Genomic DNA, 57,671 nt, shown 5'->3' on the forward strand with positions numbered 1-57,671 from the left:
TGTAATGACGGACATCTTTAGACTAATTAAGCTGATGATAAAACATATGCGTGCTACCGTTATTCCAAAGGAACGGGATGAGTTTTTGAATAAAATGCGAATCAATAGTTTTACACACCCGGTTGGTGTATAAAACTAAATTCATACCTGAAAAAACATTATCCACAATCCACAGGATATCTCTGTCCAATTTTAAGCGCAATTTACGTGATAATATTGTTTAGCATAAATAGACATGATTTTTGTCAAAATAGCCATGGTATTTTTGGTAATTATTTCTTTATTTTTCATGATAGAGACGGGCTTTTCGAACAGGCTCTTATATTATAATTAAGCATATAATTAATTAGACTTCGTTAAAGAGAGATAAGATAGCATGTTGCAACCACACCAAAAGCCGGTAGTTAAAAGATTTCCCGATATTTTACCCGTACTCCTGCTGACCCTGTTTTTCAACATCCTGGCCTGGGGAGTGGTTACCGGTGCAATTGCCCCCATAGACAGGGTAATAACCGATGCCGTAAGGTACTTAACCAGCCCGCAGTTAACCGCATCCATGAAGTTTATCACCTTCTGGGGGAACACAGGCACACTATGGATAATAGTCCCCTTGACCATTATAGCGGTTTTTTTGCTGGGGCGAAGACTGGCGGGAACACTTTTGCCGGCTTTTTCCGTAACGGGAGGCTGGGTTTTAACCGAAGCTTTAAAATGGCTTTTTCACCGGCCCCGCCCGAATGAAAATCCGCTGGTCCCGGCTGACGGATTCAGTTTTCCCAGCGGGCATGCCCTGATGGCCGTGGTTTTTTACGGTGCCATAGCTTACCTGCTTTTTATCAACCTCTCTCCCTCAGCACTGCGCCGCCTGGTAACCGCAGGTTTGGCCCTGCTGATCTTATTGATCGGCATCAGCCGGGTTTATTTGGGCGTGCACTACCCCAGCGACGTGCTGGCCGGTTTCGTTGCCGGCGGGGCATGGTTGATTACTTGCGTAATAGTGATACAAAAAAAGTAATATAACCTGGCATAACATGACCTCCTTATTCCAAACCGGAATTGGGGGTTTACAGCATCATCCACTACGATTCAATATCCCCGCTGGCGCTGACCTGATAGGTCTCACGCAGCACTCTCTTAAGCACCTTGCCGGAAGCATTACGGGGCAAAAATTTGATAAACTTGTATATCCGCGGGATCTTGTAATCCGCCAAGCGGTTGGCACAAAAGGCTTTAAGTTCCTCACCGGTAACAGTCGCCCCCGGTTTGTGGCACACAACCGCAGTGACTGTTTCTCCCCATACCGGATGCCGCACCCCGATTACTGCCGCCTCCAGTACTCCCGGGTGTTGATGCAGCACCTGCTCCACTTCGGTGGAATAAACGTTTTCCCCGCCGGTAATAATCATGTCCTTTTTGCGATCCACCAAAGAAATATAGCCTTCTTCGTCGATAGTGGCCAGGTCCCCGGTATGAAGCCATCCCTCCCGCAAAGTTTCAGCTGTGGCATCGGGATTTTTATAATAACATTTCATGACAGTCTCCCCCCGGAGGATAAACTCTCCTACATGGCCGGGAAGCACATCTTGACCGGCTTCGTCAACCACCCGGGCCTCGGAACCGATTATTGCCTTGCCTCCAGCCCCCGGCTTTCGCAGTTGGTCCTCGGGTTCAAGCAAAACCCCGCTTGGCCCTCCTTCGGTCAGACCGCATAAGTTGTAGAAACGGTTGGTGGGAAACTTGGCCAGCGCCCGTCGAACCAGTTCCGTAGGCATCGGAGCAGCTCCGTATCCAAAGCGGGTAACGGAGCTGATATCATAGCTGTCAAAATCCGGGACCTGCAACATAAAGTTATACATGGTGGGTACTCCGAAAAAAAGCGTTATGCGTTCTCGCTGCAAAGTTTCCAATACCGCCCGGGGATCGAAAGCCCGCATCACCACGTGGGTAGCCCCTGCGTACATGCCCGAAACCATGAACAGGTTTAACTGCGCAGAGTGGAACAACGGAGCGACATGAAGAAGCCGGTCCCCGGGATTGACCCCCAGGTGCACCACCATGGTTAACGCTACATGCAATATGCGGTGGTGATCAAAAAGTGCTCCCTTTGGGCGCCCGGTGGTACCGGAGGTGTACAGTATTTCGCAATCGTCAGCCTCATCCACCACCCCCCCCGGTTCGGTGGGTGAAGCCACAGCCACCAATCGGTCCCAGCCAAGAACATCGCCCGGCTGCTCCCCGGCCCCGGCTAAAATCAGATAACGCACCCGGGGCAGTTTTTCCTTTACAGACGCAACCAGTTCCCCGTATTCCGGGTCATAAATAAACACCACGCTATCCGAATGATTGACTATATATTCCACTTCCGGTGCTGCCAGACGGAAGTTAACAGGCACCGCCACCGCCCCCAGCTTCATAACCGCCATAAAAGTTATTACGTATCGGTCGGAGTTTTGCATCATAAATGCCACTTTTTCGCCCTTTTGTACCCCCAAACCCACCAGGGCGTTGGCCAGACAATTAACTGACTCGTTCAGTTGCCGGTAATTGTAACGCCGGTCTCCATAAACCAGGGCTTCTTTTTCCGGGTGCCGCCGGGCGTTTCTGGCCAGCATACCGCCAATATCCATTTATCAAACCTCCCATAATCAAAAATTGCTGCTTATTTTTAAGATTCTGAAAGTTTCAGGGTTTATCATTATATATAAAACGGTTATATTTTGGTACTATTTATCAAGTAGTTTTTATACTTCTCTCTTAAAACTTTTTTATTGAATTTGCCCACACTTGTTTTAGGTATTTCATCTAAAAACAGCACATCATCAGGCAGTTGCCATTTGGCAAATTGGATTGCCAAATAATCAATTATTTCTCCTTTAGTAACACGGTCTTTAAATTCATCTTTAAGAACTACAAAGGCCAGGGGGCGCTCCTCCCATTTGGGATGATGAACGCCGGTTACAGTAGCCTCAAGTACCTTTGGGTGGCTCATTATGGCGTTCTCCAAATCAACGGAAGATATCCATTCCCCTCCGCTTTTTATCAGGTCCTTAACCCGGTCGGTAATTTTTACATAACCCTCTGGATCTATTACTCCCGCGTCACCACTTCTCCAATAGCCATCCAAAAAGGAGTCCCGGGTCCTGGGGTCATTGTAATAACTGCCGGTAATCCACGGCCCGCGAATTAATATTTCGCCGGAGGATTTGCCGTCACGAGGCAGTTCATTTCCCTCGGAATCCACTATTTTAATGTCCATCCCAGTGACAGGTAGACCTTGTTTTCTTTTAAGGTTCCATTTCTCTTCTTCCGATAACTTTTTTACCAAATCCGGTTTAATAAAGTTGTAGGTGGACAGCGGAGCGGTTTCAGTAGAGCCGTAGGCATGAATAATATCGGCTCCGGTCAACTCCTTCCATTCCTTCATCATAATCAAAGGCGGTTCAGTAGCCCCGGATATGAACCGGGCTCCGCTGAAAGAAGGTTTTTCTTTTAATGTTTTGATATAATTGAGCATGGGCATGAATACAGCCGGCGCACCGCATCCGATAGACACTTGCTCCTCAATCATCAAGTCAACCAGTGATTTTAAATCTTCCACCATATAACGTCCCGGCAAAACAATCCTAGACCCCATAAAAGTAGCTGAGAAGAAAAATCCCCATCCCTGTGCATGAAACATTGGTACTATCTGCATAAAACTATCCTTCCATGAAATACCTGCGTAACATATAGCTTCCATGGCATGAAGGTATATACAACGGTGGGAATAGTAAACCCCTTTTGGTTTTCCGGTAGTCCCGGTGGTATAACAGGCACTATAGGCAGAGGTTTCGTCAATCATGGGCCAATCATAATAAGGCTCTTCTTGATCTAGCAAATTTTCATAACTATAAACCGGATTAAGTTCTGTTTTTATATCAGCCAAATTTTTATTTGTCATGATTATATAACCTTTTACCGTTTTCAGGCCGGGAGCAATGGCTTCGGCAAGCGGAATAAGAGATTCGTCCACAAAAACTAATTTTGCTTCGCTATGGTTAACCACATAAATTAATTCATCCGGCGTAATACGCAGGTTCATCTGTAGTAATACCGCTCCTATACCGGGAATTGCATAATATAATTCATAAAAACGATGGGTATTCCATTCCAGCACCCCTATTCTATCCCCGGTTTTCATCCCAAGTTTTTCCAAAGCATTGGCCATTTTTTGTATTCTTGCATAAGCCTCTGCATAATTGTAACGAAAAACACCTTCGGAGGTACGGTAAACAATTTCCCGCTCAGGGAAATTTCTAGCTGCATGCCTGATAATGGTTGTGGTATTTAGCTGGTAGTCGTTCATGGATGTTGAGGGAAAGCCCTTAATAATATTCATCAGATACCTCCTAAACTTTTTTTAACCAATCCGTAACACATTTTTCAGCACCTTACCCGAGGCATTCCGTGGCAGCGCATTCACTAAACGGACAAAAACTTAACTCGCAAGATTCATGCCCGGAAATAAGATGTCATAATTACCAATCTGAAAATTCTAAATAATTGTTTAATGTGCCGTTTTCCATACACCTGTCCTGATTTCCATACGGACAGTGGACAATTTGACTTACTTCAGCATAGTTTAATTATGCAGTTTCTTGGACATAAGGTTTGGCACATAATTTGCGGTTATGGTTTTTCCAAAGCTCAAAGCATTTTAGATAAACAAGGAGGTTTTTGCAAAATGGTGGGTATTACTGCCTTTGGCGCCTATATTCCGTTTAACCGACTGGAACGAAGACGCCTGGCCGAAGCCTTTGGCGAACCGGCTCTGCCGGGAGAAAAGGCTGTGGCCAATTACGACGAGGACAGTGTAACCATGGCGGTGGAAGCAGCTCGGGATTGCCTGAACGGGATCAAGCCCGCTGACCTGGAGGGTATCTATTTTGCCACCACCACGCCGCCTTATCTGGAAAAACAATCTTCCACCACGATAACAGCAGCCCTGGACGCACCGGAAACAGCGCGCACCGCTGATTTCACCTCCACCCTGCGGGCCGGATCAACTGCCCTGCTGTCTGCTGTTGACAGTGTTAAGGCTGGAGCTGAAAACGTACTGGTAACTGCGGCTGACTGCCGTCCGGGCGCAGCCAGGGGGCAGTTTGAACAGCTTTTCGGGGACGGAGCTGCCGCCTTCGTCATAGGAAGAGAAAATGTTCTTGCCGAGATAGAAGACTCAACAACCGTTGCCGGGGATGTGCTGACCCAGTGGCGTGACACCGGCGACCGCTACGTGCGTACATGGGAGGAACGTTTCGTAATTACCAGGGGTTATGGTCCCCTGGTTACCAAAGCCCTCTCCGCTCTTGCCGCCAGGCTCAAAATAACCCCGGCAGAAGTCAATAAGCTGGTGCTTTACGCGCCGTCCCCCCGCTACCAAGCAGGAACCGCCCGGTCCCTGGGCTTTAGGCAGCATCAAATACAGGACGGACTGTTCGATACAGTGGGTTTGACCGGGGCCGCCCATGCACCCCTGATGCTGGCCGCGGCCCTGGAAAAAGCAGAACCGGGAGATCGCCTGTTGATGGTTACTTTCGGCGAAGGAGCGGATGCTATTCTCATGCGTGTAACGGAAAACATAAAAAAATTCTCTCCGCGCCGGGGAGTGTCCGGTTACCTGACATCCAAAAAGACTACTTTGAGTTACCAAACCTACCTGCGCTGGAAAAACATGCTGAACCACGAACCGCCCCGGCGACCGGACCCGGAACGCCCTTCAGCTCCGGCCATGTGGCGCAATGCCAAAAAGAACCTGGCCTTTTACGGCTGTCGCTGCACCCGCTGCGGCACTCCCCAAATACCGGCCCAAAGAATATGCGTACACTGCCAGGCTAAAGATGAAACGGAACTTTACCGTTTTGCCGACATTAATGCCCGCATCGCCACCTATACAATTGATTATTTGACTTTCTCGCAGGATCCGCCTACGGTATTTTCCGTTATCGACTTTGCCGGCGGGGGAAGACTGCTGTGCGAAATGACCGACTGCGAACCCGACAAGGTGGCCATTGATACGGAAGTGGAAATGACCTTCCGGTGCCTCTACAAGGCCGGAGGCATTCATAATTATTACTGGAAAGCCAGGCCCAAAAGGTAAAGGAGGGATCACATGAGCATAAGGGATAAAGTAGCCATAGTGGGCATGGGATGCACCAACTTTGGCGAACACTGGGACAAAAGCGCCGGCGACATGCTGGTGGAAGCCGCCTACGAAGCTCTGGGGGACGCCGGTCTGAGTCCGGAAGATATACAGGCTTACTGGCTGGGCACCTGCGCTTCAGGCTGGGCGGGCATCAGCCTGTCCGAGCCGTTGAAAACACAATACAAACCGGTTACCCGGGTGGAAAACTTTTGCGCCACCGGCACCGACGCTTTCAGGAACGCGTGTTATGCCGTGGCCTCCGGGGCATATGATATCGCCATGGCTATCGGAGTGGAAAAATTAAAAGACTCCGGCTACAGCGGCCTGGTCATCACCCCGCCTCCGGGAGACGGCACCGCTCCCAACTACTCCGCCCCGGCAGCCTTTTCACTTCTGGCTCCGGCCTATTTTAAAAAATACGGGTTAGACCCGAAAACCGGCAAAAAGGTACTGGCCCGTATCGCCTACAAAAACCACAAAAACGGGGCACTGAACCCCAAGGCGCAATTTCGCAAAGAAATACCCATGGAGAAAATAATCAATTCACCCATTGTAGCGGCACCGTTGGGAGTTATGGATTGCTCGGGAGTTGCCGACGGTTCAGCCGCAGCAATAATAGTGCGGGCGGAAGACGCCAAAAAATATAATAAGGACCCGATATACGTCAAGGCCCTTTCGGTAGTTTGCGGCCCGGGACACGGAGCGATGCATCAGGACTTTGACTTTACCTCCATAAGGGAAACTTATCACGCCGGAATGGATGCATATCGCCAGGCGGGCATCACAAACCCGCGCCGGGAAATCAGCATGGCCGAGGTGCACGATTGTTTCACCCCCACCGAACTGGTCATATACGAAGACCTGGGTTTCAGCGAGCGGGGGCAGGCCTGGCGCGACGTACTGGACGGCGTTTTCGACCTGGACGGTGAATTGCCGGTGAACCCGGACGGGGGTCTTAAATCCTTCGGACATCCCATCGGTGCCAGCGGCTTGCGCATGCTTTATGAAATGTACCTGCAGTTAAGAGGAATGGCCGGTCCCAGGCAGATTGACAACCCCAAACTGGGTCTTACCCATAACCTGGGGGGCTTTCCTTGGGAGGCCGTATGCTCTGTATGCATAGTAGGTAAAGAAAACAGTTGATTAACCAACCGGAAGTGAAAATTATATGTATACCATCATGATCAATAATCATTATTGCCCGGTAACCGACAGAGAAATTCAGGTGGAAGAACTTTACAATTTGGAGGGTACCAACACCTGCCAAATAGCTACCCGGCTGCTTTCCTGGCGCTGCCTGAACAAAAACTGCCCGGACTCAGCGCCATGCCCGCTATACAGTTTATACACCGGCACCGGGGAAAAATCACTGCCGGACATATAAGAAAAGGAGGGTTGAAATGAGCGATCTCAGTAAAATGATCGGTACAGAGCTAACCAGTTTCTCATACGCGGTGGAGCGGGGCAAAATACGAGAAACAGCCCTCGCCATAGGAGATGAAAACCCTTTGTATACCGATCCGGAATATGCCCGTGCCCGGGGTTACCGGGACGTTATCGCCCCGCCCACTTTCGGCATCTGCATCGACTTCTGGGGCGGCCAGGATTTTATGGCCCTGTGCCGCAAACTTCAGTTAAACCCTGTTAAGGTGCTGCACGGGGAACAAGAATATCAATACTTTGGCGAAATATACCCGGGTGATACCCTTAATGCCTGTTGTTTGCTAAAAAATTACATTGAAAAACCCCAAATGAGTATTTTTATACTGGAAACCACTTATAGCAATCAAAATGGAGAAAAAGTCCTGGTTTCCAGGAGTACGGTAATTGAAAAAAAATAAAAAACAGTTTTACACCCGGGAGGTAACCATATGGACAACCAAGTATATTATGAAGAATTTAACATGGAAAATCCCCTGCCTCCACTTACCAAACCACCGGTAGACAAAATACAGCTGGTCAAATATGCAGGGGCGTCCGGCGACTTCAACCCCTTGCATTACATGGATGAAGTGGGGCAAATGGCCGGAACCGGCGGCGTGATTGCCCACGGCATGCTTATAATGGGTTTTGTGGGCCAGGCGGTTACCCGGTGGATACCCAACCGTAATTTAAAACGCCTGGCAGTACGATTTGTGGACATCACCAAACCGGGAGACAAGATAACCGTAACCGGTAAGATAGTTGATAAACAAATTAAAGAAGGACTCGGAATAATAACCGGTGAGGTTATTGCCGCCGACCAAAACGGCGGTGTGAAAATCAAGGGTATGTTTGAAGCATCCCTGCCTCTTAAGGAGCATGGGGGAAAAATCAAGGAGGTTTTTTAAATGGATTTGATGTTGAAAGATAAAACATGCATAATAACCGGAGCCGGACGGGGCATCGGAAGGGCTGCGGCGCTGTTATTCGCCCGGGAAGGCGGTCGGGTGGTAATCAGCGACTTGGACGAAGCTCCGGCCATGGAAGTTGTGGAGGAAATCAAAGCCGGCGGAGGTAAAGCCGTAGCCTGCGTGGGAGACGTCACCGCCGATGACTTTGCCGAAAAACTCATCAATACCGCCGTGAAATCCTTCGGCCCCGGCATTGACGTAATCGTTAACAACGCCGGTTACACCTGGGACGGGGTAATTCATAAAATGACCGATCAGCAGTGGGAGGCCATGCTCAAAGTGCATATCACAGCTCCCTTCCGTATCATCAGAGCTGCAGCTCCGTATATCAGGGACGCCGCCAAAAAAGAAAAGGAAGCAGGCATACGGGTGACCCGTAAAATTATTAACATTTCCTCAGTGGCCGGGCTTGACGGCAATGCCGGCCAGGCCAACTACTCCAGCGCCAAAGCCGCTGTGGTGGGCCTGACCAAGACATTGGCCAAAGAATGGGGACCCTTTAATGTCTGCGTGAACACTGTGGCCTTCGGCTTTATCGAAACCCGTCTCACCCAGGCCAAAGAAAAAGGCGAAGCCATAAAACTGGATAACCAAGAAGTAGCCATCGGCATTCCGGACAGTATGAGAAAAATGTTTACAGCCCTGATACCATTGAGAAGGCCGGGCACCCCGGAGGAGGCTGCCAACGCTATTTTGCTCATGGCTTCCCCCCTTGCGGATTATATCAGCGGTGAAGTGCTGCGCGTGACCGGGGGAATGTGAATATGACTCTCAATCTCAATACCGGTGATTACAAAATTTTTAGAGACGCATTTAAAAAATTCCTCCGGACCGAGGTTATTCCCTACTACGAGCAGTGGGAAAAAGAGGGTGCAGTACCGCGGGAAATATGGAAGAAGGCCGGCGAACACGGCTTTTTGTGTCCCTGGGTAGATGAAGAGTACGGCGGAGCGGGTGCCGGTTTTGAATACTCGGCAATCATTACCGAGGAACTGGCTAAGGCGGGCACCCATGTAATGTTTCCCCTGCACAGCGATATCGTGGTGCCTTACATCTCAACCTACGGCACCGAAGAACAAAAACAAAAGTGGCTGCCAGGATGCGCGTCCGGGGACATCATCGCCGCAGTGGCCATGACCGAACCCGATACCGGTTCGGATCTGGCCGCCATCCGTACCATTGCTGTTCGGGAAGGGAATTATTACGTAATTAACGGCACCAAAACTTTTATCTCCAACGGTATGCTGGCGGATCTGGTTGTCATAGCTTGCAAAACAGATCCCGGCGCCACCCCCCCTCACCGGGGCATCAGCCTTATGGTGGTTGAAAAAAACAGCCCGGGATTTTCACGCGGACGCAAATTGGAAAAAATGGGACTTCACAGCCAGGATACCGCTGAGCTAATCTTTGAAGACTGCCGGGTACCGGCGGATAACCTGCTGGGGCAGGAAAATAAGGGCTTTTTGTACCTGATGGAGAAACTGCAGCAAGAACGGCTGGTCTGCTCCATAATGGCCCAGGGCCTTGCTGAAAGAATGTTAAACTACACAGTGGAATATTGCCAAAACCGTTACGTTTTTGGCAAACCGGTAAGCAAACACCAGCATAATACCTTCAAACTGGCTGAAATGGCCACGGAAATAGAATTGGGACGCGCCTTCTTATTGCAATTATTGGAAAAACATATACTTAAAGAACGGATAGTCAAAGAGGTGTCCATGGCCAAGTGGTGGATAACCGAGATGGCCAACCGGGTATCTTACCATTGCTTACAGCTTCACGGGGGTTACGGTTATTGTGAGGAATACCCGATTTGCCGTGACAGCCGGGACGTGCGAATTTTCAATATTTTCGCCGGTACCACCGAAGTCATGAAAAGCATTGTAGCTAAAGAGCTGGGGCTGTAGCCTGCGCTACAGCCCCAGCTTTTTTAGTTTTTCGTACAAACGGGAGCGGCTGATACCAAGAATGCGCGCGGCTTTGGTCTTGTTGCCCCCGGCCGCTTTAATGGCGGAAAAAATAATCTCCCGTTCAGCCTCCCCCAGGCGGTCCCGGTAATTTGCCACTACAGCCCTTTTTCCCGCCGGTTCATCGACCCGGCTCAAATACGCCGGTAAATCCTTAACCCTGATGATTCCGCCGGTGGCAAAATTAATCGCCCGCTCGATAACATTTTCCAGTTCCCGCACATTGCCCGGCCAGTGATAGGCCCTTAAAACCTCAATTGTTTCCGGGGCGAGGTCTGACACGTTCATTCCGCACAGAGAGTTATATTTTTGCAAAAAACAATGTACCAGTGGTAAAATGTCTTCCTGCCGCTCCCGTAACGGGGGAACGGCAAGGGCAATGACATTCAGCCGGTAAAACAAATCTTCCCGAAAATCACCTTTGGCTACCATATCCTCCAAGTCCCGGTTGGTGGCTGCTATAACGCGTACATCCACCTGTATGGGGCGCGTGCCGCCCACCCGCTCGAATTCCCGGTCTTGCAGCACTCGGAGCAGCTTGGCCTGCAGGCCCGGACTCATATCTCCTATCTCATCCAGAAATATAGTCCCACCGTGGGCCAACTCAAAACGCCCCGGTTTGCCGCCCCGCTGAGCCCCGGTAAAGGCACCCGGAGCGTAACCGAAGAACTCGGATTCCAAAAGATGCTCAGGAATGGCTGCGCAATTAACCTTGATAAAAGGGCCGCCCCGCCTGGGACTGGCGGCATGGATGGCCTGGGCGAAAAGGTCCTTGCCGGTACCGCTTTCCCCCCGGAGAAGAACAGTGGATACACCCCGTGCCGCCTGCAATGCCTCCCTTTTTAAATTTATCATTGACGGACTGACCATAATAATATTGTCAAAAGTATAATGATTGCCACCTGCTTTACGCAGTTCCTCGCGGTAGTAATTCAGCTCGTTTTCCAGCGCATCCATACGCCGGGCCAGCTCCCTGATCTCTTCCAGGTTGCGAAACATCATTTTGCCCACCGCACCGACAACCTGACCGTTTTCCACAATGGGCAGACGGGAAACCACGTAATAGCTCCCCCCAACCTGCTGCAGTCGGGCATTTTCGGGCACCCCGGTGCGCGCCACAATATGCAGGCGGCTGTTCTCCAACACTCCGGTAACATGTCTCCCTACCGCATCCCCGGGATCGAATCCAAAAAAATCAGCCAGTGACTGATTAATAAAGGTTATCATGCCTTCCTTGTTCACTACGACAATACCGTCATATGCTATATCCAACACAGTCTGCAAAGTGTTTTTCAGGGTTCGCACGCTTTCCAGTTCCGCCGCCACCTGTTCAAGTTCGGTGAGATCCTGAAAAATAGCCATGGCTCCCATGATAATCCCGTTATCCGCTATAGGTGTGCTGTTGACTAACAGCGCCCGCCCGGCCACCAGGCATTTTTTACCCACTTCCCCCCGGTCGGTTTCTATAACGCCGGTCAAATCCAAACCCGGCAGCGCACTGGCAACATGCTTATCAAGAACATCTTTCTCACGCACACCCAGAAGCAATTCCGCCGCAGGATTCAACATTGTTATACACCCTGCTTCATCTACCGACACAATACCATTGTGCATGGCCTGGTACACGGCCCGCAACCGGGCGCTTAACAGATCCGACTCCCGAAAAAGGGCCGTGATCATATCCACTTTGGTAAAAACCCCTCGTACGCGATTATTATTGTCAACCACAACCCCCATGCCCACAGGGCTTGTCTTCACCGACTCCACCACTTCCTGATAGGGGGTATCCAGGTATACTGTGACTACCTTGCGGGTTAAAAAATCATCTACAGTTTTATGTAAATCAAAACCCTCCAACAACGCATCAAATAAGTTAACTCTGGTTAACAGACCTACCAGAAAGCCTTTTTCATTCACAACCGGGATGCCGTCAAGACGGGTTTGTCGAAAAAGCTCAACCGCTCGCCTGAGATTATCACCCGGTTGCAAAGCTGGCACATCCGGGGTCATAAAATCTTTCATGCGCATGGCATCCCCTCCTGCGTCAAAGGTTATTAATTTCCTCTTCTCCATTGCACCATAATTTCCTCTTCATCACTCCCGGCAAAAAACACATAATAAAATCCGGTAACGCTGTTTAGTTTACTGGCATCTTTAAATTCCAGCTGCAAAAAAACCGGTTTTTTAACCCGGGTTAAAAATCATAATTATTGGATAAGCATGATTGTTTTAATATTTTGTGTTAATTTCGTATCAATTTCGCAATTAAGGTTATGTAAGATTGTATATAGAAAAAGTTACATATCCAGGGAAAATATATTATGTCGTTGGGCGTAATTTATTTTGTCAATTAAACTTCAGTAAAGGGGGGATGTTGAGAAAAAAATTGTTAATTTATTTAGCATGAATAACGGACAAAGGAGGTGAAATGATGAAATTATACAGAACTCGTAAAATCCACGCGATACTTGCAATATTTCTGGCAATGACTCTGATTATACCGCAAATGGCCCTTGCCGATACGTCGTCTACGGTAACCGACCAGCTTGGTACCGTATCTCAAACAGTTTATGGCGATCAGTCAAGTACCGTATCCGGAACGGTTTATGGTGATCTACCAGGTGACACATCCGAAGCGGCCAATGATGAACAAACAGGTTCCGTATCCCAGGCGGCCGATGAGGGGCAATCTGTAGTGGATAAAGTATACAATGCTGTTGGCAACACGCCTCTTACGGTTTCGATAACCAAAGCTGTTTTACCTGATGGTAACGTTATATCAGATGGTCAAAGCGTTACGGCCGGGAGCAAAATTACTGTTTATGCTTCTGTTTACGGTGAGAACATCATCCAAATATCCTTTGAATGTAAATTTGGCAATTCGGTGCAAGAGGTTGTTTATTCCGTTGAAAACGGGTATTACAAAACGTTGCATCAACCCACGTTACCGGGAGCCCACGAGATGATGGTTTCCGCCAGGGATTCAGAAGGGAACGAGGTTACTGACAGTCTCAGCATGATGGTGAAGACCCCGCAGGTTATTTTCACGGCCGGTGACTCTGAAGCCAATGCCGACACGGACAAGGTATATTATAACCGGAAATCGGGCAACAACGACGTGCTGTCTTTCGAACTTTCAGGTCTGGCGCCGGGTGTTCCTTACGCGGTGGAATTCGGCTACATTGAAGATGAAACGTTCACCGTCTCGGGAGCCGTATATGATGGCATACTAAGCGGTGTTGAGACAGGCTCCGGAACTTATGCCTTTTCCACGCCGATAATGAATAGGCACAATAACGGTATGCACCCGTTGGCCGCCCGGTTATATGACGGCATGCATGAACAACCCAGCGTCCCGTTCCCCATCAGTGAGGTTGACCAGGATGGCAGCACTACCGACTCTTATGTCAACATCAACCTGCCTCTTCCCGAAGGCTACGCATCAATTGATTTGTCAGCTGAAGATGAGGATGATCTGAGAAATGTAAATGAAAGTACGCTTACATTGACGCCGGTAGCTTCCGGTGAGGCAACCTTAACAGTAATCGCAAATGACGGCAACGGCAGGAATGCATCTACAACCTTCAATGTTACCGTGGACGAGGACAGCAATGACAGCGACACACCTCCAACCGCGGACGAGGGCAGCAACGACAGCAACAGCTCTCAAACCGGTAGCAGCAATGAATCTTCCGATAACAATCAGGGTGCCGGTGAGATTAACCTCACCGACAACACCGCAGCCGAGGTTCAAGTGGATGACGCAGGCCGGACTGTGGCCACGGTTAGGCTGGACGAACAGTCCGTGCTTCAAGCCATTGAATCTGGTGCAGACCTTAGCATAGCCGTTATTGAAGTTGGCGGCTCGGTTGATGAAGCCAAGGCGGAAATACCGGCCGGCGTAATCTCCAGGCTGGCGGATAACGGTACGCTGATCGAACAAAGAACTGAACTGGGTAATTATAGGATACCGGCAAAGGCGTTGCAACAACAAGTGGATATGATAGCCGCTCAGCTGGGTGTCGACCCTGCCCGGGTTCAGGTGACTGTCACGATTAAAAAAGCAGGAGATAACCAGGTTAAAGAAATAAATAATACTGTTGCCGCTATGGTGGGCGGAAGGCTTCTGGCCCGACCCGTGGATTTCTCCGTGCAAGTTACAGCCGGAAACCAAACCGTGGAAGTGCCTTCATTTGGTAGAATTTACATAGAAAGAAGCATTGCCGTTTCAGAAATAGGGGACGCCAACCGGGTTACGGGTGCGGTGTTGCGTAACGGCGAGCTCAATCAATGGCCGGCGGGGATTTTTCCCAAAGAGTAAAGGCTGTTTCCCGTGATGAAGTGAGCCAACTGGCAAAAAGTTTTAATTTTATGGCTGATCAACTGCGAAAAGTGGAACAAACTAGGCGTGAGTTCCTCGCCAACGTTTCTCATGGCTTGTTTTCTATAAATTGTTTTGCTGGCTTGATAAATAATGACTCATTGTCACCAGGGGCCAAACATGGCGATAACTGTGATAGTGGATGTAAAATCCCCCGGGAAGACCTGCTCCCGTCGGGTAGTTGGTCGCCGGGTCGTCCTTATCCATTAATGCAAGCAATGTTCCCATACCGCGGGCCACGGCGGGGCTTTCCCGCATTCCGGCGGCAATCAGGGCGTCAAGGGCCCAGGCCGTCTGGGACGGTGTACTGAAAGCCAATGGGACGTACCGTGACGCGCTGTCACTCAAGCATGATTCACCCCAGCCGCCGTCGGGATTCTGCACGGAAAGCAGCCAATTGACCGCTTTTCGAATCGCCTGGTGCTGCGGGTTGACACCCACCGCCCTCAAACCGGTTACCGCCGCCCACGTACCGTAAATATAAGCAATCCCCCACCTCCCGTACCAGGAACCGTCGGGGCGCTGGTTTTGCAGCAACCACCGGACACCCTTGCGAAGCTGGCTACTGCTTAATGACATACCTGCATAGCAGCCCAAAAACTCGAGGGTCCGCCCGGTCAGGTCAGCAGAGGACGGATCGGTTAAAACAGGCTTGGCATCGGGCATGGGCAGCAGGTCCGGCCATTTCTTGTCGGTATTTTTTTCAAAGGCCGGCCATCCCCCGTCGCTGTTTTGCATGGATAAAAGCCAGTCAAGCCCGGCCTTCCAAGCCGGACCGTAAGTTTCAGGCCGGTATGACGCTCGCCGGTAAAGGGCGCGCAAAGCGTATGTCGTGTCATCCACATCCGGGTTAATGGCATTGGAGTGGGAAAACCCCCATCCCCCGGGCCGTCCCTCATGGTTATGCACCTGCCAGTCGCCGTATTTTGTATGCTGCCTGGATAACAGGTAAGCAGCGGCCCCGGCAATTACCGGGTGGTTATGCAAAAATCCGGCTTTTTGTAAAGCATAGGCGATTAATGCCGTATCCCATACAGTGGATGTCGTTTCCTGCTGGTGATAATTACTACCCGTATAACAGACCATTGCCCTAAGGCCCTCAACCGCCTTTACAATCACCGGGTGCCTGCTGTCATAACCCAGGGCCAACAAGGCAAATATCATTAAGAAAGTACTGGTAAAATAACTATAAAGGGTTCCGTCCATTTCCGTTCTGGCCAGCATAAATCTTTCCAACTTTTTCATTGCCATATTTCTTATTTCAGACAGCGGAAACGGCAGCAGTTGAATTAATTTTGCTATCTCAATTGTAAAATTTGCGGCGACTCGGAAGGTGGTACCTGCCGGGATCCGGAGGGGTAAAGGTCAATCAAATCATAACCGGGCAGCTTATGCGAGTATTTATTAGCGGCGCATATTAAAATCGGCGCTGAATGGACCCTGGCGTACCCGACAAAATCGTAAAAGTTGACAGGGAACCACGTGGGCAGCAGCACGATTTCCACCGGAATATCCGGCAGGTTGTTCCAATCGTAATGGCCGGTAAGAGCAAGCATCACCCTCGTCAACGAACCGGCCTCGTGAGGTCCGCCCATGGACCGGATAAAATCCCCGGCCTTTTTCAGTATCGGACCTTCCTTGTTGTAACCGGCCAGGAGAAGGGCATAATAGCATTCAATGGTCGCCGACAGGTTACCCCGGGGTTCGTCATAAAAGAGCTTCCACGCTCCGGACCGCTGTTGTTTGGAAATTATTCTAGCAACCAATTGGTTGATATATGTTTCATCATGGATATTTAAATGGCGCAGTAAAATAATCATATACGCATCAGTTACCGTGCCGCTTTCAAAACAGTAACGCCAGGCACCGTCAGTCCCCTGGACGCCGGCCAGTTTTTCAGCAACCTGCTTTATTTTTGTGTGAACCTTCTCTTGCAGGTAACTTCCAGCCAAAACAAATAACCCCTTTGCTTTTTCCTTAATTTATGCAGCATAAAAGAAAAAGGAAACAATAACTATCATTAATTGCCCTTACTCAATTGACTGCCGGCCCGCTTGACAACTTGAATGCGGGTCAGAGCGGAGGGGTGACTGTGGCTGAACCATTCGATAAAAGCCGGCGGCGACACGTCTGACATGTTTTTGACGGCCAGATTCACTTCCAGGCGAACCGCTGCCCGGACGTCATCCGTCAGTTGCACCGCAACCCGGTCCGCCTCCTTTTCCATACCCCTTGAAATATAGTTTTGCAGTGGGCTGGAAGCAAAGGAAATCAAAGAAAAGAACAACAGCATCACCGCCCAGGTGTAAGGCGGGAAGTAAGCGGTTTTGGGGATGGTGGTGCGCAAAACCACAAACAACATGGCCCAGATAAAAAAGTTACCAAGCACGCCCAGGCCCAACCCCTTGATAATATGCCCCTGCCGCCAGTGGGCCATTTCGTGCGCCACCACCGCTTTCACCTCATCCAGCGGGTAATCATTCAGCAGATTATCGTACAGTACAATGCGCTTTGTCCCGCCCAGTCCGGTGAAGTAGGCGTTGGCCCTGGTGGTGCGCCTGCTGGCGTCCATCACCAGCACCTGGTCCACCGGCAGCCGGGCTTTCCGGGATAATTCCCGGACCATGGACACAACCGCCGGGTCTTTGGCCGGCTCAAAGCGATTGAACAGGGGCGAAACCACCACCGGCCAAAGAAAACTCTGCACCACCAGCCACAGGGACAAAAACCCCGCGCCGAGCAACCACCAGGTGCCCGGCCAGCGGTGCATGACCCAGAACAGCAAGGCCACCCCGACAGCGGATAAAACCAGTTCCAATCCCGCCCCCTTCAAATAATCCACCCACCAGGAACCCAGGGTCTGGGTGGAAAACCCCCACCGGTGCTGCCAGTAAAAGCTGCCAAATAGTCTGAAAGGCAAATTAATCAGCCGTAGCATTAACCAGAGAATGAAAAAAAACAACAGGTAGCCCCACAGGCTGCCGCCGGTAACGTTTTGGGCCCAGCGGGAAATAGCCGCAGCCTTGCCGCCAAACACCAGCCAAATTAAAAAGACCGTCTCAATAATAAAACCAATGATAAACACTATGCGTAGAACCTGGTTGTACGCCCGGCCCTGGCTCACCTGCCGGGCATTGAAATACTGCCAAATTTCGGGATTGACTCGTCCGGGAAATAACGTAAACCACAGGTAAAGCAGGCTGAATACTCCCACCAGAACAATGAGCGACAACCAGATAATGTTCATTTTGGGTTGCAGTTTTCATCCCCCCGTTCTTTGTCCATTAATTCTTCTCATTCCCACTGTTATCAGTAATTCCATCCGGTATTTCGGCATAGCAGCTGTTGTGGATGAGACAATAATAATAGGAGGTGAGTGTTATGAAAGGCACCAAAACAAGCTGGATCATTTTGGGCACCGGCGCCGCCGTGGCGGGACTGGGCAGACTGGTGGGCGGCAGCCTGGGAGCCGGCATCACCGGTTTTGGCCTGGCACACGTCGCGCTGGGTATACTTGATCAATTCCGGCCCAGTGTCAGGTATTAAAAATAAATAAAATAATTAAAGCCTCCCGGTTTATTTTATCTTGACCGGGGGGCTTTAATTATAACTTTTTTGTGCCAAATTTAATTTAGCGTTATTATTTAATTGTCGGTTGAAACACCCAACGCATCAAACAGTCTGAAAGCCAGGCTCAACAGTATGGCCACCACCGTGGCCAGCCCCATACCTTTCAGGCTTACCGCCCCCAGTTCCACGTGGGCGCCGCTCACCCCGACAATCAGCACCACGGAAGTCAAAATCAGGTTGCGGGCCTTGTTATAATCCACCTTCGCTTCCACCAGCATCCGCACCCCGGAAGCGGCGATGACACCGAACAGCAGCAGGGACACCCCGCCCATCACCGGCGTGGGGATACTCCTGATAATATCCGCCAGTATGCCTACAAATGACAGCAATATGGCAATTACAGCCGCGCCGCCGATAACCCAAACGCTGTATACTTTGCTTATGGCCATGACGCCGATATTTTCGCCATAGGTGGTGTTGGGAGTGGAACCAAAAAACCCGGAAAGCAAAGTGGAAAGCCCGTTCCCCAGCAAGGAGCGGTGCAACCCGGGTTCTTTGGCCAGGTCCCGGCCCACAATGTTACTGGTTACAAACAGGTGTCCGATGTGTTCGGCGATCACCACCAGAGCCGCGGGTAAAACAACGGCGATGGCCGCCGGGTTAAATTCTGGTTTGTAAAAAGTAGGCTTGACAAATAGTGAACTGAACAACTCTTGAAGAGAACCGTGATTGGTGTACGCCGCCATAAAAGAGGTATCAACCATGCCCATGAACAAGGCCAGGACATAACCGGACACAATGCCGACCAGAATGGGAATGATGGCCAGAAAGCCTCGGAACAGCACGGAACTCAATATGGTTACCGCCAGGGTGAACAATGACACCGTAATTACCGCGGGGTCCGGTTTTTCCGCGGTCAGCCCGGCCATATCCGCCGCCACCGGGGCCAGTTCCAGGCCGATGACCGCCACGATGGCGCCCATGGCCGCCGGCGGGAACACCACGTCAATCCACCCGGTGCCGGTGGCGCCGATAATCAGGGCCACGGCGCTGAACACCAGGCCCACAGCGATGAAACCGCCCAGCGCCGCCTCGTAGCCGTATTTTGGCAGCACCACCAGTACAGGTGATATAAACGCAAAACTGGAACCAAGGTAAGCCGGAATCCGGCCCTTGCAGATGACCAGGTATAACAGGGTGCCGATACCGTTAAAAAGTAGCACCGTGGCCGGGTCCACTTCAAATATCATGGGCACCAGCACGGTCGCTCCGAACATGGCGAAGAGGTGCTGCAGGCTCAGGGGCAAAGATTGCAGCAGCGGCAGGCGTTCTTCCACCTGAATAACTCTCTTGGACAAAGCTGTTTCCCTCCAAATCAACCGTCTAATGGATACTTGCTGCCGGCAACCGGCCTTATTGCTGCTTCCATCTTAAATTAAATTCAGGCGATCCCCGGCATCACCCAGGCCGGGTACTATATATGCTTTCTCATTCAATTCCGGGTCAATGACCGCGGTGACGATTTTTACAGCGGGGAACTTGCCGTGCACCTGCTCAATACCCCGGTTTACCGCCAGGGCGCAGACCAAGGTAATTTGCTCCGGCCTGTAACCCTTGCCGGTAATTACTTCCAGGGTCTTGACGCTACTGTTGCCCGTGGCCAGCATGGGGTCCACCACAAAAACCCGGTCGAAGGCAGCCGGATTATCGGGCACGGTATCCAGGTAAGTGATGGCCTCCAGGGTGTCGTGATCCCGGGACACCCCCACGTGGGCCACCTTGGCGGCCGGGAAAATATCCAGGAAGCTGTCCACAAAACCTAGCCCCGCCCGTAAAATGGGCACCAAAAGTATCCTGTCGTCCTTTATCCTGGGACAATTTACCTGCACGTCCAGCGGAGTTACCACGGCATCCATGGCGTACTCGATATCCCTGGTAGCCTCTATGGCCAAAAGCCAGCCCAATCTTTTCATTTCCTTGCGGAAACCCTCGGTTTCCGTCCGCCGGTCACGCAGGATTCTCAGGCAGTTTCCGGCTACGGGGTGATCCACTACACAAACCGAACTCAATTTTTTCCCTCCATCTCCTAAAGCATTTTCAGGCAAATCCCACATTATTTTCGACAATAAACATCATTTTCCTTTATGCCAAATCAATTATTTTACATGCAGTATTAATGTGCCCCGAAAATAATGCCGACACACCCTTTTCTTCCGTGGCCCCCCGGTCGGGGGCGTTTTTTAAATAATCATTAAAAACCGTTTGCGCAATGGGCTCAGGTTTGTTATTATTTAGTTAATATATTTATTATTAACTAATAAACTTTTTATTACAGGGATTATATCAAGGGGGTAATTATGAATCGGCGCGAACTGGAAAAAAAGCTGGAAAACTTACAGGAAGATCTTGAGGATCTCAAGCAAGAAAGGCACTTTATGCTGGAAAAAACTACTATTCACGTCCCCGGGCACGCCAGACACAGGTATGAAGCCGAGATAAAGGAACTGGAAGAGAAAATTAAAGAAATAGAAAAACTGCTGGCGGAAAATAAATAATATACATTTTACCATGAGGAGGCATTATATTATGAACAAAGGCGAGACATTGCTTAACCAACTGGCTGAAGGAAAAGTTTTATTACAAAAGGAATTGCCCGAAGCAATGACCAAGTTTCAGGAACTGCACGACACAATTCTAAAAGACGGCAAGCTTTCGGTCAGGCAAAAAAGGCTGATCGGACTAGGCATGGCCCTGGTTCTCAAGTGCGATTACTGTATCGCCATCCACCTCAAGGCCATAAAAGATATGGGCATCGGTTTCGACGAAGTCCTTGAGGTTTGCAGCATGGCCATGCTGATGCACGGAGGCCCGGGTTTTGCCTACAGCACTCTGGTGGCCCGGTTGTGGAACGAAATCTAAAGGCATCGCCACTTGGAGCGGGGCCGGTAGTTTTTCCGCTTGCTTGCGTATCTGTGGACGGCAGCGCTCGATACATCGCTTGCGAAAAACTACTGGCCCTGTGTACCTTTCATGCCCTGCTGACTCATGCGTTCATACAAAACAGTAAGCCTACAGATTTCTTATTATTTCCACCCCCGCGCTGGCCCCGATACGCGTGGCGCCGGCTTCGATCATCGCCAGGGCCTGCTGAACGTTTTTTATGCCGCCGGAGGCCTTAACCCCCATACTCGGCCCCACAGTTTCCCGCATCAGCATTACATCCTCCACTGTCGCGCCGCCCGGCCCGAAACCGGTGCTGGTTTTAACATAATGCGCGCCCGCCTGCCCGGCCAACCGGCAGGCCATTATTTTTTCTTCCCGGGTCAAATAGCCGGTCTCAATAATCACTTTGGTGACAGCATCCGCTTCCTGCGAGCGAACCGCCTCCACAACCGCCCTGATATCCTCTAAAACAACACCCTCGCGGCCTTCTTTCAGCGCGCCGATATTGATAACCATGTCCACCTCCCGGGCGCCGTTTTTGACGGCCTCAGCGGCTTCAAAGGCTTTGCTGGCCATGGATGCGCTGCCCAGGGGAAAACCGATGACAGTGCATACCAGCACGCCGGAATCCTTTAAATTTTTCGCCGCCAGCTGTACGTAAAACGGGTTAATACAGACGGCGGCGAAACTGTATTCCCGGGCTTCGCTGCACAGTTTAATAATATCCTCGCGGGTTGCCGTCGGTTTCAGCAGAGTATGGTCAATCATTTTAGCCATTTTTTTTTGAGGTATTTGCATAATCATGATAACTCCTCTTTGCATTTACGTAATTGCAATAATTTATGCTATTACGTATTTACCGATATACTGAAAAAGTTTTTTAATACATTTTTTACTGCCGCGCGGCTTTTCGGAAATGACTGTCAATATCCTTTTTTACACCCGGCAATAGAGCGAACTGCTCGTCCGAACCCGTAATAAACCCCCTGTCCCGCAGATTGCGCAAAGACAACCTGTACATTACGGACCACTGGGTGCATTGCGCCACGGCCTGTTTCAAAACCCGGCCCGGAACGGGTTTGCCGGTGCAGGATATCAAGAGGTATAACACCGCCAGCAGCGTAGCCTCCTGTTTAATTAATCTCCTGCCGTAAAGAGATTTAACGCATTCCACTACCGCAGGCAAGTGCGTCCTGGCGTGATCAACGGCCCTGGCATACTCTTGCAATTCCATTTCCAGCGCCCGGGCTTCCAACCGGATATCGGCCCGGCTTTTAGCTTTTACCGTCATATTTTCTTTATCCGACCGGATGGGGATATGCATCCGGGATGTTTCTTTGCCCAAAATCCCGGCCAGTAGTTTTATAGCGCCCTCCTTGCTCAGCCGTTCATTGGCCTGCAGGCACTGGGGAATAATGATGCATGACGGACACCCCCCGGTACACCCGCAGCCCTTCACCAGTTCATAGCAACGCTCCAAAATCCGTTTGATATCGGCAAAGGCCGATTCAGCCAACCCCACGCCGCCGGCATAGTTGTCATATATAAATATCCGGGCATTATCGCCTTCAACCAGCATGCTGGCCCCCAGATCATGACGCTCGCACATCACCTCCAGTGGAATCACAATGTGCAGCAAGTGCTTCAGCGCATGTACGGCCTCATATTTCAGAGCGGGGATCAGGTTACTCAAATCTATGTCCAGCCAGATGCCGGCGGTGGGAAAATCAATGGGTTTAACAGGCTGCTTCGGTTCATAAATGTTTTTGGTTTCATTTTTCACATCCACCAGGGTGTAACCTGTAAAACTTTTATGGATGTTGAGAACGCCGGCGTGAACAGTAAAGTTATCCTCTTGCCGGGTGCGGTCCACCTTTTCCACGGTAATCCGGGAATTTATAACAGCCCTGGTATAGCAGCCAATCATTTGTTGGGGCAAATCCTTTAACTTAATGATTTTCCGGTCGAAATCAATTTCATCCACCAGATACATCCGGTCATAAACGGGCAATATGGCCCCCGGGTAGGCATCTTTCAACACATCGTCATAATTATATTGTTCAACAATACGACCGTCCGGATCGAGGGTTTGGTAATTATCGCTTTCCCCGCGCAGGCTGAAGAATTCCGGGTCCTCCGCCGAGCCGTAGGTTTTCGGCCGGTCGGTGATGAGCCTCAGCCGCCCGTGCTTCAACAGCAGCTTCACTGCTTCGTAGTAAATGCCTTGCTCCCAGTAGGCAGTATCCTCTTTGCGTAGGGGCAGTTCGGCAGCGGCCAGGGGCAAGTGGTCCACCAGGAACTGCATTTTTTCGCTTACCACCGCCTTTTCAAAGGGCTGGCCGAAGAAATAATGCGGGTGGCGCACGATATAAAAGTCCAGCGGGTCTTCGTTGGCCATCAACACAATCAGTGATTTTTGCCCCTTGCGCCCGACCCGCCCCGCCTGCTGCCAGGTGGATGAAATGCTCCCGGCAAACCCGGCCAGAATGCAGGTATCCAGGTCGCCGACGTTGATACCCAGTTCCAGGGCGTTGGTGGTGATAACCCCTTTCAGTTTGCCGGTAAACAGCCTGTTTTCAATTTCCCGACGAAATTGCGGCGAGTAAGTCCCTTTATAGGTGGTAACCTGGCCGGATGTGCCGGAGAAGTTTTCCTGCAATTTGCGGTAAGCAGATTCCACAACCCGCCGGGAACGGCAGAACATTATCGTCCGCCGCCCGGCTTCCACGTACCGCCCCACGGCCCTGGCCGCTTCAAAGTGGGTCAACCGGCGTTTGGTTTGTCCATCCTCGGTTTCATAGGTGGGGGGCTCATAAAAAGCCACCGTTTTTTCACCGGCCGCGGACGTTTCACCGGTCACCGCCCGGAACGGCAGGCCGGTCAAGTTCCCGGCAAACTCCCCGGGGTTGGCGATGGTCGCCGTGCACAGAATGAACACCGGGCGGGCGCCGTAATAATCACAAATGCGCCTGAGCCGGCGAAAAACCTGCAGGCAATGGCAGCCCATCACGCCTTTTAATACGTGGGCCTCGTCAATTATTACATACTGCAGGCCCGTAAAAAAGCCGGGCCAACTCCGGTGTCTGGGCAGCAGGCAGGCGTGGATGAAATCCGGGGTAGTGATGATCACACCGGATTCGTTGATAATTCCCCGCCGCTCGTTTTGCGACGTATCACCGTCACAGGTGGTTATGACCGGCCTGCCCCGGGGCCAGTCAATTTGCGCCGCCAGTTCGTTCATGGCACCCGCCTGGTTCTGCCCCAGGGCCTTGGCCGGGGATATGTACAGGGCCCGGGTTCGCGGGTTATTGAACAGGGCGCTGAAAACCGGAATGGTATAGACCATAGATTTGCCGCTGGACGTGCCGGTGGTTATAATCACATTCCGGCCGGCCATGATGTGCCCTGCAGCCTCCGACTGGTGAGCATATAGTTTTTTGATGCCCTGCCGGGCCAGCACCCTGATAAGATCATCCGGAACGCCGGGCGGGAAAGGCCCGTATTGTGCCTTCCTGGGTTTTATGGTATGTACGGAATTTATGCCTCGCTGGTCCAACAACCTGTGCATGATTTCCTCCCGGGGGTCAGACCCGTCGTAACTGTAATTAGTATAAAGCAAGCACACTTTTTAATAAGTTAATTGCCGCTTATCGACTTGTCAACTATTTTCAAATTCCGCAGATAGATAACTGCCAGGGCCAAAAAGATTGCAGACATACCGAGATACAACCATATTTCCCCGGCGTCCCCGGCCTGGTTATAGAGCGGGTTTCAGAATTCCGCCCAGGGCCACCGAAAAAAGCAAGGTCCCCAGATAAAGATAGTGGAAATCAATAATAAACCGAAGCCTTCTTTTTTTGGTGGCCATGATGGCGATGATGATAAATACAGGGAATAAAAAACACATATCCAGATAAACTATCCTCTCCGGCTTCATGGATGTTACAGTATCAAGCAGTACCCTGTCACAGCCCTTCCTTGGAGGGTCCAGTACTACCACATCAGCCCATATTTCTTTTGCATGCATCTCCGGCACTACTTTCTCGGCCTGGCCGGAGATAAATTCAACATTTAAGATCCGGTTTAGTCTGGCATTTTCTCTAGCATCTTCTACCGCTTGCTTATCCCTTAACCCTTCCCAACCGGAAACACTTTACTTTCATCTTCCCCTTATATCCAAATATTTATCTACTATCCCCATAGTAACGCCTCTTTCATATTTTTAATGAAAGCTCGGCTCCATCTCTTATGGCTTCGACGGCCGTTGCCATTACATTGCAATCGCCTATAAAGATGTACTTATCATTGCCTTTTAATTCTTTGAAGGTCTCATCCGGTTTGTTCCCTATTGCTATAACAATATCGTCAAATTTTATTTCTTTTTCAATTCCACCCACATTATATGACAATTTTTTATCTGATATATGGTTTATTGCGGCCTTCGTAATTATGCCCACATTCAGTTTTTGGAGTCTGATTAAAAGCAGCTTCCTTACCATCGGAAATACTCCATCCCCTACTTCATCTTTTGCCTCCAGCACAGTTACATTTTTGCCTTTTTCCGCAAGGAATTCAGCGGTTTCAAGGCCTGTAAGGCCCCCGCCAATTACGATAATACCTGTGCCCTCCGGCAAATCGCCGGACAAAACATCGACGGCTTGATAGGAGACTATGTCCATATCCCCATTGATTTTCCTGGGAACAGAACCGGCTGCAATCACAACTTTATCAAAAGGCATATTTTTTATTTCTTCAACTGTTACGTTCCTGTTCAAGTGTACGGCGATATTATTTTTTCTTAGTTCTCTCTCTAAATACTCTACAACCCTGCCTATTTCTCCTTTATGTGGCGGTATTTTTGCTGTATTCAACTGGCCACCAAGTTTATCGCTTTTTTCAAATAACTCGACTCTATGACCTTTTTTCGCAAGATACACGGCCGCGGCCATACCCGCCGGGCCACCGCCTATCACCGCGATGTCTAAAGGATTATCTGTTTTAACTTCAAATTCTTTCTCTCTTCCCACCTCCGGGTTTATCATACAGGAGACGGGAAGCCCCTTTAAGATATATGCTATACATGCCTGATTGCAGTGTATGCAATATCTTATGTCATTGCCGTTTCCCTTTTTAAGCTTTGCAACGCAATCAGGATCGCCAATAAGGCCCCTGGCTATTCCTATAAAGTCGGCCGCATTATCCTTTAATATTTGTTCCCAGTTTTCTGCAAACCCAAGCTTGTTGGCCGCTATCACAGGTATGCCGACATTGTTTTTTATCCTCTTTACAAGTTTCAATAAAGGCATGTCCTCTATACTCATCGGCGATATATGGTATTCCGATGTGGAACCCACACCCGCGGAAATATTAAGCCCGTTGGCGCCGTTTTCTTCAAGCATTTTTGCAAACTCAACACTTTCTTCTATATTAAATCCTCCACATGTAATATCGTCGGCATTGATCCTGCATATAACCGCTATATCAGGGACATAAGTCTTAACTTTGCGCAGTATCTCCAGGGCAAACTTAGTCCTTCCTTCAAAACTTCCGCCGTATTCATCTGTCCTTTTGTTTACATCTGGTGATAAAAACTGATTCACAAACCATCCATGGGCAAAATGAAGCTCTACCATGTCAAAACCGGCCTTTTTTGCCCTCACTGCCGCCTTTGCAAAATCTTCTATAAACCCCTGTACCTCTTCTTTTGAAAAGTCTGCAGGCTTAAACTTTGGATTATGCATGGCAAGCTGTATTCCCGCTTTTGCCCCATTTTGATGGATTATATTTGATAACTTTTTAAGTCCGTCAATCTTTTCATCGCTGTCTATTCCAAGTTGATTGTTAAAAAATCTGCCAAAAATATTTACGTAACTTGCTTCTACTATGACCAGTGATACATCCGTTGATCTCCTGTTATAGTATTCTATTTCTCTATCGGTAACAAATCCATCTTGTGCAAGATTTGTTACCGTAGGCAACATAACCAATCGGTTTTTCAGATTGATATTTCCTATTTTTCCTTCGTTAAAGAGCATTTATATCACCTCATATCTTATGCTTTAACACCTATTTCTGTATTAGTAAAGTAACTATTCAAGTACCACCAGGAAATCGTCAAAGTCATTTTTATAATTGGGCTTGATGTAACTTTTTCGAAATATAGTCGAAATAATCTCATTACGTGTTCGGTAGTTGTCTTGATAGCCGGGTACATTACAATTCTTACATTGCCACTTAGACTATGTTGCCCATCAAACCGAGTAAATATTACTCTGCTACATGTAAGGAGTAACATCGTGGTGGGTTCGGGTGGAGGCGGAACCAGGATGCAACAGTTATGTTATCCAAATCGTAATTTATCGGAAATATAGGTGATTCTGTAAACTTGCCCACAAAAAAACGGAGCTCTGGAGGTGAATTCCGCTCATCTACATAGATTTTCCAGGGCTTGCTCATGCCGTGAACGAGCATTAGGCCCTCTGGGGTAAGAATGCTACGGCAATCCCGGAACAGCTTAGGCAGATCCAATATATGTTCAATCGCCCCAATCGTAACAATTTTGTCGAAGAATCCCTTTGCGAAAGGCATTTCCAGCAAGGATATGGACCTTGCGGAATGAACTTTTTAACCTTTTCGGTTATATGGTGCGTGGGGAACAGAACCTCACGCTCATAGATGATCTTCTCAGCCAGATGCCGCAGAAATATTTCCCGTTCCTTGGGTATCCAGGTTTGTCTGGCGTGATGAATCATGCCGAGAATCAGTCGGTTTAAATCGGCTAAATAGAGATACGTCTCTACTCTACCCGTCTCAGGCTGCGGATGGTAAGCTTCTTGTAGTGCGAACCGGGACAAACGAGGGTCACTGAACATTTACTTTTTTCTATATTACTACTATAAACCTAAGAATTTGCACTTACAATCGAAATGTCTTATCCCAATAATTAGGTTCTTTAATAAGAGGCTCTATTCTAGATTAATGGTTCTTGATTTATCCTACACATTCTTTTCCGTGCAGCTTTCCCTTTCTCCCGCCAGCAACCTCACAAGAATCTCCACAAGGTGCGGGTCAAACTGGCTCCCCGCACATCTCTTCAGCTCCTCTAGGCTTGCGTTGTACAGCGACCAGGCAAGCCTAACACGCCCTTTCTTTAGGTTCTATTATAACAACCTTTCTGCGTGTCCAGTAAACCGAGTACAGTCCAATATTATCTGTACTGACCTTACTAGACAACAGATTAAAGCTCCTTTTTAGCGATTCAAGTTTTGTTTTTTGAGTACTTAGAATCTTAATCAAGTCAACAGGATTTGTACTTTGAAGTTCCTTTATTTTATTATCTATACATTCTATTTGTATATCAGCATCTTCTGGGACTGAATAATTAACTCCTAAAAAACCTTCAATTTTTTCAACACTGGATACATTGCTTGTAATAACTGCTATATCCCCGGTAATTATTGAAAAAGAGCTATCAGCAAATATTTTATTCTACTTTAATTAATAGTTATTAAGTAAGCGTCAAATAGTACCCACATAGCAACATCTTCTCGTTTATGCGATAATCCTTCTCAAGACACTAAGATAGGAGGATTTATATGACAAGAGCAGAGCTAAGAAAAGAATGGGAGGCGCGGGTAGCCGCTTTTAGGGCCAGCGACCAGAGCGCATCAACATGGTGTACAGCCCATGACTTAAAACCCATCAGTTACGATATTGGCTCAAGAAGCTTGAACCCAAAGAAGCTGCCGTGATACCATCACCCAAGTGGGTATCGGTAGAAGTAGACGAAGAACCTTTTGAGTCAAGAAGTAGTCTACTCATAAGAGTGAGTCAAGCCACCATAGAGGTAAAGCTGGGCTTTGATCCAGCGCTGCTTTCACCAAATGGATAGTGATCGCCTTTAGTTGGTTGCTGGTTCTTTGGATTAAGTTCAAGAAAATATAGTTCAGAATATTCTATCTTTCTCTATGCTTATGTTTTAAAACAAGGCGAGCCTTATTAACTAATTTATAATATGTGTGGTTCATATGTTTTGGTTTATAAAGATCCTTACGTTTAAGAAAAGTCCCTTTTACACGCTCTAAAAATCCTAATTTTTCTAAATGTTTTAGACGCTGCATTGTTTCTCCTAAGTTTATCTTCAATTTACGACTTATAAATTTGGCGCAATCTGCTTCAATATTGTACAGATATTCTAAAAGTTTAAAATCTAATTCTTCTAAAATATCCCAGTTTAATACCGTTTTATTGTTATTCCCTTTCATAAATATTCCCTTTCCTAAAAAGATTTGTTTGTAAATATTATAAAACTATTTTAGACTCTTCGTCATCTAGTATTAGTATTTAAAAATAAGACTAGGTTAAATAGATAATTTTCCTTACAGCCTTTTCTAGACTGACGTAGTATTCCAGCAATATATGCTGATATTTACTTTTTAAAATGGTGCCAATGGTCGATGTAGCCAAATCATTAAAAAGACATGAAGAACTAAGCCATTATTTCTTTATATTTGGCCATCATTTTATAATTGTAGGTCATTATTTTCATGTGTATCCAGATTTTTGAGCGCACGGATCCTCTGACAGGGATACGATTCATATCATATCCACGTCGAAGAGAGGAAACGCTACCTTCAACCCCGGCCTTTTACCATATAATTCTTTTGGATATGGTATAATGTTTATAATTTTTTCCTTTTAATAGATTTAGCTATTGTTTCGGTGTATTCCCCCATAGTATATATGCGAATTTTATGACTACGGGGAAATTCTTTCTTAAGAATTACTTTAAATAGTTTTTTTAGTTTTGCCAAATTTACACGAAATTCTTCTCTGAAAAAACCGTCTTCTATAACTAAGAACAAATCATCTTCTTCTTTAATCAGCAATACAGTACGATTTCTTTTATAACTTCTGATATCTAAATAATGTCCAATGGGAAGTTTCTTAGCTTTTTCTATCAAGGTCTTTATAAAAATATTTTTATCTATCATTTAATTCTCACCACTAGCATCGTAGTAATAAAAATATAATTTGTCAATTCTTCTAACAGGTTTGAGGATATTTCTTTTAACGTTTTTCACATTATTTAGTTTCTTTATAAACTTATGAATTTATTATTGCAAGTGGTTTTTAAACTCGTACGTTTTTTATTCCAATTTCAGTTGATACTTTACACTAATTAGTGTATATTATAGTATAGGACGGTGATTGAAAATGCATCTAACTATGGGTGAAAAAATCCGTATTTTGATAAAACGAAAAAAGGTAACTATATCTGAACTTGCAAAAATAATCGGTACATCAAACCAGAACCTATCAAATAAATTCTCCCGCGATAATTTTTCAGAGCAGGAATTACATCAAATTGCTGAAGCTCTTGGATGTAAGTTTGAGGGTTATTTTGTTTTTGAAGATGGGGAAAGAATCTAAATTCTTAACCTTTTGAGCAATAAAAAATGGCTACAATACATTTTGCATCGTAGCCATTTTTTGTTGCTCACTTTTATTATGTTTTTCCCTCTGATATGTCTACTCATTCTATATCCGAACTGCAATACTGACTTCAAGCTCGCCAATTGGTCGTTTATTCCTAAAATCAGGCCCATCCATATCAAAGGTATTACTGTCCGAAACCCGCTTGAATACTGCTATTTCGTAGATCTTACCCTTTGTATTCCTATTACACACTCCACATGGGCGGTGTGGGGGAACATGTCCACGGGCTGGACTTTGGCCTGTGCGTAGCCCTGGGCGGCCAAGCGAGCGATGTCCTGGGCCAGGGTGGCCGGGTCGCAGGAGACGTATACCACCCGGCGAGCGCAGCTTTGGGCCACAGCTTCCAGCACTGCCGAGCGGCGACCCGCCCGGGGCGGGTCCAACACCACCACATTCGGCCGGTAACCCGCGGCCACCTGTTCCGGCAGCACCTTTTCCACAAACCAGGCGTAAAGCCGGGTATTTTTAATTCCGTTCAGAGAATCGTTGGCCCGGGCATCCTTCACAGCCCGGGGCAAACTGTACTTTTACTGACCTTTTCGGTAATTTATTCTCACTTAAGCAAACGAACCATTTGAATTAACTTATCATCAGGGTCCTGGCGGAACACCTTAAAACCGTTTCTCGAATAGAACTCTTTGAGCTCGAGCTTGTCCTGACATTCTATATAAACAATCCTCCCGCCTATTATTTCCTGTGCTCTTAATATAACCGAAAGTGCGTAGTCTATTATCTCGTCTCCAGCTATCTCACCTGCATATGAATCGTTCTTCCCAAGCTGACCTATTAAAAAGGCAGGTATTTCGGTAATCAAACCGTCACCTTTTCTTGAATAAAGGCCATCAAGCCTACGAATTTGAGAAGGACTTGTACCTTCAGGAATTTTAAGCGTCTGCATGGCTATTGCAAAATATGCGAGAAGCCTAAATTATCCTGCCAGTTTTGCCTCTTCATCAAATATCAAGTGTGTACGGCTCTTGGCTTTCCTCTCATAGATAATAGCCTTATCTTTTATAAAATTTTCTATATCGGGGTCTTTTTTGCATTTAAAAACAGAAATGACTTCCGATACCTTTTCCTCGGAAGCCATCTCTAAGAATTTTTCGAGAGCGATAAGCAACGTTTTAATACTTCCTCACCCCTCGCCATCGCCTCTGCGGAAGCCAGTTTTCTGTTGACAGGCTTCACGTCTTTGGATAAAAGCACCTCTATCAACTTCTCAACCGCTTCCGGTTCCCTGATAATAACGTTCTTATCAAAGGAAATAGTTGCCATTGGTTCCACCTTCTTTTCAATATACATCTTTTCACCTTTATTATATGCCATATCGCTTTAATATTCAAAGAGATTTTGCTGGGCTCGGATGGAAAAATATAATCGTCTGTTAGAATAACTTCTCATAAAATAATAGTCCCGCCTTGGTACGGATTACTAAGAGGCGAGGCGCCGTAAAAATTCAAACCCCAAGCCCGAATTATCGCCCGGGCCTACCGGCCGGAAAACATTCATAAAATTAAGCAAGCCGGCGCTGCAACGTAGAACACTTCCCGTTCAACCGCAGCGGCGTCTCCCCATAGCACCGCGCCCCATCAAGTGCCCTATGTGTTCCGGGGACGAAATTTAAACTCCTTGGGATATGCCATTTATTGGTTTAGCCATATCGCAAGAAGGATTTTAGAATATTGCAAAGAAACAAAAATATTATTTAAAGTTGAAGGAGGTTAATATCCTATGTATGATAAAATACTGGTTCCCATTGACGGTTCGGAAAGCTCAATGGAGACCGCCAAGCATGCAGCTGAATTTGCATCCAAACTGGGCGGGGCCGTCACCTTGTTTCACGTGGTTTCGCCTCTGCCCGCCGCCATTCAGGGCACCAGCCATGCCCGAAAGTTTTTGGAAGAAATGCTGCGGCATGGCGAAGAAGCACTGAAAGATGCTAAAAAGGAAATAGCATCTTTTAACCTGCAGGTTGACCTGGATATGGTGGTGGGCGGCCCGGCAGTGGAGATATGCCAGAAGGCGGAGAATGAACAGTATGATCTAATCATCATCGGCAGCAAGGGCTTGAGCAAAAACCGCGGTTTTAAAATGGGCAGCGTGAGCAAACGCGTGGTCCGCCACGCCCATTGCCCTGTGCTCATAGTCCGGTAAACCCCGACTTTATTTTGGACACCTACTTGGCGCGAAGATCTGACAAGCACATGCTACCGGCTCGTTTTTTTCATCTCCCCGATCACGCATGTATGCACGTCACAGGAAACCTACCCTAAAAGAATTTACTTTATAACATCCACCACCGTCCCACCGGTAATGGCTTGCAGCTTGGCAAAGGTAACGGGCAGAGCGGAACGGTCCGTGCCCGCCGCCGGATAAAATACGTCAAAGCGCTGCAGGGATTCATCCAGGTAAATGGGAATATCTGTGGCCAGGGCAAAGGGACAAACCCCGCCCACCCGGTATCCGGTAATTTCTTCGACTTCTTCGGGAGTGGCCATTCTGGGCTTGCCGCCGCCCAGCAGCGCTTTCACCTTTTTGGTGTTCACCCGCACGTCACCCGCCATGACAAAAAGCCCATACTTTTCCCCCGCCCGGAATAACAGGGTTTTGGCTATCCGGCCCGGTTCCACGCCCAGCGTCCGGGCCGCTTCCTCCACCGTACTGGTATCTTCCTTGAATTCAATGGGTTCCAAATTCGGGTCAAACACCTGCACAAATTTACGCACCCGTTCAACGGCCTGTTTTTCTTGTTCTATCTTCTCCCGGCCGGCGCCGGCCAGCCAGCCGGCCAACTCAGCCAGGGTGCCGTACCCGTCAGCCAGTTTTTGATAGTCCACCCGCGTGGGGTTAATCAGGTAATCAGTGACCAGGTAGGTCCGCATACCCGGGGTGGAAGCCGCCAGGTCTTTTTGTACGTCATTGCCCACCATCAAGCAATCTTCGGGTTTGAGTTCCAAAAGTTCCGCGATCTCCCGGTAGTATTCGGGATGCGGCTTGCAAAAGTGCATTTCCTCGTAACCGGTCACCAGTTCCCAGGGCAGGTCGGCCACGCCGGCCCAGGCCATGCGGTCGCGGATGGCCGACCGGGGAAATATCGCGTTGGTGGCCAGTACTATGCGCAGGCCCCGGTCCAATGCTGCCTGCACCGCCCGCCGGGCCTGCGGGCAAGGCCGGGCGACCCGCGACAAATTTATAAATTTATGGGCGTAAAAATCCTCAATCAACGGTTCTAAATCAGTTATGCAATCACCCAAGCGGGTGCGAAAATCCGCCCAAAAAACCTCCGCGTTGGTTAACGCGGGGTCGCGGTTTACCAGCATGGCATTGGTACTGGCCAGAAGGGCCCTGACAAACCGGCCCGGCTCCACTACAGAGGCCACTGTTTGGGATAATTCTTTCAAGTATTCGTTCATAAAATCCTCGGTATCCATTTGAAGTAAGGTCCCGTCCAGATCAAAAAGGACTGCCTGTAACACCCGAAAACACTTCCTTTCCACATTTCCTGTGCAACCAGTTCAGGAGGAAAAAAGCAACCACTGAGGACAGCAGGCCCAGATATAAAAGACCGATAAGTACCGGCAGGTATTGTAGGGCGGCGATGTAATTGGTTAGCTGTCCGGAACAATACCATAGTAATACCTAAGCCCCGGGCATCAGTTTATATTTTATGGTATTAAGATTCTTTTTACTTGCGAGTTTTTAAATCAGTTACCGGGTTGGCCAGCTTTTCAAAGCCATCAATAATACATTCCACCACGTCGCCTTCCTGAATCACGACCGCTCCCGGGGTACCGGTGGAAATAATGTCTCCCGGCAGCATGGTCATGACTTTTGAGTGAAACGAAACCAGGAAATACGGGTTAAAAGTCATATTTGATACTACATTTTCCCTGTACACTCGACCGTTAATTACAGTTGCCACTTTTAGGCTCATGACATCTTCAACCTCGTCGGGTGTAACCAGCACCGGGCCGAAGCTGAAGAATGTATCAAAGCTCTTGGACCTGGTAAGGTATCTCGGGTTTTTCCGCAGGATATCTTCGGCCGTCATGTCAATAATGGTAGTATATCCCGCAATGACGCCAGGGGCATCTTTTTCCTCCACTTCCTTGCACTTTTTGCCGATAATTACCCCCAATTCGCCTTCAGCAGTGGTCTTTTCAGACTGCACGGGGATCTTGATCAGGTCATGGGGGCCAATAATTGCCGTGTCGGGTTTCATAAAACTTGCCGGCTCGGCGTCAGGTGCCTTTTCCGCCAAGTCAGCAGCGTGCTCTACGTAGTTAAGGCCGATGCCCCAAATTTTATGCGGGCGGCGATATAGCGGGCCAAACCGGACCTCCTCTTTGGGAATCGCATTCATCGACAAGGATGATAACTCATTTTTCCCTCCCTGGCGGTACCAATCGTTCAGTTGTTTCAGTTGCCCGGTCCATATAAGCTCAAAAAGATCAGTAGGATAATTATAAGAAAGTTTTTCATTAATAACTTTTATTGGAATCAATCCCGCTTCCACCATAATAGCGGCTGTTTCGGTATTATTTTGCTTAATTGTTGCTACACGCATATGAATCTCCTCTTTTCATTGTTTTCCCTTCCGTAGGGATCATTATATCACGGAACAGATGTGTTGGTAAAAAAAGGGGCTTTTTCACTTATCCTTATCTTCAAGATTTTCCAATTGTTCAAGAATCAGGCGTTTTCTATCGTCCCCCATCTCCTCGCTCAAAATGCCCTCGTTCAGCAATCTTTCCACGGCCTGGTGCTCCGCGTATAACAGTTTTTTGCGGACGGAAGACTCCTGTTCAGTCAGCAGTTCAGGGTAATTACAGTAAAGCTCGTTTAACTCCCCATGGATACCGGTGATGCGCTGTTCATTTTCACCCTGCAGCTTCTGGTATACGGGCGGGGAAACCCTCCCTTGCCGGTACAGGTGGTCCAGTTCATGCCTGGCGGCAAGCCCCTGCTGCAGCTCGAAGGTCAGGCGCTCGTAATCCTTCAGCCCCTGCACGGTCTTCATCAGCCCCAGGGAGCGGATTAACGGAGCGATGGTTAACCCCTGGACAACCAGGGAGAAAAAGACCACGCCGAAGGTAAGGGCGATTATGGTTTCCCGACCGCCAAAACCATAGGGCAGGCTAAGGGCCAGGGCCAGTGAAAGGGAACCTTTCAAACCGCCCCAGTTCAGTATGTGTTTCCAAACCCGCGGCAGGCCGGAACCGGCGGTGGCGATATAAACGGCGACGCTGCGCCCCAACAGCACCAGCACTATGGCTATTGAAATCTGTACCGCGTGTTCAACCATGTTAATGCGGGAAATTTCCAGGCCCACCAGGATAAATACCAACGAGTTGGCCACCGTTGTAATGGTATCCCAGAACACAGTGATGCTCAGCCGGGTGGTGGGGGTCATCCCGATAACCTTGCCGTAGTTCCCCAGCACCAGCCCGGCGGCCACCACGGCGATAACGCCGGATACTTCGAAATACTCAGCTATAAAATATGAACCGTAAAACAGCACCACGGAAAAGGCGTTTTCCAGTGGATAATCGTCATAATAACGGAACACCTGGGATAACAGAAATCCAAGAGATAAACCCACCACCATTCCGCCGGCAGCCACTTTAAAGAATGTTGCCAGCCCTACCGCAGCCCCCCACGGCCCCAGGGCGAATATCGAAGCCAGCGAAAAGGCGGAAATTTTAAATATCACAACGGAAACCCCGTCGTTAATCAGGCTTTCCCCTTCCATAATCACCGCCAGGCGCCGGTTAACGCCCAGGCTCTTAAACACGGATATGACACTGACCGGGTCGGTGGCCGCCATCAGCGCCCCGAACACCAGCGCCACCTGCAGGGGTATGTCGAGGACGTAATGCGCCAGACCGCCGGTTACCATAAAAGCGATAAAAGTGCCGGCGAAAGCAAGCATGATAATGGGACCGCGGTTTTCCCGGATGTGCCCGAAGGACAGTTTTAACGCCGCCTCTCCCAGCAGGGAGGGCAGGAAAATATCGATTATTACGGTGCGAAATACCTCGTCCGAGGCGAAATATGTTTTTAATTCCTCCAGGATCTCGCCGGCAGGGATAATGCCTATTAAGGCTCCCACCAATACCAGCGCGATGGGGTAGGGCTTATTTAACTTTTTCGCCAGGGCGGTCACGCCCACAGACAGGGCCACAAGCACCAAGACCAGTTCAATGTTGTGCAAAAGCATGCCGTTATTCGCTCCCTTGCTCATGCCGATTCAGTAAAACCATATGTAAATTATACCAGGAATTCGTGTTTTTGTTTAACCAACTTATTTTAATCCAGACGTAACACAATTATAATAGCGCCCAAGAACTGTTCCCTTAGACAAAAAAATAGACCTGCTTAGTATGTGCAGGTCATCCAGGCGCCTGAAAAACAGGGCCCTAAAAAGCATGCTGTAAGAGATTGAATTTTCAGCTGCCAAGTTAATAAATGGAGTTAGATAAACAGGTTTACGTTGGCTTCATCGGCTTCGCCCAGGTAGGTGGCCACCCCGGCAAATTCCAGGCCGTCGATCAGTTCTTCTTCCCGGATGCCCATGACATCCATAGACATGGTGCAGGCGATCATTTTAATGCCCTGCTCTTTGGCGGTCCGGATCAGTTCCGGCAGGGGAGTTACGTTTTGCTGTTTCATTACCATCTTCATCATTGTGGCGCCCATGCCGCCGAAGTTCATCTTGGATATGCCCAGTTTGTCGGCGCCCCGGGGCATCATTTTACCGAACATCCACTGCAGGAAGCTCTTCTTGACCTTGATGTTCTCGGGTTTTCTGATGGCGTTGAGGCCCCAGAAGGTGAAGAACATGGTAACGTCGTCGCCCATGGCGGCGGCACCGTTGGCAATGATAAAGGCGGCCATCACCCTGTCGAGATCGCCGCTGAAGACAATTATGGTTTTTTTGGTCGTGTCCATTTAAAATTACCCCCTTGGGATTAAGAGTGTTCCGCGGGAAAACCTTCCTGTTATTTGGTAAAAATTAGAATTCAGGAGTCAGAATTCAGAATTAATTTCCGGCTACTGACTCCCTCATTCCTCTAATTCTACCGCGCCAGCGGTATAGGTGCCTGTATTTTAAACTCCTATCCACTGTATCCTGGCTCCTGTATTATTACAGAAAAACGTCTATACCACGATCCAACTTGCCTACATACAATAAGCCTGTGTTAGCAAGTTGGAGATATCCTCCAGCTGCACCTCGCCCCGGGCCGCTTTTTGCAGGTTAACGTAACAAATGGGACACATGGTAACCGCACCGGCGGCTGCACCGGCCTGTTTGATTTGCTCCACCCTCTGGCGCGCCCTTTCTTTGGCCTTTTTGGGGTACAGGGATTCCGCCGGGCCGCCGCAGCACAGGGTAAATTTTCCTGAATCAGCCGGTTCCTTTATAGCCACCCCGGCGTTTTTCAGCAGAGTACGCTGCTCGTTCAACACATTTTCGTACCGGGCGTACACGCAGGAATCGTGCATCACCACTTCCAGATCGAGCCGGCTTCGGGGCTCGATACCCCGCTCCACCAGCACTTCCAGGTAGCTTTGCACCTGCAGGTCATAGCCGTCAATCAGTTTTGGGTAAACCGACCTGAGCATGTTGGTGGTGTGGGGGTCGACGGTGATAACGTTTTGCACGCCGTACTTCTTAAAGACATCGTATACCTTGCGGGCGTGGGCTTTTAATACATCGTCCACACCCAGGTCATAAATCAACGCGCCGGAATAAAGCTCTTCCTCGTACAGATAGCCGAACTGCACCCCCGCCTGCTGCAAAAGCCGCGCAATATTTACAAGAATCCGGTTGTAGGATTCCTGCATACTTTTGGAGGGCAGGGCCATAAAGCCGGATACATTGATGACCTTATTCACCTGCCGGCCCAGCTTAATAAAGTTGACCAGGAACGAATCCTCAATACCCTCCTGGGCTTTACCCATGGCCGCGATATAGGGAATGAGCTGGTACATCATCCCCGTGTATAAAACCGTTCTGGCTCCCTTGGGGATGTTCAGGCCCCTGGCCCACCTGGTGGCGCTCTTGGCGGAAATGGGCAGCACGGAATGCCTGATGCGCAAGTTATCCGCTAAAATTCCGATGGTATCGCCGGTTGGCAATGGCATGGCTGTACTCTCCTTAAAGTTTAAAAACTTTTTTATTAATGTAATATCGTAAAAACCTCACGTTTTCCGCTATATGCACCTGCGCCGGGCAGTTGGCCTCGCACATTTTACACAACAGGCAGGAGTAGATGGTCTCGGTGTTGGCCAAAACCTTGTCCTCCAGGCCCAGCAGTACATACCTGAACAGTTTGCGGGGGAGCAGCTCAAGGCCCATGGGACACACGGCGCTGCATACGCCGCAATTCATGCACGCGGAGGCGTTGAATTCTTCGGTACGCTTCACTTCATTGACAAAATCAGGGTTTACCAGTGCCATTAGTTCCCCTCCCCCGCTGCCGCCCGGTATTTATAGTAATCGCCGTCTTCTTCCGCCTCCGCAACCTGTCCGTACTTGCGCATGCCCATCACCCAGTACATCACTTCGTACGGAGGGCAACCAAGGGCCTCGGCAATCTCAGGTATTGTTTTGGGGCCGTCCTGCAGGATTTGCAAGATTTTATCCCGCATCACCATTTCTTCCCTGATGACTTCCCTCGGATCTCTCACTTCGCCCTTCATTTTTAGCCAATCTCCTTTAACATGGCATCAATCATGGATTCCATCTGCGCATCGGTATAGCCCTTGAGGTCGATGGCATTATCGGGACATAGCGGGGCGCAGCCACCGCAACCCTTGCAAACCGCCTCGTTAACCCGGGCCACTGTTTTACCCTGATAATGCTCCTGTTCAATGGCCGAATAAGGACAAGACTTGCTGCACACGTCGCAAAGCTTGCATTTTTTCGGGTCTATGACCGCTATCAGGGGTTCCAGTTCAACGAACCCTTTTTTGAGAATGGAAGCGCTCTGGGTCACCGCCGCCAGTGCGGAGGCCACGCTCTCGGCCGAGTTTTTGGGCCCCTGGCAGGCGCCGCAGATAAACACCCCGTCCACCACCGTTTCCACCGGGCGCAACTTGGGGTGAATTTCATTGAAAAACCCGTCCCGGCCCACCGGTAACTTGAGTATATCCACCAGAGCACTGTTTTCCCTGGGCATCATGCCGGTTACCAGTACCACTACATCCGCCGGTATTTCCACCTGTTCCCCGTAAGTCAGCAGGTCCTTGACCGTCACTTTCAACCTGCCGTCCGGACCCTTTTCCACCACCGGCGGCTCGTTGTCGTCAAACTTGAGAAATACGGAGCCCTTTTCCCTGGCCCGGCCGTACAGCAGCTCGAACTTGCCGTAGGTGCGCATATCCCGGAAAAGGTGATACTGGTTAACTTGAGGATCTTTTTCCGCGGATTCAACAGCCGCGTGCACCCCGGCGTTGCAGCAGTAACGGGAGCAGTAGCGGTGTGGATTTTCCCCGGTTTGCTGCCTGCTGCCGACGCAGTAGATGTAAACCACGTTCTTTATCTCTTTACCATTAAACAACATTTTGTCGCCCGCGTTATCCAATATTTCCTTGTACTCCGGCAGGGTCACCACCCCGTCTATACCGTAGCCGTATTCTCCATCCCGGGGATGGTAACCGTCAAAGCCCGTGGCCACAATTATCGAACCCACATTGGTCGAGATTTCTTCAGTTTTTTGGCCGTTAACCCTGATTTTAACCTGGAAATTGCCAATGCTGCCGGATTTGGCCACCAGTTCGGCGTCGGTGAACAGGGTGATGTTTTCCCGGCGCTTAACTTTGTCAACCAGTTGTTTGATTAAAAGCCGGCCGGTTCTGTCGTGGGGATACATTTTGTTAAATCCCGCCACCCAGCCGCCGGGCGCAGCGGATTTTTCGGCCAGCAGCACGGATATGCCCAGGTCCGCAAGGCCGATGGCAGCCCGCAGGCCCGCAATACCCGCACCCACCACCAATACTTTGGGCACGGTATCAATTACGATCGGTTCCAGCGGCTCGGTCAGGGCGGTCCGGGCAACGCCGGCCCGGACCAAACGCACGGCCTTTTCCGTCGCCCCGGCCCGGTCATCGGTATGGGTCCAGGAACACTGTTCCCGCACATTCACCTGGGTGTACCGGTAAGGGTTCAACCCCGCCCGTTTGGCTACTTCCCGAAAGGTAAACAGGTGCAGTTTGGGCGAACAGGAGGCCACCACCAGGCCGTCCAGGTTTTGCTCCCGGATATCCTCGATCATCTCCTGCTGCGTGGCGTCCGAGCAGGTAAACATGGCCGTTTTGGCCACCACCACGCCCGGCTCGACCTCCACGGCTTGCCGGACAGCTTCCACGTCCACGTAGTCGGAGATGTTCCCGCCGCAGTGACAAATGTATACGCCAATTCTCCGGTCACTCATTTGCTCATCCTTATCCTTTCCACGTAAGCTGCCGCCTGGGCCGCCGCTGAACCGGCGTGTAATATGGAGTCGGGTATATCCTTGGCGCCGGAGGCGGTCCCGGCCACAAAGACCCCGTCAATGCTGGTTTGCCCCGGGTTAATATCTTCGTCAACCTCTTTGACGTATGAGAAATCATCCGCGGCCAACTTTTCGCCGCTGAACAGCTTGAAAACTTCCGTATTGGGCAACAGCCCCGTCGCCAATACCACCAAATCGTGTTCGGCTTTTTGCAACTGACCGCCGTTGTCGATGTCTTCGTAATGGAGGATCAGGTTGCCGTCCGCCTTTTCATCTATTTTGGCCACCCGGCCCTTGACAAAGTTGGCCCCCATGGCGCCGGCCTGCCGGTAAAATTCTTCATAGCCCTTGCTGAAAGCTCTGATGTCGATATAATAAACCGTAACGTCCGCCAACGGCAGCGCCCCCATGATAAGCTGGTTGTGCTTCACCGAGTACATGCAGCACACCCGGGAACACAGCGGGTTATCCACCGTACAATCCCTGGAGCCCGTACACAGCACAAAGGCAATGTTATCGGGGACCTTGCCGTCATAGGGTCGCAGCACCGTATTGTACGGCCTGGTGGGTGCCAGCAGTCTATCCATCTCCATGCCGGTGATCACGTTTTTAAACTTGCCGTAGCCGTAACGGGGCTTCAGATGGGCGTCAAACAGTTTAAAGCCCGTGGAAACAATTACGGAACTCACTTCCACTTCCCGGGTTTCTTCCCGCATACTCATGTCGATGGCATCGGCCGGACAGGCGGCGATGCACTGGTGACATTCCGAGCACACCCCGCAGTCCAGACACCGGCCGGCGCTGTACCGCGCTTCTTCTTCCGTGAGGGGCGGTTCAACTTCCGTAAAGTCGCTGACCCCCGGTTTTAAAATCTCCCGGCCTGGCACCGGTGCCAGGTTGCGGTAACTTTGCTGCCTGTTGATAACCGTTTGCTTATCCACCACCGGCAATTTTTCCTCAAAGGCGACACCGGCCAGGTCCTCTCCATTCAAGTAACGGTCAATGAAGAATGCGGCTCTTTTGCCCTGCCCCACAGCGTTGACGATCATCGAAGGGCCGCTAACCACATCCCCGCCGGCAAAAATATACGGCACCGAGGTTTGCATAGTTTCGGGGTTGGCGGCAATTGTACCGTTTTGGTTCAGCTCCAGCGTACCGGCCAGGCAGCCGGTGTCCGGGGTCAACCCCACGGCGGTGATTACCACATCCGCGGGCATTCTGTAGGCCGATCCCTTGACCGGCACGGGTTTCCTGCGACCGCTGGAATCGGGCTTACCAAGCTCCATTTTCACACATTCGATTTCTGTCAACTTACCATTCTTACCGATAAACTTTTGGGGGGCACTGAGGTACCGGAACTCTACCCCTTCTTGCTCCGCCCCGGCTATTTCCCAGTCGTGAGCCGGCATTTCATCACGGCTTCTCCGGTACTGGACGATTACTTTTTGGGCGCCCAGCCTTACGGCCACCCTGGCCGAGTCTATGGCCACGTTGCCCCCGCCGATTACCACCACTGTTTTATCCTTAAAGGAAATTTCTTTGTCCAGGTTGACGTCCCGCAGGAAATCAAGCGCACTGACCACGCCGGCCAGGTCTTCGCCCGCCACCCGCAGCCGGCGCGTTCCGGCGGTGCCGGTGGCCAGAAATACAGCGTCGAATCCCTTGTCCTTCAAAGCCGCCGGGTTTTCCACCCGAACACCGGTCTGGATTTCTACTCCCAGGTCCGTAACATTTCGGATGTCCCGGTCCACCACATCTTTGGGCAGCCGGTAGGACGGGATGGCCAACCGCAGCATGCCGCCGGGCCGGGCAGCGGCCTCGAAAATTTTCACCCGGTGACCTTTCCTGGCCAAATGCATGGCCGCGGTCAATCCCGCCGGACCCGAGCCCACAACGGCCACCTTTTTGCCGCTTGGCGCCGCAACGGGTTTACCGTCCGGTCCGGCATTTTCCCTGTAGCGGGTATCGGCCACAAAACGCTTCAGTTTTCTGATAGGCAGCGAGCCCTCAAGGTCGCCCCTGGTGCATTCCCCTTCACAGGGCGCGTAGCAAGCCCGGCCCAGGCTGCCGATTACCGGTGTGGTTTCCAGAATCAGATCAAAGGCTTCTTTATATTTCCCGCTCCGCACCAGGGCCACGTAACCGTGGGCCTTGATGCCCGCCGGGCAGGTGAATGAACAGGGCGAAGTGCCTGCCCGTTCAATAACCGCCTTTTTGGGCACGGCCTGGGGAAAGGCAATGAAAGCCGCCCGCCGGGCCACCATATCGGAATTGTACTGGTCGGGGACCGCCACGTTGCAGGTCATTTCACACTGCCGGCAGCCCGTGCAAAGGGTCTGATTTATAAAAGTAGGCTTTTTACGCACCTTGACGATAAATTGGCCGTCCTGGCCCCGCTTAATCTGCTCCACTTCTGAATATACCAATACATCGATATTAGGATGATGCGTAGTGGCGGCCATTTTGGGCGTGGAAATACAGCTGGCGCAATCCAGGGTGGGAAACACCTTGCTCAGCAGGATCATTTTGCCGCCCACGCTCGGTTCTTTCTCCACCACCAGCACCTTATAACCCATATCACCGAGTTTCAGGGCGGATTCCATACCGCCGATACCACTACCGACAACCAGAACATCATAGTTCATAACATTATCCCTTCCTGGCAGGTCCTAATTTTTTCAATGTTTCATAGTAATCTTTTATTTGACTGGTGAAAGGCCCGGCACATACCGAACAAATGGCGGACATCTTCAGTCTTTCGGGCTCGTAGCCCTTTTGCTTTAGCAAATCCTGGGCTTCCTTCACAATCCGGGAAGCCCTTTCGGAACAGTCCGGCAGATAGGCGCACTCTTCACCGTCAGCGGCGATAAACACTCCGTCGAACCCCTTTTCCACCGCGTGTAAAATCCACCCGGGCTTGATACCGCTAGTGCAGGGCATGCTGATCACCATTACACTGGGGGGGTAGTGCATGTGCGAGCTGCCCGCCAGGTCAATACCCGGGTCGGAAATGTTATTTGTGGAAAAGGCAAGGATTTTCGGGACAAAATCCTTGCCTTCTTTGGTTGTGCCGCCCATATTTACTTCATCCTCTTGATGTATAGTTTAATGTCACCCGCGTCTTCCAGCATGCCCATGAACTCATGCCCGGTTTTTTTGCACCAGGCGGGCAGGTCTTTTTTGGTGCCGGCATCGGAGGCCAGCACTTCCATGACCTGTCCGGGCTCAATTTCCGCGATGGATTTCTTGGCCGCCAAAATCGGTCCAGGGCAGGACGTGCCCCTTGCGTCAACCACCTTGTCGGCTTTAATGTTTTGCAATTCTGACATGAGACGTACCTCCTTTAATTAATGAAAAATTTTATACCTCACCAGGGTACTTGCGCATAACACATAAAAAATATTCCATATCCTTAGCAAACCCAAATTTTAGACATATACCCATACCCCTATGGGTATATGATTGTTAATAACAAATTACTATACTCGCACTGCTTTGTCAATCCCTAATTTTAAAAGTTTAAGTTGAACTTTATTAATGGATCAGCTATAATTCAAATATACCCTACGGGGTATAGGATAAAACAGCTACTCCTAAAAGAGAGGTTTTTTAAATGGCAACTTTATCTAATGACGGATCTGATCGACACGGCGCAATCAACGAAGACAACCGTGAGGCGAGGCAACATATACCCCTGGAAAGGGACCCGGCCACCATGAAGGAAATGATGAGCAGGTTGAAAAAAATTGAGGGGCAGGTGCGCGGGGTGCAGAAAATGGTCCAGGACTGCCGCGATTGCGGGGACATCGTCATCCAGTTGGCCGCCATCAAGGCGGCGGTCAACCGGGTAGGCATTACCATGCTGGCCTGCCACCTGGCCGACCAAATTAAAAACGACCAGCGTGAGGGCCGGAATATTAAAGAATCACTGCAAGAGTTTATCGCCATATTTAAGAAATTTTCCTAATTTAATGGGTTTTAAATATTTTGCCAATAGTTGTTTCAACCTATCTTATATTCTAGGACCGCCGAATAACAAGCCAGCAATCGAATTGCTGGCCCCTTTAATCTTTAAATCTTCAGTGCTTCGGCTTTGGTCAACTTACCGGAAGCTGTAGCAATAATTTCACTGATTATCAGCAGGCGATACTCTTTGGTATCATATCGTTTATAATCCAAGTTGCTTAAATTCAATTCGATACTGTCTTCCATTAATTCGTAATAGTTTTTATCGGCAGTGATATTAACTACGGGAACAAGGGCATTGTTGGCGGAATATGAACTGCCTGTCGCAACTAAAACCACCTGTACGCCCTTTAAAATCATGCTTTTCATTATTTCATTGGGTTCCGGCGAAAATTCCAGCTCATATAAACCACGGTCTCTTCCTACCGGATCGTCAATACCCAGTTTTTTAACTGCGTGAAGGTTATTCACTTTGTCTTTTTTGTTCAATACTTCCCTGGCTATAACAATGCGCCCGTTGCTATTTTCAATAATATCCTGTATACAAGGCAATAGTAAATCAGCTGTTTTAGAATCTTCCTTATATATAATACCCAAAGTCAGCCTGGAAAAAAGCGATAACTGGCGCCTGTATGTGCTGATCTCCCTGGCTATGGCCATGGCGGCCCGGGTAGACCTGGCAACGGCTTGAACCGGCCCACCGGCGGCGCTTATGTCCACCACTTCCACGGGCTTGCCAATTAACGACATTTCTCCGGCAACTTTTTCACCTACGCCCTGTGGTTTGGGCTCCAGCAGTACCGCTCCCGCAGCATTTGGATTATTTATCATAGCAGAAAGATAATCGCCAAACAATTGATGCTTTGCTGGCCCGCAGACAACCGGAACGGCGTTATAAACGGCACCGGCAACCTTTAAACAGAGCCTATCCGTTGTTGGATCGGTGGATATCACCAGCAAATGACTACGGCATCCGACACTTCCATCCGGTCTAATGAACCCTAAAAACTCCATAAGTATCACGCCTTAAACTAATTTTGCTCACGCCTTAGTTGGCATTTAGTTTGCCTTATATTATTTTTCTATAGTTTTTTCTACGCTTTCAATATGTTCATACATAGCCTGCATGGCTTTTGGGGCATCGCGTTCTGCTATGGCCTTGGCAATGGCTTCATGGTCATTGATGGATTGGGCCGCACGTCCCGGCACAATTGCTGTCTTAGTACGGACCTTGTCCAGCACATCAAATAAACCCGACATTATTTTTACCAAAACTACGTTGTGTGATGCCTTGATTATCGCCCCGTGGAATCTTTCGTCGTATTCCCTTGCCAATGCAAGGTCAAGTTTTCTTTTTTTGGAAGACTTGACTTCGGATATAATTGTTTCCAATTCCTCTATTTCATCTTCACTGGCCCTCAGAGCTGCCCAGGCCGCAGCCTGGGTTTCAAGAACTTTTCTTATTTCAAATAGTTGTTTCATCTCTTCCTTGCTTAAAATTAGTGCATCTGCTACATTACTGATAACTGAATCAAGATTGGCTTCCTTCATAAACACACCATAACCTTTTTTTATCTCAACCAAGCCCATGGCGGACAGCGTCCTAATCGCTTCGCGCACTGACGTGCGGCTTACATTGAACATATTTGCCAGTTCACGCTCTGGAGGTAGTTTATCTCCTGCTTTTAATTTACCGTCAGCTAAAAGCTCTCGGATTTGCAATACAATCCTTTGGGACCTGCTAGTTTTTTCAGTCACAACTGGTTGGAAATGATTCTGCATTTGCCCACCTGCAATCTTTGAAATATAGATATTCAAATTAATTTATAAATGCGACGTACTTCCATGGAAACAGGAAGCACGCCACATATTTAAATTCAATATTTTATATTGGCCTTTCTTATTTCTTCGGCGGAAAATCTTGAAGCGACTATGGGTTTGGTAAAACTCTCTATCTCTAAATTTCCCTTGTTTTTCAGGAAAATGTTGACCAGCCAGTTTTGGTTATCTGTGTCCACATAGTCAGTCCTATAATGGGATCCACGGCTTTCTGTTCTAAGCAAAGCTCCATTGGCCACAAGCCGTCCAACTGTTATCCAGTTGGTAACGTTGATAATATCGTTCCATTCCATATTATACCTGCTTAAAGTTCTATTTGCAACATATGCTTGCCCCGCCATTTCCAGCAGCTCATCCAACCTGGCCACCGCTTCCTGCAGCTTTTTGCCGTCACGCACCACGCCGACTTTTTCCCACATCAAAAGCTTGATTTCATCCCTGATGGGATAAATATCGACCCCGTCGGTGCGTTTATAGAACTTAAGCCAGCGCCTCTTAATTTCCTCAACCTGTTCCTGCCTGTACGGCCTTAAAACCTCCTGTTCGGCAAGGGCCGCCGCGGTGTCGCCGGCCCTGCGGCCAAACACGGTAGACTCGCAAATGCCGTTGCCGCCAAGACGGTTTGCGCCGTGTACCCCGCCCGAATCTTCACCTGCAACTAGTAATCCCTTTAAACTTGATTGACAATGAATATCTATTTTTACCCCGCCCATTTGGAAGTGCGCGGTTGGGCTGACCTCCACGGGCTCCCGGGCAAGGTCTTTACCAATATCTTTCACGCGTTCACACATGCCGGGGAACTTTTTCTCCACAAATTCGGCGCCCAGGTGGGTCATGTCAATCATTACACCCTCGTTCTCAGTGCCCCTGCCGGCCATGATTTCCATGTAACCAGCCCTGGCAACGCGGTCACGGGTTGAGCGTTCCATCCGCTCCGGGTCATAGCGTTCCATGTACCTCTCACCCAGGCCGTTTATCATATAACCGCCCGCGCCCCGCAATCCTTCTTCCAGCACGCTTCCGCTCAGCCTTGACTGCCCGGCTAGCAACCCGGTCGGGTGGAACTGCAACATTTCCATATCCACAAATTCTGCCCCGGCCCGAAAGCACATGGCCATACCGTCCCCGGTCTTGTCAAAGGAGGGGGCAGATATCTTATACATGGAGGCTGCCCCGCCCGTAGCCACAACTACAACCTTGGCATTGACGACAAATATTTCACCTGTCCGAATATTGGCCATTACAGCGCCAACCACGCGGTCGCCCTCTTCAGTGGTAAGCAGATCCAGAGCCCGGGTTTCTTCAAGAACTTTGATCTTTTCTTCCCTGCGGAAAATCTGGTCGGTCAGTCGGGCTATAATTTGAATGCCACTGAGGTCAGCGACGTGTACGGTCCTGTCAAAGGATTGTCCCGCAAAAGCCTTCTGGTGGATTTTGCCGTCTTCCGCCCGGTCAAAAAAGCAACCCACCTTAACTTCCAGCTCATGCACCGTTTTAGGGGCGTCGTTTACCAGCGTCCAAGCCAGGTCCTGGTTATTTACAAAACCGCCGCCCTTGATAGTATCCATAAAGTGTTTGTCAACAGAGTCCGCCGGGTTAAGAACCACGTTCAACCCGCCCTGCACCATGCGGCTGCAGCCACATTTGCCGATCAATCCCTTTGTCGCCAGTACTACATTTAAGCTAGGGTTATTATCATAAACGTGCAACGCTGCAAATAAGCCTGCTCCACCACTACCCAGGATTAACACGTCAGTTTTAATCTCATTCACAAAAAGCCACACTCCTTAAGCGTCTTATTTCAAGACGTCTTTTGTGATCATTTGAATATGCCGAACTTTTGCAGAACACAACGTTTCTTCAACTGCTGAATTGATTTGGTGGGAACCAGCTTTTTGGGACATACTTCCGCACAGTTGAATTGGTCGTGGCATCTCCACACCCCGTAAGAACGCCCGACGACATTGATCCTTTCAATCCTGATGGCGTCACGCTTATCCGCAATTAGTGTATAAGCACGATTCAAAGCCGCCGGTCCGATATAATCTTCATTTGTGGCGACCATGGAACAGGCGCCATAGCAGCACCCACAGGTTATACAATCCAGCATTTGATCAATGAATTCCCTCTCGCCTGAATCCGGCCTGATTACCGCCGGCTCGGTCAACTCGCTTTTGCCTACATAATAAGGTTTAATCTTTTTCCATTTCTCAAAAAACGGCTCCATATCCGTCGCCAGGTCCCTAATGATTGGTAAATTGGGGAGCGGCATGATAGTAATGTTGTTGGTTCCGAGGCTCTTAACCTGGGTGCGGCATGCCAGTCTCGGTTTGCCGTTGATGTACATGGCACATGAACCGCACATCCCGATGCGGCAGGAACAACGAAATGCCAAGGTTTTGTCGATATAGTTTTGTACGTGCATTACAACGTCCAGAACCGCCATATTATCAATCAAAGGCACTTTAAATTCATCAAACCTGGGCTCAGCATCAACCTCTGGATCATAGCGGAATATCTTAGCATTAATTTCTCGCGAGGACAATGTATCCGCCTCCTAAATCACATAATGAATTGCACAACTGAATATAAACCAACGCCGAAAAGAGTTACTCCCAAGATAACCAGGATACTTATCGTAACAAGTCTCGCCCTCAGCCCCGTGTCAACCATAACCGTATACAATCCGTTTAGAGCATGAAACAAGCCGAACAATAATAACAATACATAAATAGTCACGTACGAACCGGTGACCAGCCTGGCCTTGGCCTCGGAAAATTGTATGATTTCAGCCGGGTTTGCAACATATAGAAGCCATAAATGCAGGCCGAGAACAACCAGCAACAAAGCGGCGCTAATTCTTTGCAATAACCACGTTATAGCGTTCACGAGCACACCTTCCCCCGTCGGTATTGTTTAGGAGAGTTTGATCATTATGACATATATCCACATTGCGGCGCCAACAGCCATGGCCGACCAAAAAATCTCCTTTTGCCTGGAAAAACCTATTCCAATATCAAACAGCAACAGTCGGATTCCGTTTAAACCATGATAGATTACCGCTCCCACCAGAAGCAGTTCCATATAGTGCAGCACCGGATTGGTCATCAGTATAGTCAGCATGGCGTTAAAGGCTTCACTGCCTCTGATCAACGATGAAGCCATGAGCGTGGTGTGAAGTAATATATATAACACAAGACCGATACCGGTTATGCGGTGTAGGATCCAAGCCCACATACCCACCGCACCCCAAACCTGGCTGTGTGTCGCATATCTCTGCGATGCTGCCATCTCCCGGTTGGGCATAAGTATTTCCTCCTTAATAGTATTATATTTATACAAGTCCGTGGACGCTTTAAATCCACGGACTTGCTGTTATTTATTCAGCTCCAATTTTTTTATAGATGTCGTCCAACTTGGCAGCTGCCTTGGCTTTAACGTCAAAGTATAAATTGTTGCCGTAGGAATCCATAGCCACGATCAGGGGACCGAAATTCTTGGTCCGGAATTTCCAAATGGCCTCGGGCATTAAGTCTTCCCACCAAACATCTTCAATCTCCAGAATTCTTTCCGTTTCCCACGCCGCGGCTCCGCCCACGATGGCGAGGTAACAACCGCCGTGCTTCTTCATGGCTTCCATGCTAGCTTCCATCATACCCGCCTTGCCGATGATGGCGCGCACTCCGTATTGTTCCATTAAGCCCGGCGTGAACCTGTCCATACGGCTGCTGGTGGTTGTCCCGATACACACGGGCTCATATTTACCTTCCCCAACTTTACGCACGTTCGGTGCGGTATGTATACAGGCCGCACCGGTTAGGTCGGTGGGGGCCGGTACTTTACCGTCAAACATGCGAATTAAATTGGCATCCCTGATACCAAAAATAATGCCCTCCAGGGTAACTTTATCACCGACTTTAAGTTTTCTAACGTCTTCTTCAGATAATGGAGTTTTTAAAGTATACTCAGCCATTATTATACCCCCTTTCTAATAACCTACTTCGTACTTGCCGTCGGCGCTGAGGATAGCCCTTGCACGACGTGCCGGCCAACACTGTATATTGATTGCCACGGGGTTTTGGGTAATGTGAGTGTATGCATGCTCAACATTAACAGCAATCGCAGTGTTCAAACCACCCAAACCCATGGGGCCAATGCCCAGTTCATTGATCGCTTCAAACATTTCCTTTTCAAACGCCGCCATTTCCGGATCCGGATTGTGCGAGCCGATGGGACGGGTTACCGCGGCCATTTTGGCCAGTTTCACGCACATATCCGCGGTTCCCCCGATGCCGATGCCGACAACATAAGGAGGACACGGGTTCGCGCCAACGTTTTTGGCAATTGTTTCAAGGATGAATCTTTTTACGCCGCGCACCCCTTCAGCCGGAATTAACATTTTCAGGAAACTCATGTTTTCAGAACCGGATCCCTTGGGAACCATCAATATTTCCACTTTATCGTTGTCCTGCACCACATCGTAGTGTATCGATGGTATGCGGTATCCTGAGCTGTTTTGGTTGTTTTGACGTTTAAACGGCGAAACAACGCTGGAGCGCAGCGGGTGTTCCACGGTGGCCCTTTGGCAGCCCTTGATTATGGCTTCCTCAAGCTGTACGAAATCAACGCTGAGCTTGTTTCCCACCTTAACAAAATAAATGGGAATGCCTGTGTCCTGGCAGATCAAGCGATTGTTTTCATCGGCAATTTTTATGTTCTCCAGCATGGTAGCCAGAACTTGTTTGCCGGTTTCAGTCTCTTCCTTTTCATAAGCTGCTTGCAGTGTCGTCCTGACATCGGGCGGCAAATCCTTCAATGCTTTAATGTAGAGCTCCTTGCACAGCTCTTCAACAGTTTTGTAAAATGAATCAGCAACAGATTGTTTTGACACTTTTTTCCCTCCTTATATATATGTTGCTAGACTAAAGTTTTTTAATAAAAACCGATTCCCCCCTTATTCTTTAATTATTTACCTATAAAATTTGTTCGTTATTTAGTTGAAGAGAACGTTTTCCGGTGAACTTAAAGATCGTATCTTATAGATGTTCTGGTATAACCTCTTGCCTCTGACATCATACTCATTATAGCACCAATTTTTTTATTGATGCAATAGCGATTTTACAACTATTGTTTAATAACTACATGTGCCTATTACTACCGAATACATATCGATATCAATTAACTAATCAAAAATTACGTTGGGTTTACAATTGGTTATTGACATTTTTATAATGCTATTGCATTAATCGTCACACCTCTGATATTTCTCCTTCCTTTACCCAAAAACCTCAAGGGATTCCGGCTCCAATGGATGCTTAGTCCAAATCATAAATGGAGGGAATCCCTGTTCAAGGTATAGCATTTAATCCGCGCGGTTAATTATTGATAACCGACGGTATCAAAGATACTGTTCACTTTTTTTATGATCTCAAGGTTTTTGACTTTCGCCAAAAGGGGTTCGGAAATCCACAGGTATTCAAGGTGCTTGGTATCCTTAATCCGAACCACCCGGCAGTCTTCACCGCGATGTAAATTACATGCCGTTTCAATGGCCTCGCGCTCCGTAGGCAGAGTGCACGGGATTTTTACCGAACTCAAATATCCTGTGGTCAGGGAGTTCTTGTAAGTGTTTTGGAAATCAATCTTATCCACCAAACTCTGGATGGTTATATCGGCATACCCTATACCCAGGGCATTTCCTTTGGATTCAGGTGTCAAATCCAGTACCACAAGGGTTTCATAATTCTGCACCGGTTTACCACCCAACCGCCGGTGCATGCCGATTACGTTAACATCCATCCCCGACCCGCTGATGTTTTTACCCATTTCGTCCACTATCAGTACATGGAGATGATCAAAGGGAATTTTGGGCAATTGCTGCCATGCCAGTTTCAACAATTCTTGTTCGGCGTTTTCGCGGTCTTCCGGCTTGACTCCTTTTAAAACCAAAGCATCACCCTGGAAGTTATCCACAGAGGCAATTCCACCCAGCAAATTTATTTTTTGGTCAATCACGCGGGCCATTTCCACCAGGACGTGCCCCAGCCCGGCACGGTGCGCCGCCTCGGCTCCCTTAACTTTACCGAGCCCCACGGACATCATCTTGGTTAAGCCGCTTTCGATCGGGGCGCGAAAACCGGTATGCGGCTTAACGCGGTTAAACAAAAATACTCCGTCGGCCTCCAGCGCGTATTTATCGCAATACACCGGCACCCCGCCAGGAGTATCACCGAGATAGACCGAATCTACACAGGATTTAACGGGCACACCCAGACTCTCTTCGGTTATGCCCATTTTTTGCAGTACCTGAACCTGGCCTTCATCGGTCCCGCCGCCGTGACTTCCCATGGCGGGAACGATAAAAGGATCGGCTCCCCAGGCTTTAAAAACATCCACCAGGGTACGGATTACGCGCAAGCCATAAGGGAACCCCCTTGAGCCATAAGTCAGGCATATTTTCATTCCGGGAGTGACGCGATCCCGCAAGCCCATGCCGTTTAACTCGGAACGAACATGCGCTTCCACATCGATAATGGAACTGCAATCGAGGTTTTGCTTTACCAAATACATGGGAAACATATTAATTAGCTCCTTCGATTGATCTCCTGCGGCTTTTTAACACAATTACTTATTCAGTTCTTCCATGCATTTCTTGATCTTTTCCCACATAGCATCATCCACCGGTATGCCCTCGGCTTTGCGAAGAGTCTCTTTTTGGAATTCCAGTTCCCCGGGATACAATACCTCCTGGACACCGGGCACAGGCTTGACGCCCTTTATGGTTCCAATGAATTGATCCATCATATCATAATATTGATCCATCGGGAGGAAGGATTCAATGGATATGGCCCCGAGGAAATGGCCAACGTTTTGGGAGCGGGAGAAGTCATCCACCAGTCCCCCAACCCGGGTTGTAAATGCGGCGCCTGTAAGAACAGCAGAAAGCACTTCCGCGATAATGGCCAATCCATAGCCTTTGACCCCGGCAGCGGGAAGCAGCACGCCTTCATAACCTTCATCCGCCGTTTTCGCCATATACCCTTCCTTGCTCAAGGCCCAACCTTCGGGTATTTCCTGTTTCTCGGCGGCCATGTTCCGCAACTTAGTCCGAGCTATGGCGCTGGTGGCAAAGTCGATGACAATGTCTGGCCTGTCCTTGACCGGAAAAGCAAAGGATATGGGGTTTGTCCCAAACAGGGGTTCCATGCCGCCAAACGGGGCAACGCTTGACGGAGCGTTGGTCATGGCCAGGCCGATGCAGTTGTTCTTGGCTGCCTGCATGGTATAATAAGATACCATCCCGAAATGTCCCGAATTGCGTAAGCCCACAAATCCAGTATTGGATGCAAGGGCTTTTTTCACCGCCAGATTCATGGCAAAGACACCGCCAACCTGTCCCAGCCCGTTTTTGCAGTCTACCACGGCAGTGTTAGCCGTTTCCGTGACTATTTCAGGTTGAGCCTTGGGATCCACGACTCCCCGCTTGATTCTTTCCACATATACCGGCAGGTATGCGATACCATGCGAATCAATTCCACGCAGGCTTGCGGAAATCATCACTGATGCCGTAATATCCGCATTTTCTTCCGGTACACCATAACCCTTTAATACATCAACACATATTTTTTTCAAATCTGCAGCCGGGTAATGTTTCATTTTACAGATACTCCTTTGTAAAAACTGTGAATTTAAACACTCTGGCTTAGAGATTTTTGGCCCGTCATTCTCCTGCTCTGCAGCAGATAGATAAGAACCGCGGCCGCCAAACCGGTCAGGTCGGTGGCCAATTCAGGAATGATCAGTGCAAACGCGCCAATAAACAGCACAACCCGTTCAAAAGCGGTACAGTTGACACGGAAATAACCTATGACCGCACAGCCAAGCAAGATTACACCCAGTACTGCCGGCACCACTGCCAGCAACGTCTCTACCGCCGATCCCCTGACAATCAAGAGCGCCGGTTCAAGCACAAACATATACGGGATGATGAACCCACCCAAAGCAAGCCTCAACGCCGCCCAACCGGTGCTGAACACAGGTGAACCGGCTAATCCCGCGGCTGCATACGCTGCTATGGCCACCGGCGGTGTCAGGGTCGAAAGAATGGCGTAGTAAAACACGAACAGGTTGGCCGCCAGGTCGTCCACGCCCAGGGCGATAAGCGCCGGAACTGCTATTGTGGCTGCCATAATATACGCCGGAGTGGTCGGCAGGCCCATGCCCAGGATGATACATGCCACCATGGTCAGAAATAGGGTGGGAATGAGCATCCCGTCGGTAAAGCCGATAATGCTATCAGTAAATACTACACCTACGCTTGTAAGTGACACAACACCGATAACAAAACCCACCACGGCGCAGGCGACTGCCACGGCCAACGCCGTCCTGCCCCCGTCTATCATTGCCTTGACGATTTGAGGCAGGCTCATCCGTGTCTCCTTGCGCAGGGAAGCCACCAGCAGCGTGGAAAGAATGCCGTAAAAGGCAGCGTACATGGGTGAAAAACCTTTTATCAAAATGGCAACAATTACCACCAGGGGAACCAGCATGTGCCCCCTGACCTTAAGAACATCCTTCAATCTGGGAATGTCCGATACGTCCATGCCTTGAAGTTCAAGTCTTCTGGCTTCGCGGTCAACCATTGTCCAAACAGCTAGATAATAAAGCAAGGCCGGAACAATTGCCGCGATCATCACTGTTCCATAAGGAATTCCCGTCAGTTCTGCCAACACAAAGGCTGCAGCTCCCATGACGGGAGGCATGATCTGCCCGCCGCAGGATGAGGTTGCTTCCACCGCGCCGGCAAATCTGGGTCTGTAACCAACCTTTTTCATCAGGGGTATCGTAAATGCTCCCGTGGTCACCACGTTAGCCACCGCGGCGCCGTTGATGGTGGCCATAATGCTGCTGCCCAGGATCGCAACCTTGGCCGGACCTCCTGGCGATTTGCCGGCCATAGCCAGGGAACCGTCATTTATCAGCCTGCCCATGCCCGACGCAGACATAAATGAGCCGAATAGGACAAACAGAAAAATGTACTGTGCGGAAACCCCCAGAGCGATGCTGAATATACCTTCAGTGCTAATGTACATTTGTTCTATGATTCTGGGGTAAGTAAAGTTCATATGACCGAATACGCCGGGAATCCATTCGCCGTACATGGCATAAAGCACGGATAGAATGGCCAGGCCTGGGAGAATCATGCCCATGGTCCGCCTGCCCGCCTCCAGCACCAGCAACATTAAAATGGTGCCCAGGATAATGTCGGTGTAATTAGCCATTCCGGCCCGCATGGCGATATCCTCAAAGAAAAACACAAGGTAGCCGCATGTGACAACGCCCAGCAGCGCTAACACAACATCGATAACACTGGGTTTCCCCATGGGCGAACGTTTTTTACTCGCTGGGTATAACAGGAACACCATGAACAGAACCGCTCCAAGGTGGATGGAACGCTGCTTGATGGCCAGCAGCAGACCAAACCCGGACGTATACAGGTGAAATAGAGATAAGCCTATCGCGGCAACGGCAACTACATAAAACCAGAATTTTGAGTCAAATTCCCGGTAGTTGCTTTCGCTGGAATACTTCTTCAATATCTCCTGCTGCTTCTCTTTACTGATAACTATTTCCTGTTCATTCAAGATGCAGGTCACCTCTTTCTGATGGCCCTATTGATGGAATCTAAGGGCTATGAAGCCCTTAGATTCCCATTTCTATTAAGTTGTTCATTTGATCTATCTACTTCAACTTTAAATTGTCGGGAACTGTTACTCCATTATCTTCAAAGAACTTGACCGCTCCCGGGTGCAGAGGCAAGGTCATACCGTTCAGCCCGTTTTCAATTTTGAAATTGGCTGCCCCTTTATAAGAGTTGGCGAGGGTGTCCTTATTGGCATAGATGCTTTCCAGCATTTTATACACCAGGTCTTCATCGACATCTTTCCGGACGACCAGGATATTACCAACGGCTACCGTTTCCACAGGTTCAGTCTGTCCCTTGTAGGAGTTGGCTGGCACTTCAATCGGGAAATAAGCGGGAAATTGCTTAATCAGCTTGTCCCTTACATCACCTTTGACTTCCAATATTTTTGCGTCCACACGGGTCATCATTTCCGTTACAGCAGCGTGGGGAATACCGCCGGCAATAAAGGCCATATCAGTCTGCCTGTCCGTAAATTTTTGAGCGGCTTCCGCATTTGAAACATAGTTGGCAGTAGCATCTTTATTGTTTTGATAATCAATGCCGACTACGGATAGAATCTGGCGGGCGTTCAGTTCAGTGCCGCTTCCTACGGGACCGGGTATAATGTTTTTGCCTTTCAGGTCCGCCAGTTCGTTAATGCCTGAATTGGCAGGCACAACGAAGTAGCAAAGGTTGGGATAGAGGTAAGTCATGCCGACAAAATCTTTTTTGGGTTTCCCTTCAAAAAC

At 49.1% G+C, this 57,671-nt stretch carries 58 protein-coding genes (1 of these 58 running past the window's edge); 16 read left to right on the top strand and 42 right to left on the bottom strand.

The window, feature by feature from the left end; all coding sequences use genetic code 11:
• The first annotated feature begins 376 nt into the window (after nucleotides 1-376).
• A complete protein-coding gene (locus BM299_RS12545) occupies nucleotides 377-1,015 on the top strand; it encodes a phosphatase PAP2 family protein (RefSeq protein WP_092484791.1) in 639 nt (212 codons plus the stop codon).
• 64 nt (nucleotides 1,016-1,079) lie between these two features.
• Here the strand turns inward: BM299_RS12545 and BM299_RS12550 are convergent, their stop codons facing one another.
• Both BM299_RS12550 and BM299_RS12555 read right to left on the bottom strand, forming a co-directional pair.
• Nucleotides 1,080-2,627 (bottom strand): long-chain-fatty-acid--CoA ligase, encoded by a 1,548-nt coding sequence (locus BM299_RS12550; RefSeq protein WP_092484794.1) that lies wholly within the window; start codon nucleotides 2,625-2,627, stop codon nucleotides 1,080-1,082.
• An 83-nt stretch (nucleotides 2,628-2,710) separates the two neighbouring features.
• A complete protein-coding gene (locus tag BM299_RS12555; RefSeq protein ID WP_092484797.1) occupies nucleotides 2,711-4,378 on the bottom strand; it encodes a long-chain fatty acid--CoA ligase in 1,668 nt (555 codons plus the stop codon).
• 345 nt (nucleotides 4,379-4,723) lie between these two features.
• Between BM299_RS12555 and BM299_RS12560 the strand changes: the two genes are divergently transcribed.
• From BM299_RS12560 to BM299_RS12590, 7 genes are read left to right on the top strand one after another with little or no spacing between them, the layout of a single operon-like run.
• Nucleotides 4,724-6,136, top strand: coding sequence for an OB-fold domain-containing protein (locus tag BM299_RS12560; protein WP_092484799.1), 1,413 nt, complete (start codon nucleotides 4,724-4,726; stop codon nucleotides 6,134-6,136).
• A 12-nt stretch (nucleotides 6,137-6,148) separates the two neighbouring features.
• Nucleotides 6,149-7,324 (top strand): acetyl-CoA acetyltransferase, encoded by a 1,176-nt coding sequence (locus BM299_RS12565; RefSeq protein ID WP_092484802.1) that lies wholly within the window; start codon nucleotides 6,149-6,151, stop codon nucleotides 7,322-7,324.
• 25 nt (nucleotides 7,325-7,349) lie between these two features.
• Nucleotides 7,350-7,565 carry a hypothetical protein gene (locus BM299_RS12570; RefSeq protein ID WP_092484805.1) on the top strand — a complete coding sequence of 72 codons (216 nt, stop codon included), beginning with the start codon at nucleotides 7,350-7,352 and terminating at the stop codon, nucleotides 7,563-7,565.
• 16 nt (nucleotides 7,566-7,581) lie between these two features.
• Nucleotides 7,582-8,022 carry a MaoC family dehydratase N-terminal domain-containing protein gene (locus BM299_RS12575; RefSeq protein ID WP_092484808.1) on the top strand — a complete coding sequence of 147 codons (441 nt, stop codon included), beginning with the start codon at nucleotides 7,582-7,584 and terminating at the stop codon, nucleotides 8,020-8,022.
• A 30-nt stretch (nucleotides 8,023-8,052) separates the two neighbouring features.
• Complete coding sequence (locus BM299_RS12580; protein WP_207545179.1) at nucleotides 8,053-8,511, top strand: MaoC/PaaZ C-terminal domain-containing protein; 459 nt, start codon at nucleotides 8,053-8,055, stop codon at nucleotides 8,509-8,511.
• Complete coding sequence (locus BM299_RS12585) at nucleotides 8,512-9,336, top strand: SDR family NAD(P)-dependent oxidoreductase (protein ID WP_092484811.1); 825 nt, start codon at nucleotides 8,512-8,514, stop codon at nucleotides 9,334-9,336.
• Nucleotides 9,337-9,338: 2 nt separating this feature from the next.
• The gene (locus tag BM299_RS12590; RefSeq protein WP_092484814.1) at nucleotides 9,339-10,481 is read left to right on the top strand and encodes an acyl-CoA dehydrogenase family protein; all 1,143 of its coding nucleotides are present in this window, start codon (nucleotides 9,339-9,341) and stop codon (nucleotides 10,479-10,481) included.
• A 6-nt stretch (nucleotides 10,482-10,487) separates the two neighbouring features.
• Here the strand turns inward: BM299_RS12590 and BM299_RS12595 are convergent, their stop codons facing one another.
• On the bottom strand, nucleotides 10,488-12,569 hold the full coding sequence (locus tag BM299_RS12595) for a sigma-54-dependent Fis family transcriptional regulator (RefSeq protein WP_165608307.1): 2,082 nt from the start codon (nucleotides 12,567-12,569) through the stop codon (nucleotides 10,488-10,490).
• Nucleotides 12,570-12,972: 403 nt separating this feature from the next.
• Here BM299_RS12595 and BM299_RS12600 point away from each other — a divergent pair, with 403 nt between their 5' ends.
• Nucleotides 12,973-14,862, top strand: coding sequence for a hypothetical protein (locus BM299_RS12600; RefSeq protein WP_092484820.1), 1,890 nt, complete (start codon nucleotides 12,973-12,975; stop codon nucleotides 14,860-14,862).
• A gap of 123 nt (nucleotides 14,863-14,985) precedes the next feature.
• Here the strand turns inward: BM299_RS12600 and BM299_RS12610 are convergent, their stop codons facing one another.
• The 3 genes from BM299_RS12610 to BM299_RS12620 all read right to left on the bottom strand — a co-directional run bounded on the left by BM299_RS12610 (nucleotide 14,986) and on the right by BM299_RS12620 (nucleotide 18,169).
• A complete protein-coding gene (locus BM299_RS12610) occupies nucleotides 14,986-16,272 on the bottom strand; it encodes a prenyltransferase/squalene oxidase repeat-containing protein (RefSeq protein ID WP_092484822.1) in 1,287 nt (428 codons plus the stop codon).
• Nucleotides 16,221-16,874 (bottom strand): hypothetical protein, encoded by a 654-nt coding sequence (locus tag BM299_RS12615; protein WP_165608308.1) that lies wholly within the window; start codon nucleotides 16,872-16,874, stop codon nucleotides 16,221-16,223. Before BM299_RS12615 ends, BM299_RS12610 begins: the two co-directional genes overlap by 52 nt.
• Nucleotides 16,875-16,942: 68 nt before the next feature.
• Nucleotides 16,943-18,169 (bottom strand): M48 family metallopeptidase, encoded by a 1,227-nt coding sequence (locus BM299_RS12620; protein ID WP_092484828.1) that lies wholly within the window; start codon nucleotides 18,167-18,169, stop codon nucleotides 16,943-16,945.
• A gap of 134 nt (nucleotides 18,170-18,303) precedes the next feature.
• Between BM299_RS12620 and BM299_RS19410 the strand changes: the two genes are divergently transcribed.
• Nucleotides 18,304-18,468, top strand: a complete 165-nt coding sequence (locus tag BM299_RS19410) for a hypothetical protein (RefSeq protein WP_165608309.1) — start codon at nucleotides 18,304-18,306, stop codon at nucleotides 18,466-18,468.
• Between the two features lie 98 nt (nucleotides 18,469-18,566).
• Here BM299_RS19410 and uraA read toward each other — a convergent pair whose 3' ends face one another.
• Nucleotides 18,567-19,850: a uracil permease gene (uraA, locus tag BM299_RS12625; protein WP_092484831.1), complete on the bottom strand. Its 1,284-nt coding sequence runs from the start codon at nucleotides 19,848-19,850 to the stop codon at nucleotides 18,567-18,569.
• A 72-nt stretch (nucleotides 19,851-19,922) separates the two neighbouring features.
• A complete protein-coding gene (gene upp, locus BM299_RS12630) occupies nucleotides 19,923-20,561 on the bottom strand; it encodes a uracil phosphoribosyltransferase (protein WP_092484834.1) in 639 nt (212 codons plus the stop codon).
• Between the two features lie 288 nt (nucleotides 20,562-20,849).
• Here upp and BM299_RS12635 point away from each other — a divergent pair, with 288 nt between their 5' ends.
• Nucleotides 20,850-21,047 carry a hypothetical protein gene (locus BM299_RS12635; protein WP_092484837.1) on the top strand — a complete coding sequence of 66 codons (198 nt, stop codon included), beginning with the start codon at nucleotides 20,850-20,852 and terminating at the stop codon, nucleotides 21,045-21,047.
• Nucleotides 21,048-21,078: 31 nt separating this feature from the next.
• The gene (locus BM299_RS12640) at nucleotides 21,079-21,411 is read left to right on the top strand and encodes a carboxymuconolactone decarboxylase family protein (protein WP_092484839.1); all 333 of its coding nucleotides are present in this window, start codon (nucleotides 21,079-21,081) and stop codon (nucleotides 21,409-21,411) included.
• Nucleotides 21,412-21,561: 150 nt separating this feature from the next.
• On the opposite strand, the gene deoC is transcribed toward BM299_RS12640, so the two are convergent.
• The 5 genes from deoC to BM299_RS20485 form a co-directional block, all read right to left on the bottom strand.
• Nucleotides 21,562-22,233, bottom strand: a complete 672-nt coding sequence (gene deoC, locus BM299_RS12645; RefSeq protein WP_092484953.1) for a deoxyribose-phosphate aldolase — start codon at nucleotides 22,231-22,233, stop codon at nucleotides 21,562-21,564.
• A 94-nt stretch (nucleotides 22,234-22,327) separates the two neighbouring features.
• A complete protein-coding gene (locus BM299_RS12650; protein ID WP_092484842.1) occupies nucleotides 22,328-25,003 on the bottom strand; it encodes a DEAD/DEAH box helicase in 2,676 nt (891 codons plus the stop codon).
• Between the two features lie 189 nt (nucleotides 25,004-25,192).
• Nucleotides 25,193-25,471, bottom strand: a complete 279-nt coding sequence (locus tag BM299_RS20480; protein ID WP_165608310.1) for a hypothetical protein — start codon at nucleotides 25,469-25,471, stop codon at nucleotides 25,193-25,195.
• Between the two features lie 178 nt (nucleotides 25,472-25,649).
• Nucleotides 25,650-27,470, bottom strand: a complete 1,821-nt coding sequence (locus tag BM299_RS12660; protein ID WP_092484848.1) for an FAD-dependent oxidoreductase — start codon at nucleotides 27,468-27,470, stop codon at nucleotides 25,650-25,652.
• 232 nt (nucleotides 27,471-27,702) lie between these two features.
• Complete coding sequence (locus tag BM299_RS20485; RefSeq protein ID WP_425429489.1) at nucleotides 27,703-28,023, bottom strand: SAM-dependent methyltransferase; 321 nt, start codon at nucleotides 28,021-28,023, stop codon at nucleotides 27,703-27,705.
• Between the two features lie 1,007 nt (nucleotides 28,024-29,030).
• Here BM299_RS20485 and tnpA point away from each other — a divergent pair.
• Nucleotides 29,031-29,186, top strand: coding sequence for an IS66 family insertion sequence element accessory protein TnpA (gene tnpA / locus BM299_RS20025; protein ID WP_245779766.1), 156 nt, complete (start codon nucleotides 29,031-29,033; stop codon nucleotides 29,184-29,186).
• 204 nt (nucleotides 29,187-29,390) lie between these two features.
• Here tnpA and BM299_RS12670 read toward each other — a convergent pair whose 3' ends face one another.
• Together BM299_RS12670 and BM299_RS12675 are read right to left on the bottom strand one after the other, a co-directional pair.
• Nucleotides 29,391-29,699, bottom strand: a complete 309-nt coding sequence (locus tag BM299_RS12670; RefSeq protein ID WP_092484851.1) for a DUF2250 domain-containing protein — start codon at nucleotides 29,697-29,699, stop codon at nucleotides 29,391-29,393.
• A gap of 417 nt (nucleotides 29,700-30,116) precedes the next feature.
• Nucleotides 30,117-30,428, bottom strand: a complete 312-nt coding sequence (locus BM299_RS12675) for a hypothetical protein (protein ID WP_092484853.1) — start codon at nucleotides 30,426-30,428, stop codon at nucleotides 30,117-30,119.
• A gap of 223 nt (nucleotides 30,429-30,651) precedes the next feature.
• On the opposite strand from BM299_RS12675, the gene BM299_RS12680 reads away from it, so the two are divergent.
• Nucleotides 30,652-30,867 (top strand): helix-turn-helix transcriptional regulator, encoded by a 216-nt coding sequence (locus BM299_RS12680; protein WP_092484856.1) that lies wholly within the window; start codon nucleotides 30,652-30,654, stop codon nucleotides 30,865-30,867.
• Between the two features lie 218 nt (nucleotides 30,868-31,085).
• Here BM299_RS12680 and BM299_RS12685 read toward each other — a convergent pair whose 3' ends face one another.
• The 4 genes from BM299_RS12685 to BM299_RS12695 all read right to left on the bottom strand — a co-directional run bounded on the left by BM299_RS12685 (nucleotide 31,086) and on the right by BM299_RS12695 (nucleotide 32,208).
• The gene (locus BM299_RS12685) at nucleotides 31,086-31,451 is read right to left on the bottom strand and encodes a class I SAM-dependent RNA methyltransferase (protein ID WP_092484859.1); all 366 of its coding nucleotides are present in this window, start codon (nucleotides 31,449-31,451) and stop codon (nucleotides 31,086-31,088) included.
• 35 nt (nucleotides 31,452-31,486) lie between these two features.
• Nucleotides 31,487-31,747: a hypothetical protein gene (locus BM299_RS20030; RefSeq protein WP_245779767.1), complete on the bottom strand. Its 261-nt coding sequence runs from the start codon at nucleotides 31,745-31,747 to the stop codon at nucleotides 31,487-31,489.
• A 114-nt stretch (nucleotides 31,748-31,861) separates the two neighbouring features.
• Nucleotides 31,862-32,053: a hypothetical protein gene (locus tag BM299_RS20035; RefSeq protein WP_245779768.1), complete on the bottom strand. Its 192-nt coding sequence runs from the start codon at nucleotides 32,051-32,053 to the stop codon at nucleotides 31,862-31,864.
• Nucleotides 32,026-32,208 carry a hypothetical protein gene (locus tag BM299_RS12695; protein WP_131820644.1) on the bottom strand — a complete coding sequence of 61 codons (183 nt, stop codon included), beginning with the start codon at nucleotides 32,206-32,208 and terminating at the stop codon, nucleotides 32,026-32,028. Before BM299_RS12695 ends, BM299_RS20035 begins: the two co-directional genes overlap by 28 nt.
• 456 nt (nucleotides 32,209-32,664) lie before the next feature.
• Here BM299_RS12695 and BM299_RS12700 point away from each other — a divergent pair, with 456 nt between their 5' ends.
• Nucleotides 32,665-33,087 carry a universal stress protein gene (locus BM299_RS12700; RefSeq protein WP_092484865.1) on the top strand — a complete coding sequence of 141 codons (423 nt, stop codon included), beginning with the start codon at nucleotides 32,665-32,667 and terminating at the stop codon, nucleotides 33,085-33,087.
• Nucleotides 33,088-33,212: 125 nt separating this feature from the next.
• Here the strand turns inward: BM299_RS12700 and BM299_RS19415 are convergent, their stop codons facing one another.
• The 11 genes from BM299_RS19415 to BM299_RS12755 form a co-directional block, all read right to left on the bottom strand.
• Nucleotides 33,213-34,409, bottom strand: a complete 1,197-nt coding sequence (locus tag BM299_RS19415; protein ID WP_165608311.1) for a YbaK/EbsC family protein — start codon at nucleotides 34,407-34,409, stop codon at nucleotides 33,213-33,215.
• Nucleotides 34,410-34,618: 209 nt separating this feature from the next.
• Entirely contained in the window at nucleotides 34,619-35,500 is an 882-nt protein-coding gene (locus tag BM299_RS12710) for a fumarylacetoacetate hydrolase family protein (RefSeq protein WP_092484867.1), read from the bottom strand.
• 84 nt (nucleotides 35,501-35,584) lie between these two features.
• Nucleotides 35,585-37,153 (bottom strand): cation:proton antiporter, encoded by a 1,569-nt coding sequence (locus BM299_RS12715; protein WP_092484870.1) that lies wholly within the window; start codon nucleotides 37,151-37,153, stop codon nucleotides 35,585-35,587.
• Between the two features lie 254 nt (nucleotides 37,154-37,407).
• The gene (locus tag BM299_RS12720) at nucleotides 37,408-37,884 is read right to left on the bottom strand and encodes a DsrE/DsrF/DrsH-like family protein (protein ID WP_092484873.1); all 477 of its coding nucleotides are present in this window, start codon (nucleotides 37,882-37,884) and stop codon (nucleotides 37,408-37,410) included.
• A 231-nt stretch (nucleotides 37,885-38,115) separates the two neighbouring features.
• On the bottom strand, nucleotides 38,116-39,081 hold the full coding sequence (locus tag BM299_RS12725) for a (Fe-S)-binding protein (RefSeq protein WP_092484875.1): 966 nt from the start codon (nucleotides 39,079-39,081) through the stop codon (nucleotides 38,116-38,118).
• A 13-nt stretch (nucleotides 39,082-39,094) separates the two neighbouring features.
• On the bottom strand, nucleotides 39,095-39,397 hold the full coding sequence (locus tag BM299_RS12730) for a 4Fe-4S dicluster domain-containing protein (RefSeq protein WP_092484878.1): 303 nt from the start codon (nucleotides 39,395-39,397) through the stop codon (nucleotides 39,095-39,097).
• Nucleotides 39,397-39,639 carry a MarR family transcriptional regulator gene (locus BM299_RS12735; protein ID WP_092484881.1) on the bottom strand — a complete coding sequence of 81 codons (243 nt, stop codon included), beginning with the start codon at nucleotides 39,637-39,639 and terminating at the stop codon, nucleotides 39,397-39,399. The genes BM299_RS12730 and BM299_RS12735 overlap by 1 nt, the downstream gene beginning before the upstream one ends.
• A 2-nt stretch (nucleotides 39,640-39,641) precedes the next feature.
• Nucleotides 39,642-41,372 (bottom strand): CoB--CoM heterodisulfide reductase iron-sulfur subunit A family protein, encoded by a 1,731-nt coding sequence (locus BM299_RS12740; protein WP_092484884.1) that lies wholly within the window; start codon nucleotides 41,370-41,372, stop codon nucleotides 39,642-39,644.
• A complete protein-coding gene (locus tag BM299_RS12745; protein ID WP_092484887.1) occupies nucleotides 41,369-44,077 on the bottom strand; it encodes an FAD-dependent oxidoreductase in 2,709 nt (902 codons plus the stop codon). Before BM299_RS12745 ends, BM299_RS12740 begins: the two co-directional genes overlap by 4 nt.
• 4 nt (nucleotides 44,078-44,081) lie before the next feature.
• Nucleotides 44,082-44,510 carry a hydrogenase iron-sulfur subunit gene (locus tag BM299_RS12750; protein ID WP_092484890.1) on the bottom strand — a complete coding sequence of 143 codons (429 nt, stop codon included), beginning with the start codon at nucleotides 44,508-44,510 and terminating at the stop codon, nucleotides 44,082-44,084.
• Nucleotides 44,511-44,512: 2 nt separating this feature from the next.
• Nucleotides 44,513-44,761, bottom strand: a complete 249-nt coding sequence (locus BM299_RS12755) for a sulfurtransferase TusA family protein (RefSeq protein WP_092484893.1) — start codon at nucleotides 44,759-44,761, stop codon at nucleotides 44,513-44,515.
• Nucleotides 44,762-45,045: 284 nt separating this feature from the next.
• Here BM299_RS12755 and BM299_RS12760 point away from each other — a divergent pair, with 284 nt between their 5' ends.
• Nucleotides 45,046-45,399, top strand: a complete 354-nt coding sequence (locus tag BM299_RS12760; RefSeq protein ID WP_245779769.1) for a metal-sensitive transcriptional regulator — start codon at nucleotides 45,046-45,048, stop codon at nucleotides 45,397-45,399.
• A gap of 104 nt (nucleotides 45,400-45,503) precedes the next feature.
• On the opposite strand, the gene BM299_RS12765 is transcribed toward BM299_RS12760, so the two are convergent.
• The 12 genes from BM299_RS12765 to BM299_RS12820 all read right to left on the bottom strand — a co-directional run.
• Nucleotides 45,504-46,412, bottom strand: a complete 909-nt coding sequence (locus tag BM299_RS12765) for a UxaA family hydrolase (RefSeq protein ID WP_092484896.1) — start codon at nucleotides 46,410-46,412, stop codon at nucleotides 45,504-45,506.
• Nucleotides 46,413-46,472: 60 nt separating this feature from the next.
• Nucleotides 46,473-47,180 (bottom strand): FadR/GntR family transcriptional regulator, encoded by a 708-nt coding sequence (locus BM299_RS12770; RefSeq protein ID WP_092484899.1) that lies wholly within the window; start codon nucleotides 47,178-47,180, stop codon nucleotides 46,473-46,475.
• Between the two features lie 95 nt (nucleotides 47,181-47,275).
• Nucleotides 47,276-49,009 (bottom strand): FAD-binding protein, encoded by a 1,734-nt coding sequence (locus BM299_RS12775; protein WP_092484902.1) that lies wholly within the window; start codon nucleotides 49,007-49,009, stop codon nucleotides 47,276-47,278.
• Nucleotides 49,010-49,056: 47 nt separating this feature from the next.
• Nucleotides 49,057-49,782 carry a succinate dehydrogenase/fumarate reductase iron-sulfur subunit gene (locus tag BM299_RS12780; protein ID WP_092484905.1) on the bottom strand — a complete coding sequence of 242 codons (726 nt, stop codon included), beginning with the start codon at nucleotides 49,780-49,782 and terminating at the stop codon, nucleotides 49,057-49,059.
• Nucleotides 49,783-49,799: 17 nt separating this feature from the next.
• Nucleotides 49,800-50,126 (bottom strand): succinate dehydrogenase/fumarate reductase transmembrane subunit, encoded by a 327-nt coding sequence (locus BM299_RS12785; protein WP_165608313.1) that lies wholly within the window; start codon nucleotides 50,124-50,126, stop codon nucleotides 49,800-49,802.
• A gap of 27 nt (nucleotides 50,127-50,153) precedes the next feature.
• Nucleotides 50,154-50,543 carry a succinate dehydrogenase, cytochrome b556 subunit gene (sdhC, locus tag BM299_RS12790; RefSeq protein WP_092484911.1) on the bottom strand — a complete coding sequence of 130 codons (390 nt, stop codon included), beginning with the start codon at nucleotides 50,541-50,543 and terminating at the stop codon, nucleotides 50,154-50,156.
• Nucleotides 50,544-50,616: 73 nt separating this feature from the next.
• Nucleotides 50,617-51,210, bottom strand: coding sequence for a FumA C-terminus/TtdB family hydratase beta subunit (locus BM299_RS12795; RefSeq protein ID WP_092484914.1), 594 nt, complete (start codon nucleotides 51,208-51,210; stop codon nucleotides 50,617-50,619).
• A 15-nt stretch (nucleotides 51,211-51,225) separates the two neighbouring features.
• A complete protein-coding gene (locus BM299_RS12800; protein WP_092484917.1) occupies nucleotides 51,226-52,128 on the bottom strand; it encodes a fumarate hydratase in 903 nt (300 codons plus the stop codon).
• Nucleotides 52,129-52,616: 488 nt separating this feature from the next.
• Nucleotides 52,617-53,816 carry a nickel pincer cofactor-dependent isomerase, group 22 gene (locus BM299_RS12805; RefSeq protein WP_092484920.1) on the bottom strand — a complete coding sequence of 400 codons (1,200 nt, stop codon included), beginning with the start codon at nucleotides 53,814-53,816 and terminating at the stop codon, nucleotides 52,617-52,619.
• Between the two features lie 45 nt (nucleotides 53,817-53,861).
• The gene (locus BM299_RS12810) at nucleotides 53,862-54,893 is read right to left on the bottom strand and encodes an Ldh family oxidoreductase (protein ID WP_092484923.1); all 1,032 of its coding nucleotides are present in this window, start codon (nucleotides 54,891-54,893) and stop codon (nucleotides 53,862-53,864) included.
• Nucleotides 54,894-54,925: 32 nt separating this feature from the next.
• Nucleotides 54,926-56,881, bottom strand: coding sequence for a TRAP transporter permease (locus tag BM299_RS12815; RefSeq protein ID WP_245779770.1), 1,956 nt, complete (start codon nucleotides 56,879-56,881; stop codon nucleotides 54,926-54,928).
• A gap of 97 nt (nucleotides 56,882-56,978) precedes the next feature.
• Nucleotides 56,979-57,671: the 3' portion of a TAXI family TRAP transporter solute-binding subunit gene (locus tag BM299_RS12820; RefSeq protein ID WP_092484929.1), read on the bottom strand. The gene runs 345 nt beyond the window's last position; the window shows 693 of its 1,038 coding nt (coding positions 346-1,038); its start codon lies beyond the right edge, outside the window — the gene reads right to left on this strand; its stop codon occupies nucleotides 56,979-56,981.

This window comes from Desulfoscipio geothermicus DSM 3669 (assembly GCF_900115975.1).
Lineage (GTDB): Bacteria > Bacillota > Desulfotomaculia > Desulfotomaculales > Desulfallaceae > Desulfoscipio > Desulfoscipio geothermicus.

Coding starts and splice junctions, on each gene's coding strand:
- BM299_RS12545 (WP_092484791.1), top strand. CDS start 377: ATGTTGCAACCACACCAAAAGCCGGTAGTTAAAAGATTTCCCGATATT.
- BM299_RS12550 (WP_092484794.1), bottom strand. CDS start 2,627: ATGGATATTGGCGGTATGCTGGCCAGAAACGCCCGGCGGCACCCGGAA.
- BM299_RS12555 (WP_092484797.1), bottom strand. CDS start 4,378: ATGAATATTATTAAGGGCTTTCCCTCAACATCCATGAACGACTACCAG.
- BM299_RS12560 (WP_092484799.1), top strand. CDS start 4,724: ATGGTGGGTATTACTGCCTTTGGCGCCTATATTCCGTTTAACCGACTG.
- BM299_RS12565 (WP_092484802.1), top strand. CDS start 6,149: ATGAGCATAAGGGATAAAGTAGCCATAGTGGGCATGGGATGCACCAAC.
- BM299_RS12570 (WP_092484805.1), top strand. CDS start 7,350: ATGTATACCATCATGATCAATAATCATTATTGCCCGGTAACCGACAGA.
- BM299_RS12575 (WP_092484808.1), top strand. CDS start 7,582: ATGAGCGATCTCAGTAAAATGATCGGTACAGAGCTAACCAGTTTCTCA.
- BM299_RS12580 (WP_207545179.1), top strand. CDS start 8,053: ATGGACAACCAAGTATATTATGAAGAATTTAACATGGAAAATCCCCTG.
- BM299_RS12585 (WP_092484811.1), top strand. CDS start 8,512: ATGGATTTGATGTTGAAAGATAAAACATGCATAATAACCGGAGCCGGA.
- BM299_RS12590 (WP_092484814.1), top strand. CDS start 9,339: ATGACTCTCAATCTCAATACCGGTGATTACAAAATTTTTAGAGACGCA.
- BM299_RS12595 (WP_165608307.1), bottom strand. CDS start 12,569: ATGCGCATGAAAGATTTTATGACCCCGGATGTGCCAGCTTTGCAACCG.
- BM299_RS12600 (WP_092484820.1), top strand. CDS start 12,973: ATGAAATTATACAGAACTCGTAAAATCCACGCGATACTTGCAATATTT.
- BM299_RS12620 (WP_092484828.1), bottom strand. CDS start 18,169: ATGAACATTATCTGGTTGTCGCTCATTGTTCTGGTGGGAGTATTCAGC.
- BM299_RS19410 (WP_165608309.1), top strand. CDS start 18,304: ATGAAAGGCACCAAAACAAGCTGGATCATTTTGGGCACCGGCGCCGCC.
- BM299_RS12635 (WP_092484837.1), top strand. CDS start 20,850: ATGAATCGGCGCGAACTGGAAAAAAAGCTGGAAAACTTACAGGAAGAT.
- BM299_RS12640 (WP_092484839.1), top strand. CDS start 21,079: ATGAACAAAGGCGAGACATTGCTTAACCAACTGGCTGAAGGAAAAGTT.
- deoC (WP_092484953.1), bottom strand. CDS start 22,233: ATGCAAATACCTCAAAAAAAAATGGCTAAAATGATTGACCATACTCTG.
- BM299_RS12650 (WP_092484842.1), bottom strand. CDS start 25,003: ATGCACAGGTTGTTGGACCAGCGAGGCATAAATTCCGTACATACCATA.
- BM299_RS12660 (WP_092484848.1), bottom strand. CDS start 27,470: ATGCTCTTTAACGAAGGAAAAATAGGAAATATCAATCTGAAAAACCGA.
- BM299_RS20485 (WP_425429489.1), bottom strand. CDS start 28,023: ATGCCTTTCGCAAAGGGATTCTTCGACAAAATTGTTACGATTGGGGCG.
- tnpA (WP_245779766.1), top strand. CDS start 29,031: ATGACAAGAGCAGAGCTAAGAAAAGAATGGGAGGCGCGGGTAGCCGCT.
- BM299_RS12670 (WP_092484851.1), bottom strand. CDS start 29,699: ATGAAAGGGAATAACAATAAAACGGTATTAAACTGGGATATTTTAGAA.
- BM299_RS12675 (WP_092484853.1), bottom strand. CDS start 30,428: ATGATAGATAAAAATATTTTTATAAAGACCTTGATAGAAAAAGCTAAG.
- BM299_RS12680 (WP_092484856.1), top strand. CDS start 30,652: ATGCATCTAACTATGGGTGAAAAAATCCGTATTTTGATAAAACGAAAA.
- BM299_RS12695 (WP_131820644.1), bottom strand. CDS start 32,208: ATGGCAACTATTTCCTTTGATAAGAACGTTATTATCAGGGAACCGGAA.
- BM299_RS12700 (WP_092484865.1), top strand. CDS start 32,665: ATGTATGATAAAATACTGGTTCCCATTGACGGTTCGGAAAGCTCAATG.
- BM299_RS12710 (WP_092484867.1), bottom strand. CDS start 35,500: ATGCGTGTAGCAACAATTAAGCAAAATAATACCGAAACAGCCGCTATT.
- BM299_RS12715 (WP_092484870.1), bottom strand. CDS start 37,153: ATGCTTTTGCACAACATTGAACTGGTCTTGGTGCTTGTGGCCCTGTCT.
- BM299_RS12720 (WP_092484873.1), bottom strand. CDS start 37,884: ATGGACACGACCAAAAAAACCATAATTGTCTTCAGCGGCGATCTCGAC.
- BM299_RS12725 (WP_092484875.1), bottom strand. CDS start 39,081: ATGCCATTGCCAACCGGCGATACCATCGGAATTTTAGCGGATAACTTG.
- BM299_RS12730 (WP_092484878.1), bottom strand. CDS start 39,397: ATGGCACTGGTAAACCCTGATTTTGTCAATGAAGTGAAGCGTACCGAA.
- BM299_RS12735 (WP_092484881.1), bottom strand. CDS start 39,639: ATGAAGGGCGAAGTGAGAGATCCGAGGGAAGTCATCAGGGAAGAAATG.
- BM299_RS12740 (WP_092484884.1), bottom strand. CDS start 41,372: ATGAGTGACCGGAGAATTGGCGTATACATTTGTCACTGCGGCGGGAAC.
- BM299_RS12745 (WP_092484887.1), bottom strand. CDS start 44,077: ATGAACTATGATGTTCTGGTTGTCGGTAGTGGTATCGGCGGTATGGAA.
- BM299_RS12750 (WP_092484890.1), bottom strand. CDS start 44,510: ATGGGCGGCACAACCAAAGAAGGCAAGGATTTTGTCCCGAAAATCCTT.
- BM299_RS12755 (WP_092484893.1), bottom strand. CDS start 44,761: ATGTCAGAATTGCAAAACATTAAAGCCGACAAGGTGGTTGACGCAAGG.
- BM299_RS12760 (WP_245779769.1), top strand. CDS start 45,046: ATGGCAACTTTATCTAATGACGGATCTGATCGACACGGCGCAATCAAC.
- BM299_RS12765 (WP_092484896.1), bottom strand. CDS start 46,412: ATGGAGTTTTTAGGGTTCATTAGACCGGATGGAAGTGTCGGATGCCGT.
- BM299_RS12770 (WP_092484899.1), bottom strand. CDS start 47,180: ATGCAGAATCATTTCCAACCAGTTGTGACTGAAAAAACTAGCAGGTCC.
- sdhC (WP_092484911.1), bottom strand. CDS start 50,543: ATGCCCAACCGGGAGATGGCAGCATCGCAGAGATATGCGACACACAGC.
- BM299_RS12795 (WP_092484914.1), bottom strand. CDS start 51,210: ATGGCTGAGTATACTTTAAAAACTCCATTATCTGAAGAAGACGTTAGA.
- BM299_RS12805 (WP_092484920.1), bottom strand. CDS start 53,816: ATGTTTCCCATGTATTTGGTAAAGCAAAACCTCGATTGCAGTTCCATT.
- BM299_RS12810 (WP_092484923.1), bottom strand. CDS start 54,893: ATGAAACATTACCCGGCTGCAGATTTGAAAAAAATATGTGTTGATGTA.